Source organism: Corallococcus sp. RDP092CA (genome assembly GCF_041903675.1).
In the GTDB taxonomy this organism is placed as follows: Bacteria; Myxococcota; Myxococcia; order Myxococcales; family Myxococcaceae; genus Corallococcus.
The window spans coordinates 113,684-170,310 of the sequence record NZ_JAYESI010000006.1; the positions used below are offsets into that span (position 1 = coordinate 113,684).

General features: G+C 70.1%; 53 protein-coding genes and 1 pseudogene (2 of these 54 running past the window's edge). 36 read left to right on the forward strand and 18 right to left on the reverse strand.

Annotation, left to right across the window (positions count from 1 at the left end; translation table 11 throughout):
- On the reverse strand, positions 1–353 hold the start of the coding sequence (gene sppA, locus U8525_RS09370; protein ID WP_374263899.1) for a signal peptide peptidase SppA. Its footprint begins 1,444 nt before the window's first position; the window shows 353 of its 1,797 coding nt (coding positions 1–353); the start codon lies at positions 351–353; the stop codon falls past the left edge of the window.
- Between the two features lie 272 nt (positions 354–625).
- Here sppA and U8525_RS09375 point away from each other — a divergent pair, with 272 nt between their 5' ends.
- Positions 626–1,612 (forward strand): aldo/keto reductase, encoded by a 987-nt coding sequence (locus U8525_RS09375; protein ID WP_374263901.1) that lies wholly within the window; start codon positions 626–628, stop codon positions 1,610–1,612.
- A gap of 21 nt (positions 1,613–1,633) precedes the next feature.
- Here U8525_RS09375 and U8525_RS09380 read toward each other — a convergent pair whose 3' ends face one another.
- Positions 1,634–2,023, reverse strand: coding sequence for a hypothetical protein (locus tag U8525_RS09380; protein ID WP_374263903.1), 390 nt, complete (start codon positions 2,021–2,023; stop codon positions 1,634–1,636).
- Positions 2,024–2,254: 231 nt separating this feature from the next.
- On the opposite strand from U8525_RS09380, the gene U8525_RS09385 reads away from it, so the two are divergent.
- The 6 genes from U8525_RS09385 to rsmG all read left to right on the forward strand — a co-directional run bounded on the left by U8525_RS09385 (position 2,255) and on the right by rsmG (position 10,023).
- Complete coding sequence (locus tag U8525_RS09385) at positions 2,255–5,074, forward strand: M16 family metallopeptidase (protein WP_374263905.1); 2,820 nt, start codon at positions 2,255–2,257, stop codon at positions 5,072–5,074.
- 42 nt (positions 5,075–5,116) lie between these two features.
- The gene (locus tag U8525_RS09390) at positions 5,117–5,578 is read left to right on the forward strand and encodes a macro domain-containing protein (RefSeq protein WP_374263907.1); all 462 of its coding nucleotides are present in this window, start codon (positions 5,117–5,119) and stop codon (positions 5,576–5,578) included.
- Positions 5,579–5,613: 35 nt separating this feature from the next.
- Complete coding sequence (locus tag U8525_RS09395) at positions 5,614–6,291, forward strand: glutathione S-transferase family protein (RefSeq protein ID WP_374263909.1); 678 nt, start codon at positions 5,614–5,616, stop codon at positions 6,289–6,291.
- A gap of 125 nt (positions 6,292–6,416) precedes the next feature.
- Positions 6,417–6,974, forward strand: coding sequence for a hypothetical protein (locus U8525_RS09400; RefSeq protein ID WP_374263911.1), 558 nt, complete (start codon positions 6,417–6,419; stop codon positions 6,972–6,974).
- Positions 6,975–7,451: 477 nt separating this feature from the next.
- Positions 7,452–9,293 carry a tRNA uridine-5-carboxymethylaminomethyl(34) synthesis enzyme MnmG gene (gene mnmG / locus U8525_RS09405; RefSeq protein WP_374263913.1) on the forward strand — a complete coding sequence of 614 codons (1,842 nt, stop codon included), beginning with the start codon at positions 7,452–7,454 and terminating at the stop codon, positions 9,291–9,293.
- 76 nt (positions 9,294–9,369) lie between these two features.
- Complete coding sequence (gene rsmG, locus U8525_RS09410) at positions 9,370–10,023, forward strand: 16S rRNA (guanine(527)-N(7))-methyltransferase RsmG (protein WP_374263915.1); 654 nt, start codon at positions 9,370–9,372, stop codon at positions 10,021–10,023.
- A 284-nt stretch (positions 10,024–10,307) separates the two neighbouring features.
- Here rsmG and U8525_RS09415 read toward each other — a convergent pair whose 3' ends face one another.
- A complete protein-coding gene (locus U8525_RS09415) occupies positions 10,308–10,523 on the reverse strand; it encodes a Fic family protein (RefSeq protein WP_374263917.1) in 216 nt (71 codons plus the stop codon).
- 236 nt (positions 10,524–10,759) lie between these two features.
- On the opposite strand from U8525_RS09415, the gene U8525_RS09420 reads away from it, so the two are divergent.
- The 12 genes from U8525_RS09420 (at position 10,760) to U8525_RS09475 (ending at position 25,684) form a co-directional block, all read left to right on the forward strand.
- Positions 10,760–11,803 carry a recombinase family protein gene (locus U8525_RS09420; protein ID WP_374264222.1) on the forward strand — a complete coding sequence of 348 codons (1,044 nt, stop codon included), beginning with the start codon at positions 10,760–10,762 and terminating at the stop codon, positions 11,801–11,803.
- Positions 11,800–12,207 (forward strand): hypothetical protein, encoded by a 408-nt coding sequence (locus U8525_RS09425; RefSeq protein WP_374263919.1) that lies wholly within the window; start codon positions 11,800–11,802, stop codon positions 12,205–12,207. The genes U8525_RS09420 and U8525_RS09425 overlap by 4 nt, the downstream gene beginning before the upstream one ends.
- Positions 12,208–12,292: 85 nt before the next feature.
- Positions 12,293–12,499: a helix-turn-helix domain-containing protein gene (locus U8525_RS09430; protein WP_374263921.1), complete on the forward strand. Its 207-nt coding sequence runs from the start codon at positions 12,293–12,295 to the stop codon at positions 12,497–12,499.
- A complete protein-coding gene (locus U8525_RS09435; RefSeq protein WP_374263923.1) occupies positions 12,489–14,480 on the forward strand; it encodes an N-6 DNA methylase in 1,992 nt (663 codons plus the stop codon). Before U8525_RS09430 ends, U8525_RS09435 begins: the two co-directional genes overlap by 11 nt.
- Positions 14,477–15,805: a restriction endonuclease subunit S gene (locus U8525_RS09440; RefSeq protein ID WP_374263925.1), complete on the forward strand. Its 1,329-nt coding sequence runs from the start codon at positions 14,477–14,479 to the stop codon at positions 15,803–15,805. The genes U8525_RS09435 and U8525_RS09440 overlap by 4 nt, the downstream gene beginning before the upstream one ends.
- Positions 15,802–17,028, forward strand: coding sequence for an AAA family ATPase (locus U8525_RS09445; RefSeq protein ID WP_374263928.1), 1,227 nt, complete (start codon positions 15,802–15,804; stop codon positions 17,026–17,028). The genes U8525_RS09440 and U8525_RS09445 overlap by 4 nt, the downstream gene beginning before the upstream one ends.
- Positions 17,012–17,698, forward strand: a complete 687-nt coding sequence (locus U8525_RS09450; RefSeq protein WP_374263930.1) for an HNH endonuclease — start codon at positions 17,012–17,014, stop codon at positions 17,696–17,698. Before U8525_RS09445 ends, U8525_RS09450 begins: the two co-directional genes overlap by 17 nt.
- Positions 17,695–18,735, forward strand: coding sequence for a virulence RhuM family protein (locus U8525_RS09455; protein WP_374263932.1), 1,041 nt, complete (start codon positions 17,695–17,697; stop codon positions 18,733–18,735). Before U8525_RS09450 ends, U8525_RS09455 begins: the two co-directional genes overlap by 4 nt.
- A complete protein-coding gene (locus U8525_RS09460; protein ID WP_374263935.1) occupies positions 18,732–22,283 on the forward strand; it encodes a type I restriction endonuclease in 3,552 nt (1,183 codons plus the stop codon). The genes U8525_RS09455 and U8525_RS09460 overlap by 4 nt, the downstream gene beginning before the upstream one ends.
- Positions 22,284–22,467: 184 nt before the next feature.
- A complete protein-coding gene (locus U8525_RS09465; RefSeq protein ID WP_374263937.1) occupies positions 22,468–23,592 on the forward strand; it encodes a DUF262 domain-containing protein in 1,125 nt (374 codons plus the stop codon).
- A complete protein-coding gene (locus U8525_RS09470; protein ID WP_374263939.1) occupies positions 23,582–24,703 on the forward strand; it encodes a DUF3696 domain-containing protein in 1,122 nt (373 codons plus the stop codon). Before U8525_RS09465 ends, U8525_RS09470 begins: the two co-directional genes overlap by 11 nt.
- Before the next feature lie 9 nt (positions 24,704–24,712).
- Positions 24,713–25,684 carry a hypothetical protein gene (locus U8525_RS09475; RefSeq protein ID WP_374263941.1) on the forward strand — a complete coding sequence of 324 codons (972 nt, stop codon included), beginning with the start codon at positions 24,713–24,715 and terminating at the stop codon, positions 25,682–25,684.
- A gap of 737 nt (positions 25,685–26,421) precedes the next feature.
- Here U8525_RS09475 and U8525_RS09480 read toward each other — a convergent pair.
- The 4 genes from U8525_RS09480 to U8525_RS09495 form a co-directional block, all read right to left on the reverse strand.
- Positions 26,422–26,775 (reverse strand): calcium-binding protein, encoded by a 354-nt coding sequence (locus U8525_RS09480; RefSeq protein WP_374263943.1) that lies wholly within the window; start codon positions 26,773–26,775, stop codon positions 26,422–26,424.
- Positions 26,772–27,755 (reverse strand): SWIM zinc finger family protein, encoded by a 984-nt coding sequence (locus tag U8525_RS09485; RefSeq protein WP_374263946.1) that lies wholly within the window; start codon positions 27,753–27,755, stop codon positions 26,772–26,774. The genes U8525_RS09480 and U8525_RS09485 overlap by 4 nt, the downstream gene beginning before the upstream one ends.
- Positions 27,752–30,757 (reverse strand): DEAD/DEAH box helicase, encoded by a 3,006-nt coding sequence (locus tag U8525_RS09490; protein ID WP_374263948.1) that lies wholly within the window; start codon positions 30,755–30,757, stop codon positions 27,752–27,754. Before U8525_RS09490 ends, U8525_RS09485 begins: the two co-directional genes overlap by 4 nt.
- A gap of 65 nt (positions 30,758–30,822) precedes the next feature.
- The gene (locus tag U8525_RS09495; protein WP_374263950.1) at positions 30,823–31,353 is read right to left on the reverse strand and encodes a DUF2924 domain-containing protein; all 531 of its coding nucleotides are present in this window, start codon (positions 31,351–31,353) and stop codon (positions 30,823–30,825) included.
- An 87-nt stretch (positions 31,354–31,440) separates the two neighbouring features.
- Between U8525_RS09495 and U8525_RS09500 the strand changes: the two genes are divergently transcribed.
- From U8525_RS09500 to U8525_RS09515, 4 genes and pseudogenes are all read left to right on the forward strand, one after another.
- Entirely contained in the window at positions 31,441–32,013 is a 573-nt protein-coding gene (locus U8525_RS09500) for an AAA family ATPase (RefSeq protein ID WP_374263952.1), read from the forward strand.
- 22 nt (positions 32,014–32,035) lie between these two features.
- On the forward strand, positions 32,036–32,584 hold the full coding sequence (locus tag U8525_RS09505; RefSeq protein ID WP_374263954.1) for a hypothetical protein: 549 nt from the start codon (positions 32,036–32,038) through the stop codon (positions 32,582–32,584).
- A pseudogene (locus tag U8525_RS09510) lies at positions 32,526–32,645 on the forward strand (hypothetical protein); the annotation flags it as partial. The gene U8525_RS09505 and the pseudogene U8525_RS09510, both read left to right, overlap by 59 nt.
- Before the next feature lie 298 nt (positions 32,646–32,943).
- Positions 32,944–33,339 carry an integrase core domain-containing protein gene (locus tag U8525_RS09515; protein ID WP_374263956.1) on the forward strand — a complete coding sequence of 132 codons (396 nt, stop codon included), beginning with the start codon at positions 32,944–32,946 and terminating at the stop codon, positions 33,337–33,339.
- A 445-nt stretch (positions 33,340–33,784) separates the two neighbouring features.
- Here U8525_RS09515 and U8525_RS09520 read toward each other — a convergent pair whose 3' ends face one another.
- Positions 33,785–34,927: an FAD-dependent oxidoreductase gene (locus tag U8525_RS09520; RefSeq protein ID WP_374263958.1), complete on the reverse strand. Its 1,143-nt coding sequence runs from the start codon at positions 34,925–34,927 to the stop codon at positions 33,785–33,787.
- Between the two features lie 179 nt (positions 34,928–35,106).
- Between U8525_RS09520 and U8525_RS09525 the strand changes: the two genes are divergently transcribed.
- A complete protein-coding gene (locus tag U8525_RS09525) occupies positions 35,107–35,979 on the forward strand; it encodes a helix-turn-helix transcriptional regulator (RefSeq protein WP_374263960.1) in 873 nt (290 codons plus the stop codon).
- Positions 35,980–35,991: 12 nt separating this feature from the next.
- Here the strand turns inward: U8525_RS09525 and U8525_RS09530 are convergent, their stop codons facing one another.
- Positions 35,992–36,945 (reverse strand): oxidoreductase, encoded by a 954-nt coding sequence (locus U8525_RS09530; RefSeq protein WP_374263962.1) that lies wholly within the window; start codon positions 36,943–36,945, stop codon positions 35,992–35,994.
- A 99-nt stretch (positions 36,946–37,044) separates the two neighbouring features.
- On the opposite strand from U8525_RS09530, the gene U8525_RS09535 reads away from it, so the two are divergent.
- The 7 genes from U8525_RS09535 (at position 37,045) to U8525_RS09565 (ending at position 44,676) form a co-directional block, all read left to right on the forward strand.
- Positions 37,045–37,437 (forward strand): VOC family protein, encoded by a 393-nt coding sequence (locus U8525_RS09535; RefSeq protein WP_374263963.1) that lies wholly within the window; start codon positions 37,045–37,047, stop codon positions 37,435–37,437.
- 3,628 nt (positions 37,438–41,065) lie between these two features.
- Positions 41,066–41,857 (forward strand): ParA family protein, encoded by a 792-nt coding sequence (locus tag U8525_RS09540; RefSeq protein WP_374263965.1) that lies wholly within the window; start codon positions 41,066–41,068, stop codon positions 41,855–41,857.
- A 118-nt stretch (positions 41,858–41,975) separates the two neighbouring features.
- Positions 41,976–42,875 (forward strand): ParB/RepB/Spo0J family partition protein, encoded by a 900-nt coding sequence (locus U8525_RS09545; protein WP_374263967.1) that lies wholly within the window; start codon positions 41,976–41,978, stop codon positions 42,873–42,875.
- A 3-nt stretch (positions 42,876–42,878) separates the two neighbouring features.
- The gene (gene bacM / locus U8525_RS09550) at positions 42,879–43,322 is read left to right on the forward strand and encodes a bactofilin BacM (protein WP_223764658.1); all 444 of its coding nucleotides are present in this window, start codon (positions 42,879–42,881) and stop codon (positions 43,320–43,322) included.
- 2 nt (positions 43,323–43,324) lie between these two features.
- Positions 43,325–43,888: a hypothetical protein gene (locus U8525_RS09555; protein ID WP_374263970.1), complete on the forward strand. Its 564-nt coding sequence runs from the start codon at positions 43,325–43,327 to the stop codon at positions 43,886–43,888.
- 53 nt (positions 43,889–43,941) lie between these two features.
- Positions 43,942–44,220: a CoA-binding protein gene (locus tag U8525_RS09560; protein ID WP_374263972.1), complete on the forward strand. Its 279-nt coding sequence runs from the start codon at positions 43,942–43,944 to the stop codon at positions 44,218–44,220.
- 264 nt (positions 44,221–44,484) lie between these two features.
- Positions 44,485–44,676, forward strand: a complete 192-nt coding sequence (locus U8525_RS09565) for a hypothetical protein (RefSeq protein ID WP_374263974.1) — start codon at positions 44,485–44,487, stop codon at positions 44,674–44,676.
- Between the two features lie 78 nt (positions 44,677–44,754).
- On the opposite strand, the gene egtD is transcribed toward U8525_RS09565, so the two are convergent.
- From egtD to U8525_RS09580, 3 genes are all read right to left on the reverse strand, one after another.
- Positions 44,755–45,777: an L-histidine N(alpha)-methyltransferase gene (gene egtD, locus U8525_RS09570; protein WP_374263976.1), complete on the reverse strand. Its 1,023-nt coding sequence runs from the start codon at positions 45,775–45,777 to the stop codon at positions 44,755–44,757.
- Positions 45,778–45,784: 7 nt separating this feature from the next.
- Complete coding sequence (gene egtB / locus U8525_RS09575; protein WP_374263978.1) at positions 45,785–47,119, reverse strand: ergothioneine biosynthesis protein EgtB; 1,335 nt, start codon at positions 47,117–47,119, stop codon at positions 45,785–45,787.
- Between the two features lie 221 nt (positions 47,120–47,340).
- Complete coding sequence (locus U8525_RS09580; RefSeq protein ID WP_374263980.1) at positions 47,341–48,006, reverse strand: trimeric intracellular cation channel family protein; 666 nt, start codon at positions 48,004–48,006, stop codon at positions 47,341–47,343.
- 124 nt (positions 48,007–48,130) lie between these two features.
- Here U8525_RS09580 and U8525_RS09585 point away from each other — a divergent pair, with 124 nt between their 5' ends.
- A complete protein-coding gene (locus U8525_RS09585) occupies positions 48,131–48,520 on the forward strand; it encodes a response regulator (RefSeq protein ID WP_374263982.1) in 390 nt (129 codons plus the stop codon).
- A 35-nt stretch (positions 48,521–48,555) separates the two neighbouring features.
- Here U8525_RS09585 and U8525_RS09590 read toward each other — a convergent pair whose 3' ends face one another.
- A complete protein-coding gene (locus U8525_RS09590) occupies positions 48,556–48,741 on the reverse strand; it encodes a hypothetical protein (protein ID WP_374263984.1) in 186 nt (61 codons plus the stop codon).
- A gap of 397 nt (positions 48,742–49,138) precedes the next feature.
- Between U8525_RS09590 and U8525_RS09595 the strand changes: the two genes are divergently transcribed.
- From U8525_RS09595 to U8525_RS09605, 3 genes are all read left to right on the forward strand, one after another.
- Positions 49,139–49,648, forward strand: coding sequence for a hypothetical protein (locus U8525_RS09595; RefSeq protein ID WP_374263986.1), 510 nt, complete (start codon positions 49,139–49,141; stop codon positions 49,646–49,648).
- 84 nt (positions 49,649–49,732) lie between these two features.
- Positions 49,733–50,113, forward strand: coding sequence for a helix-turn-helix domain-containing protein (locus U8525_RS09600; protein ID WP_374263988.1), 381 nt, complete (start codon positions 49,733–49,735; stop codon positions 50,111–50,113).
- A gap of 28 nt (positions 50,114–50,141) precedes the next feature.
- Complete coding sequence (locus U8525_RS09605; RefSeq protein ID WP_374263990.1) at positions 50,142–50,627, forward strand: cupin domain-containing protein; 486 nt, start codon at positions 50,142–50,144, stop codon at positions 50,625–50,627.
- Between the two features lie 4 nt (positions 50,628–50,631).
- On the opposite strand, the gene epsA is transcribed toward U8525_RS09605, so the two are convergent.
- The 5 genes from epsA to U8525_RS09630 all read right to left on the reverse strand — a co-directional run bounded on the left by epsA (position 50,632) and on the right by U8525_RS09630 (position 55,762).
- The gene (gene epsA, locus U8525_RS09610; RefSeq protein WP_374263992.1) at positions 50,632–51,441 is read right to left on the reverse strand and encodes an exopolysaccharide biosynthesis glycosyltransferase EpsA; all 810 of its coding nucleotides are present in this window, start codon (positions 51,439–51,441) and stop codon (positions 50,632–50,634) included.
- A gap of 11 nt (positions 51,442–51,452) precedes the next feature.
- A complete protein-coding gene (gene epsB, locus U8525_RS09615) occupies positions 51,453–53,597 on the reverse strand; it encodes a GH44 family glycoside hydrolase EpsB (protein ID WP_374263994.1) in 2,145 nt (714 codons plus the stop codon).
- Between the two features lie 67 nt (positions 53,598–53,664).
- Complete coding sequence (gene epsC / locus U8525_RS09620; RefSeq protein ID WP_374263997.1) at positions 53,665–54,201, reverse strand: serine O-acetyltransferase EpsC; 537 nt, start codon at positions 54,199–54,201, stop codon at positions 53,665–53,667.
- Between the two features lie 5 nt (positions 54,202–54,206).
- The gene (epsD, locus tag U8525_RS09625) at positions 54,207–55,244 is read right to left on the reverse strand and encodes an exopolysaccharide biosynthesis glycosyltransferase EpsD (RefSeq protein WP_374263999.1); all 1,038 of its coding nucleotides are present in this window, start codon (positions 55,242–55,244) and stop codon (positions 54,207–54,209) included.
- A complete protein-coding gene (locus U8525_RS09630) occupies positions 55,241–55,762 on the reverse strand; it encodes a hypothetical protein (protein WP_374264001.1) in 522 nt (173 codons plus the stop codon). The genes epsD and U8525_RS09630 overlap by 4 nt, the downstream gene beginning before the upstream one ends.
- 161 nt (positions 55,763–55,923) lie before the next feature.
- Between U8525_RS09630 and epsE the strand changes: the two genes are divergently transcribed.
- Positions 55,924–56,627: the 5' portion of an exopolysaccharide biosynthesis GT4 family glycosyltransferase EpsE gene (gene epsE, locus U8525_RS09635; protein WP_374264003.1), read on the forward strand. Its footprint extends 523 nt past the window's final position; 704 of the gene's 1,227 nt are visible here — the first part of the coding sequence; its start codon is at positions 55,924–55,926; the stop codon falls past the right edge of the window.

The following is a 56,627-nucleotide window of genomic DNA, read 5'->3' on the forward strand; positions in this document are numbered from 1 at the left end:
TTGCCCGACGCGCGGAAGGCCTTCACCGCGTCCCGCAGCTCCTGCACCTGCGCCGCGCTCCCCGGCTGGCCGATGCGCACCACCAGCGACTTCACCCGGGGGTCCCTGGCGCCCTGCTCCAGCCCCTCCACCACGTCCCGGAGCGACGTGGGCTCCTCGCCGAAGGCGCCCGCCAGGGACGTGTCCAGCGTGTACTCCGGCAGCGGCTGCTGGAGGTCCAGCTCCAGGATGAGGTTGGACGGCACGCCTGGCTTGCTCGCCGCCGCGAGCATCAACAGCCCCACCACACCCACCACGAAGAGGATGGACAGCGCTCCAATGAAGGCCAGCGCGCCAATGAAGAAGCGTTTCATCCGGAAGGACTCCTGGTCCACGTGCCCGAGGGACGGCCCCCGACCTCCAGGCGGCCTACCATCAACGTGCGCGCCGGACGACGCTTGCGTGCCAGGGAGTGACAGACGGCTGACGGGGAGCCAGGGCCCGCCCGTCCTGGTGGGCGGGGGGCGGGCCGGCACCCGGGCCCGGGCGGGGGGCGCGCCGGTGCACACCGTCTCCCCAGGGGCATCCGGGCGCGGGACCCATGGACCTCCGCGCGCGTCTTCTTTCCAGCCCCGGGAGGCACGGGATGCGGAAGCGACGGTTGGGCAACTCCGACATGGACCTCACCGCGCTGGGGTTCGGCGCGTGGGCCATTGGAGGGGGCGGCTGGGCGTTCGCCTGGGGCGCGCAGGACGACGCGCGGTCCATTGAGGCCATCCAGCGCGCGCTGGATTCAGGCATCAACTGGATCGACACGGCGGCGGTGTATGGGTTGGGGCACTCCGAGGAGGTGGTGGCCCGGGCGCTCAAGGGCCGGGACCGGCGGCCGTACCTCTTCACCAAGTGCGGCATGGTCTGGGATGACCGGGGCAAGGTCCGCCGCAGGCTGAAGGCGGACTCGGTGCGCAAGGAGTGCGAGGCGTCCCTGCGCCGGCTGAAGGTGGAGGCCATTGACTTGTATCAGGTGCACTGGCCGGTGGACGCGGGGGCGGAGCTGGAAGAGGGGTGGACGGCGCTGGCGGAGCTGAAGCGGCAGGGCAAGGTGCGCTGGCTGGGGGTGTCCAACTTCGATGTCTCGCAATTGGAGCGGGTGCGGCGCATCGCCCCGGTGACGTCGTTGCAGCCGAAGTACTCGCTCATCCACCGGGACATCGAGGACGAGGTGCTGCCCTACTGCCAGCGGCAAGGCATTGGCGTCATCGTGTATTCACCCATGGCCTCCGGCCTGCTGACGGGCGCCATGACCCGCGAGCGCATCCAGGCAATGCCAAACGACGACTGGCGCCGCGACGACGCGGACTTCCAGGAGCCGAAGCTGTCGCATCACCTGTCGCTGGTGGAGCGCATGCGCGAGGTGGGGGCGCGGCATGACCGCTCCCCGGCGGAGGTGGCCATCGCCTGGACGCTGCGGGAGCCGGCCGTCACCGCGGCCATCGTCGGGGCGCGCAGCGCGAAGCAGGTGGATGGCTTCATCCAGGCCGGGGACTTCCGGCTGACGTCCGAGGAGGTCCGCGAGGTGGAGGAGGCCCTGGGGTCCGGCTCCGCGATGGCGCCCGGGGGCATCTACGCCTGAGCGAGGGGGCGCATGGAGGGCTCAGCCCTCCCCTGGGCCGTCCACGTGCTCTTCCAGGGCGTCGATGCGCTCGCGGTCGGACGCCTGGGCCTCCGCGAGCTGGTGCAGCATGCGGCCCGTCTGACCGAACATCTTCGTCTGGGTGCGCTTGACGCTGTCCACTTCCTTCGCCAGCGCCGAGACGTGCGTGGCGAACTCCCCCATGTTGTCGCGGAAGCCATCCACCTCCCGTGAGAAGGCGCGCACCTGGTCCGCGAAGACCTGGGTCCTCCTGAAGACGACCCGGCACTTCATGCGGAGCACCCGCAGCGCCTGCTCCGTCCGCGCGAACTGCTCCTTCGACTCCTCCTGCATCTCGCGGAACTCCCGCAGCATCTTCAGCATCAGGTCCCCGCCCGTCGCCTTCGCCATTCCGTTTCCCTCCCTGGTGACGCGCGAGTCTCCTCCCAACCCATCCTGACATCGGATCCGCGCCAGGATACATGACGACCTGTGAGGTTGGAAGCTGGGGACAGGACCCGACACGGCCCCTGGAGGACCCTGGGGGTCGCCTGCCCGAAGGGCCCGGGGGTTCTCGGGATGGTAGGAACGGGGGGCGCGGTTAGAAGTCCCGTGCCCACTCCTTCGCACCCCGAGGACCGCATGACGCGTCGTACCCCGCTCGCCCTGCTGGCCGCCCTGCTCGTGGCGGCCTCGCCAGCGTGGGCCCTGGCCCCGGCTCCCCTCCCCCGGCCCGCCGCCACCGCCCGCGCTCCCGCGAAGCCGGCCACCCTGGCCCCGGTCGCGAGCGTGGAGGGCATCACGGAATACCGCCTGCCCAATGGCCTGCGCGTCCTGCTCTTCCCGGACCCCACCAAGGCCACCGTCACCGTCAACGTCACCTACCTCGTGGGCAGCAAGCACGAGGGCTACGGCGAGACGGGCATGGCCCACCTGCTCGAACACCTGATGTTCAAGGGCACGCCCACCACCCCCAACGTGCCCCAGGCCCTCACGGAGCGCGGCGCGCGCCCCAACGGCACCACCTGGCTGGACCGCACCAACTACTTCGAGACCCTGCCCGCGTCGGACGACAACCTGTCCTGGGCGCTGTCCTTCGAGGCGGACCGCATGGTCCACAGCTTCATCGCCCAGAAGGACCTGGACAGCGAGATGACCGTGGTCCGCAACGAGTTCGAGTCCGGCGAGAACGACCCGCGCGGCATCCTCTTCAAGCGCACCATGAGCGCCGCGTACCTCTGGCACAACTACGGCAAGGCCACCATCGGCGCGAAGGCGGACCTGGAGCACGTGCCCATCGACCGGCTCCAGGCCTTCTACCGGCGCTACTACCGCCCCGACAACGCGATGCTCGTCATCGCCGGCCGCTTCCAGCCGGAGAAGGCCCTGGCGCTCGTGCAGGCCACCTTCGGCAGGCTCCAGAAGCCCGCGGAGCCCGTGCCCCTCACGTACACCGAGGAGCCCACCCAGGACGGGGAGCGCGAGGTCACGCTGCGCCGCGTGGGCGACAACCCATTGATCAACACCCTCTACCACGTGCCGGAAGGCGCCCACCCGGACTTCGCCGCCATCGACGTGCTCACCCAGGTGCTGGGCGACGTGCCGTCCGGCCGCCTCTACAAGGCGCTCGTGGAGACGAAGAAGGCCTCGCGCGTCGGCGCCTTCAACTACCAGCTTCGCGACCCGGGCATCCTCGGCTTCCGCGCCGAGGCCCGCCAGGACCAGCCCCTGGCCCCCGTGCGCGACATCCTCCTCAAGACCGTGGAGGAGGCCTCGCGCACGCCCTTCACCGCAGAAGAGGTGGGCCGCGCGAAGACGAGCCTCGCGAAGCAGACGGAGCTGCTGCTCAACAACTCCGAGCGCGCCGCCATCCTCCTGTCCGAGTGGGCCGCCGTGGGCGACTGGCGCCTGCTCTTCCTGCACCGCGACCGCATCGAGGCCGTCACGCCCGCGGACGTCACCCGCGTGGCCGCCGCGTACCTCAAGCGCTCCAACCGCACCCTGGGCACCTTCGTGCCCACGCCCAGGCCGGACCGCTCGGAGCTGCCGCCCCCGGTGGACGTGGCGAGGATGGTGGACGGCTACCAGGGCAAGGCCGCCGTCGCCCAGGGCGAGGCCTTCGACCCCTCCCCCGCCAACATCGAGTCGCGCGTGCAGCGCGGCGAGCTGTCCAACGGCGTGAAGTACGCGCTGCTGCCCAAGAAGACGCGCGGGGAGATGGTCAACCTGGCGCTGGACCTGCACTGGGGCAGCGCGGAGGCCGTGAGCGGCAAGCTGCCCGCCGCGGCCTACGCCGGCGGCATGCTGATGCGCGGCACGGCGAAGCACACCCGCCAGCAGCTGGTGGACGCGTTCGACCAGCTCAAGGCCCGCGTGGGCGTGGACGGCGGCGCGCTGGGCGCCAGCGTCTCCATCGAGTGCCCCCGCGCGAGCCTCCCGGAGGTCCTCAAGCTGGTGGCGGAGGTCCTGCGCGAGCCCGCCTTCGACGCGAAGGAGTTCGCGCTCCTCAAGCAGGAGCGGCTGGCCTCGCTGGAGTCGCAGCGCAGCGAGCCGCAGCCCCAGGGCAGCATCGCGTTCTGGCGCGTGCTGAGCGCGCACTACCCCAAGGGCCACCCGTACTACGTGCCCACCCTGGAGGAGCGCCTGGCGGACGCGAAGGCCGTCACGCTGGAGCAGGCGCGCGCCTTCCACCGCCAGTTCTACGGCGCCTCGCGCGGCGAGCTGGCGGTGGTGGGGGACTTCGACGCGAAGGCGCTCCCGTCGCTCGTGGGCGGCCTGCTCGCCGGCTGGAAGAGCCCGGCGCCCTACGCGCGCGTGCCGCGCACGTACCAGGCCGTGGCCCCGAAGTCCGTGGTGCTGGAGACGCCGGACAAGGCCAACGCGTACTTCCTCGCGGGCCAGCTGCTCCAGCTGCGCGACGACGACGCGGACTGGCCCGGCGTGATGATGGGCAACTTCATGCTGGGCGGCGGCTTCCTCAACTCGCGGCTGGCCACGCGCGTGCGCCAGCAGGACGGCCTGTCCTATGGCGTGGGCAGCAGCGTGTCCGTCGAGCAGCAGGACACGGTGGGCTGGTTCGTCACCTACGCCATCCACGCGCCGCAGAACGCGCAGAAGCTGGAGGTCGCCATGCGCGAGGAGGTCGACCGCGCCGTGCAGAAGGGCTTCACGCAGCAGGAGCTGGACAAGGCGCGCGCGGGCCTCCTGGAGTACCGCCAGTCCGCTCGCGCGCAGGACGGGAACCTGGCGCATCAGCTGGTGGACGGCCTGTACCTGGGGCGCACGCTCGCGTTCGACGCGGCCGTGGAGGCGAGGCTCCAGAAGCTGACCCCCGAGGACGTGCGCAAGGCCCTGTCCAACCACGTGGACTTCAGCAAGGCCACCCTGGTGCGCGCCGGTGACTTCGCGGGCGCGTCCAAGCCGCCGGCGCCAGCGCCCGCCAAGGCGAACGCGGCGCCGTGAGGCCGTGTCTGTCATTGGGCGTGGGCGCTAGAGTGCGCGCCCATGCCCGTGCAACTGGTGGAAGGCGACCTGCTGGACCAGCCGGTGGACGCCATCGTCAACGCGTGGAACCGGAACCTCCTCCCCTGGTGGCTGCTCCTGCCGCAGGGGGTGTCCGGGGCCATCAAGCGCCGGGGCGGCACGGCGCCCTTCCGTGAGCTGGCGCGCGTGGGGCCCATGCCCCTGGGCTCGGCGGTGGTGACCGGGCCGGGGCGCCTGCCCTTCAAGGCCATCATCCACGTGGCCGGCATCGACATGCTCTGGCGCGCGTCCGCGCGGTCCATCCAGGACTCGGTGCGGAGCGCGCTGGCGCGGGCCGGGGAGCACGGCTTCCGCGCCGTGGCGTTCCCCATCATTGGTGCGGGCTCCGGCGGCTTCGACGAGGACCGCGCGCTGGCGCTGATGCGCGAGGTCCTGACGGACGCCCCCGCTTTCGACGTGCGCGTGGTGCGCTTCCGCCGTTAGACGGAGCGCACCTCTTCACACGCAGCGAGGGTGACATGATCGACCTGTATACGTGGGGTACGCCGAACGGCTTCAAGGTCTCCGTGGCGCTGGAGGAGCTGGCGCTGCCGTACACCGTGCATGCGCTGGACATCTCCACGGGCGTGCAGAAGCAGCCCGCGTTCCTGGCCATCAACCCCAACGGCCGCATCCCCGCCATCGTGGACCGCGCGGAGGGCGACTTCGCCGTCTTCGAGTCCGGCGCCATCCTCATCTACCTGGCGGAGAAGACGGGCCGGCTGATGCCCACGGACGCCAAGGGCCGCTCGCGCGTCATCCAGTGGCTGATGTTCCAGATGGCCGGCGTGGGCCCCATGCAGGGGCAGGCCAACGTCTTCTTCCGCTACTTCCCGGAGAAGCTCCAGCCCGCCATCGACCGGTACCAGAACGAGACGCGCCGCCTCTACACGGTGCTGGAGAGCCGCCTGAAGGACCACGAATACCTGGCCGGCGACTACAGCATCGCGGACATCGCGAACTGGGCGTGGGTGCGCTCGCACGACTGGGCCGGCGTGTCCCTGGAGGGGCTGCCGGGCGTGCAGCGGTGGCTGGCCTCCATCGAGCACCGGCCCGCCGTGCAGCGCGGGCTGGACGTGCCCACGCCTCGCAAGGAGGAGGCGGCGCGGACGGACGCGCAGCGCATCGAGGGCGCTCGGGGCCTCATCCAGCGCTGAGGCCCCCTCCCCTGCCCTCTTCGTGGACCCGGACAACCGCCCCCGGTGTGCACATGATGGGGGCGTTCAAGGTTCCCGGGCCGGGCCGCGTGGGCCCCGCGCCGGGAGCCCAGGGAGTGGATGACATGGAAGCAGTGCGGAGCCTGGGCCGGTGGGCCGGACTGTGTCTGGCATTGGGACTGTGGGGCGCGTGCACGCCGAGCGGCGGCGGCACCGTGCGCGCGTCGCGGGACAACGTGGCGCCGGACGGCTGCGCGCCGGCCACGTGCTCGCAGGCGATGGTGGCGTGTGGGCGGACGCCGGATGGCTGCGGCGGCTTCATTGACTGCGGCGACTGTCAGGCCGGCACGTGCACCGAGGGCCGCTGCGTGGCGCCGCCCATGGCCGAGGAGCCGAAGAAGGACGCCCCGGGGCCCCTGAGCACCTGCACCCCCGGGTGCAAACCCAACGAGTCCTGCGTGGACAGCCGCTGCGTCTGCCAGCGCGCGACGTGCGCCACGCTGGGGCTGAAGTGCGGCACCGCGGACGACGGCTGCGGCGGCGTGGTGCAGTGTGGCGCGTGCGTGCCCGCGTGCCGGCCGGACGAGATGGAGTGCTGCGGCGCGTGCATCCCGAAGTCCGACGGGCGCTGCCCGGAGAACGTGCACTGCCCCTCCCGGTCGAGCCCCCTGCCCACCCGCTGACGCCGCGCGGCTCCGGGTCCCCGGTGGAGGGCCCGGAGCCCGGAATGTCAGACCCCCCCGCTATACCCTTCCCCGTCGCGCACACGGGAGGTCCGCCGGCCTCGCTGGTTCGAGTCCGAAAGCCCCATGCGCCCTCACCGCACGGGCAGGTCGGCTCCCGTGTGTGCGACGCCATGTGAAGGCGCACGGGACCGGGGGACTCGTGCGGGCAGGGTCCCATGGATGCCATCGCCGTCGAAGGGCCAGAGACGCCACCCGTGTGTCCGGCGCGCCCTTTGACGGAGCCACGATGACTGGTGCGCGCGAGGCGGGCGGCGTTGTTACCCCTCCCACTGCCCGCCTCGCGTGCTCCCGAACTCGTGGGCATGTCTGTGTTTGGACCACCACCCCGGTGGGGGAGGCACCTGCCGGGGGAGCGGCATCCCCAGGCTCCGGCTTGCCACGGACGCGTCCGGGCGTGATACCCCCCGGGGCGCGATGGAACTCCGATACGACATCGTCGTGGTGGGGCTGGGCCACGCCGGCTGCGAGGCGGCGCTCGCGTGCGCGCGCATGGGCCTGTCCACCCTGGGCGTGACGCTCAAGCGCGAGCGCGCCGCCGTGATGAGCTGCAACCCCGCCGTGGGCGGAACCGCCAAGGGCCACCTGGTGCGCGAGCTGGACGCGCTGGGCGGACAGATGGGCCGCGCGGCGGACCTCGCGGGCACGCACGTCAAGCTCCTCAACCCCTCCAAGGGCCCCGCCGTGCAGGCCACCCGCGTCCTCTGCGACCGCGACGCCTACGCCGCCGGCATGCAGGCCGTGCTCTTCACCCAGCCGAACCTCACCGTGCGCGAGGGCGAGGTGGCCGCCGTCGTGGCGGAGGCGGGGAGGGTGAGGGGCGTGGTGCTGGGGGACGGCACGCAGGTGGTGGCCCGCGCGGTGCTCCTCACCACCGGCACCTTCCTGCGCGCGCTCATGCACGTGGGCGAGCAGAAGGAGGTGGGCGGCCGGCTGGGAGACGAAGCGGCGCGCGGCCTGTCGGAGTCGCTGCGCGCGCTCGGCTTCACGCTGGGCCGCTTCAAGACGGGCACGCCCGCGCGCCTGTCCCGCGACAGCATCGACTGGGACGCCGTCACGCCGCAGCCCGGGGACGTGGGGGTGCGGCCCTTCTCCTGGCGCACGCGGAGGGAGGAGGGCCTGCCGTTCCCACGCCAGCCCCCGGTGACGTGCGGGCTCACGGCGACCACGGAGGCGACGCACCAGCTGCTGCGCGGCAACCTGCACCGCTCGCCGCTGTTCCAGGGGGACATCGTGGGGCGGGGGCCCCGGTACTGCCCGTCGCTGGAGGACAAGGTGGTGCGCTTCGCCGCGCGCGAACGGCACCAGGTGTTCCTGGAGCCGGAGGGGCCCACGTCGCCGCTCGTGTATCCGGCGGGCCTGTCCACCAGCATGCCCGCGGACGTGCAGCGGGAGTTCCTGCGCACCATCCCCGGCCTGTCCCGCGTGGAGGTGGTCCGCTACGGCTACGCGGTGGAGTACGACTACGCGCCGCCCACGCAGCTGCACCCCACGCTGGAGACGAAGGCCGTCGCGGGCCTGTACTTCGCGGGCCAGCTCAACGGCACCTCCGGCTACGAGGAGGCCGCCTTCCAGGGGCTGTGGGCCGGCATCCAGGCGGCGCTCCAGGTGAAGGGCGAACCGGCGCTCGCCGTGGGCCGTGACGAGGCGCACGGCGCGGTGCTCGTGGACGACCTGGTGACGAAGGGCGTGGATGAGCCGTTCCGCATGTTCACCAGCCGCTCCGAGCACCGGCTCAAGCTGCGCGAGGGCAACGCGGAGCTGCGGCTCGCCCGGCATGGGCACCGTGTGGGGCTGCTGCCCCGGGAGGCCCTGGAGCGCGCCGAGGCGCGGGCCCACGCGGTGACGGAGGAGGTCGCGCGGCTCAAGCGCGCCGGCCTGGCGATGCGGCTCAAGCGCCCGGAGGTGACGTATGCGCAGCTCGCGCAGGGGCGCGAGGACTTCCCGCCGCTCCCCGCCGACGTCGCGGAGGAGGTGGAGGTGGAGGTGAAGTACGAGGGCTACATCGCCCAGGCCGCGCGGGCGGCGGCGCGCGAGGCCGAGGCCTCCGACCGCTGGCGCATCCCGGACGCGTTCCGCTTCACGGACGTGCGCGGCCTGGGGACGGAGGCGGTGGAGAAGCTGTCCTCGCACCGGCCCGGGACGGTGGGGCAGGCGCGGCGGATTCCGGGCCTGACGCCCGCCGCGGTGTCCCTGCTGCTGGTCGCGCTCAAGCGGGGGCAGGGGACGTCAAGTGATCAGGAACAGGGCTGTGGATAACGTGTGGACATCTCTGGGGATCCATTTCCCTTGAGTGATTCCAAGGACTTGCATGGCCCTTCGGGGTGGAGGTGTTGTGGATAACGCGCGGTTCGCAGATCTGCTGGCCTCGGGATGCAGTGCGTTGGGCGTCTCCGTGGGACCGGACGTGGGGCCCAGGCTCCAGCGGCTGATGGCGGAGCTCTTGAAGTGGAACGCGAAGGTGAACCTCACGGCCATCACCGCGCCGGAGGAGGTGCTGGAGAAGCACTTCCTGGACTCGCTGGCGGTGCTGCCGGAGGTGAAGGGCGCGGCGTCGCTGCTGGACCTGGGCGCGGGGGCGGGCTTCCCGGGGTTGCCGCTCAAGCTGGAGCTGCCGGCCATGGGCGTGACGCTGGTGGACGCGGTGGGCAAGAAGGTCGCGTTCATCAAGGCCGCCGCCGCCAGCCTGGGCCTCGTCGGCGTGCGCGGGCTGCACGCCCGGGCGGAGGGGAAGCCGGAGGCGGAGGGGATTCCTCGCGCGCAGGTGCTCATCGCGCGCGCGTTCATGGACCTGCCGGACTGGCTGGACCTGGCGCCCGCTTATGTGGAGGAGGGCGGACGCGTGGTGGCGATGCTGGGCAAGGCGCAGACGGACGCGGAGCTCCAGGCGCGCGCGGCGGAGCGCGGCCTGCGCGTGGTGTCCGCCCGGGCGTACCGGCTCCCGTTCTCCGGCGCCGAGCGGCAGGTCGCGGTGTTCGCGAAGCAGTAGGGGAGCCATTTTCGCGTTACCGCAAGTCCGGTGACCCACTGTTGAACGAGACCCCGAGCGGCAAGAGCCTCCCGGGGTTTCGTCTTTCTGGCGTCCTTGCGCGGGGTTGCGGGCACCTGCGAGCTGCGCGGCGCGTTCTCTGGGAGCCGTGAGGAGAACGCTGGAGGCTGCGTTGAAGGCGCTTCGCGGGCTCCGTGGGCGTTCTCGGCGGGAGATTCTCCTCGAGAATCGACTTTCTCTTGGGGCCGCCGTTTTACTCAAGCGACCGGGTGTTTGACTCAACGTCACCCGCCCTCCTTCGCGTCGGCGGCCCGGTAGGCCTGGTGCGGGTGGCGCGGGTTGTCGGGGTACTTGCGGACGACCTGGCCGCTCTCCAGCAGTGGCTTGAGGTACTTCGTGCGGACGGTGCTGGGCTCCCGTCCGACCGCTGCAGCGATCTCGGGCAGCGTCCGCCACTCGGTGGCGCAGAAAAGCAGCACGGCTTCGAGCTGTTCGGCCATCGCCTTCCACCCACGAGTTTCCTCGGAGCTTTGCTCGGTGCCCGACGAACTTTGCTCGGAGGTTTGCTCGGAGCTTGGGCCACTTTGCTCGGTGCCCGGCAGCGCGTAGAGCCTCGTCCGTGCAGACCCGCTGGGCACCAGCAGCCCCTTAGTTCGAGCGGGAGCTGATCAGCGAGCGCACGCGCGACAAGATCGCCGCTGCCAAGCGCCGGGGGATGTGGACCGGAGGTCCCTTGGTGCTCGGCTACCGCGTCGACCGCCAGCGCCGCGCGCTTGAGGTCGTGCCCGAGGAGGCCGGCATCGTGAAGCTGGTCTTCGAGCTCTACGAGCGCACGCTCTCGATGGCGCTCACGGCGCAGCGGCTCAACGCGCGCGGGCTCACGCTGCGCACGCGCGTGGCCGAGGACGGCACGACCCGCGGGCGCCCCTTCAACAAGAACGCCGTGCACCGACTGCTCCGCAACCCGCTCTACGTCGGCAAGGTGCGCCACAACGACGACCTGTTTCTCGGCGAGCACGAGCCCATCATCGACCCCGACATGTTCGAGCGCGTGCAGCGCACCCTCGACCTGCGCGCGGCAGGAGCCGGCACGCGACGCCCGCGACGAAGCGAGTCGCTGCTAACTGGCCTGCTCCGCTGTCTGCCCTGCGACGCGGCGATGAGCACGAGCCACGCCTACAACCACAAGAAGCAGCGCTACCGTTACTACCGCTGCCGCGCCTCGCAGGAGGGCCTGCGCTGCCCCACGGGCCTTCTCAACGCGAACGACGTCGAGGCCGCCGTCGTCGCTCAGGTGAAGGCGCTGGCGAAGAGCGGCGCCTTGCGCGAGCCCATCCTCGCGACGCTCGCCGAGGGAGACGAGGGCGAAGCCGAGCTGGTCGCGACCAAGGACCGGCTCGAGGCGCGGATCACCGAGCTCGGCGCCGAGGCCAAGCGCCTGCTCGGCGCGTTCAGCAGCGTCGACGCGGGCGGCCGCCTCCTCGCCGAGCGCCTCGGCGAGCTCGAACGCGAGACCGACAAGCACCGCGCCGGTGTCGCGGACCTCGAGCGGCGTCTCCGCGCTTGCGCCGCGCTCCGCACCGAGGGCGAGCACGTGGCCAAGCTGCTCGACGCCTTCGACGAGGTCTGGGACGCGCTCGTGCCCGAGGAGCGCCGCGAGGTGCTGCGCGCCCTCATCGAGCGGGTCGGCGTCGACCCCGAGAGCGGCACGCTGCGGGTGACATTCCACGAGCCCGCGCCGCCGCCCAGCACGCAGCCGACGACGGAGGCCGCGCCGTGACCGAGGTCGTCATCGCTTTCAAAGGCGGGCGCGCATGGCGCCAGCACCGGCAGGCTGCGAAGCGAGCGCCGACGCGCCGCTACCCCGCGCGCATCGCCCGGCAGCTCGCCCTCGCGCACGCCCTGCGCCGCCGGCTTGAGCGCGGGGAGTTCGCCGACTTCGCCGACATGGCCCGCCAGCTCGGGTTCACGCGCGCCCGCGTCACCCAGCTCATGGACTTGGTCCTCCTCGCGCCCGAGGTACAGGAGGAGATCCTCTTCCTCGAGCTGCCCCCGGGCGCCCAGCCGGTGAGCGAGCGGGGCCTGCGCGAGGCGGTGCTCGGGACGATCGACTGGCAGGAGCAGCGGCGGCGGTGGGAGGGGCTGAGAGCGCAATTCGCCCCGGTGATGCTGAACGAGCGTTGAGCCGCCGGTGGGGCTTGGCGTAGGATGGCGCGGCTTGGAGTCTGATGCCGCCGTTACCCGTGAGTTCGACCAAGATGGAATCCCAATGCCTGACGAGGTCCTGACCATCAAGGAGGTCGCGGCGCTGCTCAAGCTCGCCGAGAAGACCGTGTACGCCATGGCGGCGGCCGGGGAGATCCCGGCGTTCAAGATCCGCGGGCAGTGGCGCATCAAGCGCACCGAGCTCGACCGGTGGATGGATGCGCAGCCCCGCGGCGGCGACAGCGGTGGAGACGACGACGATGGCCGCTGATCACAACTCCTTCGCGAACCTCATCTGGCAGATCGCCGACCTCCTGCGCGGCCCCTACCGCCCGCCGCAGTACGAGCGCGTGATGCTGCCAATGACGGTGCTTCGGCGCTTCGACTGCGTCCTCGCCGAGACGAAGGCCAAGGTCGTCGCCGCGCACGAGAAGCACAAGGGCGGCAAGCTCGCCGGCGACGCGCTCGACACCACGCTGAACAAGGTCGCGGGCCAGCGCTTCCACAACCATTCGCCGCTCGACTTCGAGAAGCTCAAGGGCGACCCGGACAACATCAACAAGCACCTGGTCAGCTACATCAAGGGCTTCTCGACGAACGTCCAGCGCATCTTCGAGTACTTCGAGTTCGAAGCCGAGATCGAGAAGATGCACGAGGCGAACATCCTCTACCTCGTGGTCTCGAAGTTCGCCGACGTCGACCTCCACCCGTCGAACGTGCCGAACGAGCAGATGGGGCTGATATTCGAGAACCTCATCCGCCGCTTCAACGAGCTTGCGAACGAGACGGCCGGCGATCACTTCACGCCCCGCGAAGTGATCCGCCTCATGGTGAACCTGCTCTTCATCCACGACGACAAGCTGCTCGCCACGGCGGGCACGGTGCGCAAGCTCCTCGACCCGGCGTGCGGCACGGGCGGCATGCTGGCCGAGGCGCAGCGCTATCTGCGCGAGCACAACACCGAGGCGAAGCTCTACGCCTACGGGCAGGACTACAACAAGCGGGCCTTCGCGACGGCGGCCTCCGACATGCTCATGAAGGAGGTGAGCCACAACGGCGGCGGCGACAACGTCCGCTTCGGCGACATCTTCACCGAGGACCAGTTCCCGTCCGAGACCTTCGACTACTTCCTCAGCAACCCGCCCTTCGGCGTCGACTGGAAGAAGCAGCAGAAGGAGATCCAGAAGGAGCACGACAAGCGCGGCTTCGACGGCCGGTTCGGCGCAGGCCTGCCGCGCGTGAACGACGGCGCGCTCCTGTTCTTGCAGCACATGTGGAGCAAGCGCGAGGACGTGAAGCCGAAGGAGCACAAGGAGGGCTCGCGCCTCGCGATCGTCTTCTCCGGCTCGCCCATGTTCACGGGGGGCGCGGGCTCGGGCGAGAGCGAGATCCGCAAGTGGCTCCTCGAGAACGACTGGCTCGAGGCCATCGTCGCGCTGCCGGAGTCGATGTTCTACAACACCGGCATCGGCACCTACGTCTGGGTCGTCACCAACCGAAAAGAGAAGCGGCGCAAGGGCAAGGTGCAGCTCCTCGACGCGCGCGACGTGTGGACCGCGGGCGGCAGCGAAGACAGCAAGCGCAGCCTCGGCGACAAGCGGCGGCACATGACCGGCGCGCAGATCGACGAGATCGTGCGCCTCTACGGCAAGTTCGAGGAGGGCCCGCGCTCCAAGATCTTCGACAACGCGGACTTCGGCTACACCCGCGTTACCATCGAGCGCCCGCTTCGCCTGCGCTACCAGATGACGACGGACGACAAGGCGCGCTTCCTCGACGCCTGCCCGCACCTGCTCGACGACGTGCAGGCCATCGACAAGGCGCTCGGCCGCGAGCCGCGGCTGGACTGGCCCGCGACATGGGACGACATCGAGGCGCTCCTGAAGAAGCGTGGGAGCCGCTGGAAGGCGACCGAGCAGAAGCTGTTTCGCTCGGTGTTCACGCAGCGCGACGCGAAGGCCGAGCCCGTGCCAGCCGGGGGGCGTGGCTCGGGCTTCGAGGCCGACGCCGACCTGCGCGACTTCGAGAACGTGCCGCTCACGGAGGACGTGGACACGTACTTCGAGCGCGAGGTGAAGCCGCACGTGCCCGACGCGTGGATGGACCGGAGCAAGGACAAGGTCGGCTACGAGATCAACTTCAACCGCTACTTCTACGTGTTCACGCCACCTCGAACACTCGCGGAGATCGACGCTGAACTGCAAGACGCGGAGAGCGAGGTTGTTCGGCTCCTGGGACAGATGACGAGATGAACGCGCTTCGCGAAGCGCCGATCGCGGTGCCGTGGCTTGGCATTCTCCGCGCGGATTGGCCTCTTGTCCCGCTCCGATACTTGGTGCGCTTCCTGAGCGGTGGAACCCCTGACAAGGGCAACGCCGACTTCTGGTCTGGCGGGACAATCCCTTGGGTATCCCCCAAGGACATGAAGGTCGATCGAATCAACGACTCTGAGGACCACATCACCGTGGCTGCGCTCGACGGTAGCGCGACCCAGCTCGTTCCAGTTGGGAGCGTACTCGTCGTCGTTCGCGGGATGATCCTCGCGCACACCCTTCCTGTCGCGGTGACGACTGGTCCGGTGACGATCAACCAGGACATCAAGGCGCTCGTCTGTGGCCAGCCCATCTTGCCGGAGTTCCTGCATGCGGTGCTTGCGGGCCAAGCGGAATGGCTTCTGTCGCAAGCTGACTCATCTGCGCACGGCACGAAGAAGCTCGAGACCGAAGTCCTCCAGCGTTTTGAGGTGCCTTGTCCACCGCTCGATTTGCAGCGGCGAATCATCGCGGCGATGCGGGCACAGGCGATGGGTTTAGACGAGGTTGTCGCAGCTAAGCAGCGCGTCCTCGACCTGCTCGCCGAGAAGCGCAAGGCCATCATCGCCACCGCCGTCACGCGCGGGCTCGACCCGAAGGTGAAGCTGCGCGACTCCGGCGTGCCGTGGCTGGGCGTGACCCCGGCGCATTGGGAACTCTGGAAGGTCGGGCATCTGGCCAAAGTCGGCAATGGCTCCACGCCCGAACGTGACAAGGTGGCTTACTGGAGCGAAGGCTCCTTTCCTTGGCTGAACAGCTCGGTCGTCAACCAGGAGGAGGTGACGTCGTCGGACCAGTTTGTAACCGACGCCGCTTTGCGAGAATGCCACCTGCCGCGCCTACGACCTGGGACGGTGCTTGTAGCGATTACTGGACAGGGAAAGACGCGGGGTCAAGCCGTCGTTCTGTCGATCGAAGCGACCATCAATCAGCACATGGCGTTCGTCGCGCCCGACCCTGCACTTGTCGACGCTTGGTTCCTGCGGTGGTCGTTCTATCGAGCCTACGACTATCTGCGCAGCATTAGCGACGACGCGGGGGGCACGAAGGGCGCTCTGACATGCGAGGATGTGGCGGGCCTCAGGATTCCTGTGCCGCCCCCCGACGAGCAGCGGACCATCGTCGAGCACATCGCGCGTGAGACCGCCCAGCTCGACGCTGTCCGCGCTGCCACCGAGCGAACGATCGCGCTGCTCAAGGAGCGCCGCTCCGCGCTCATCGCCGCCGCGGTGACCGGCCAGCTCGACGTGGGGGCGGCGGCATGAAGGTCCGCGAGCTCACGGTCACGAACTTTCGCGGGTTCGCCGGGGAGCGGCGTTTTCAGTTGTCCGATCGATTCACTGTGATCGCCGGCATCAATGGGCGTGGGAAGAGTTCGCTGCTCGATGGTCTGGCGCTCCTGCTTGCGCGTCTTCTTCGCGCCCTGTCGCTGAGTGCGGGGAGCGGGCGGACGATCTCCGGGAATGACGTTCACGCGGGCCAAGCGGAAGCATCCCTCGCAATGCAGGTGTCCTGCGCCGGCATCCCGGTGAAGTACGACGTTGCCTTCAGCCCCACCTCGCAGCGGGTGCGAGCGCGCGGCCTGGCCAGCGCGGTGCGTGAGCAGATTCGAAAGAACTACGGCGACCCGACGCGGGAAGACGATCAAGCCCCGGTGGCCGTCTACTTCACCACCGATCGAGCAGGCTACCGACTGCCTCGAACGCTGCCGACGGACCTGCCAACAGGGCAGCGCCTCGCCCATCACGGCGCGCTGTCCAACCGCATGGTCGACTACCGCGACTTCATGGCTCGCTACCGGTTGTGGGTCCGGCAGCAGAGCGCGGAGCTGGCTGCATTCAACCGAGTGCTGAGCGAGTTCCTCGACGGGTTCGCTGAAGTGGCAGTCGAAGAGGATCCGCTGCGGCTGACGGTGAAGAAGGCTGGTGCGCGTATCTCACTGCAGCAGCTCTCTGACGGCGAACGCGCCTTCATCGCTCTGCTCGGTGACCTCGTGCGCCGCCTCGCCCTGGCGAACCCGGAACTCCAAGACCCTCTTGCGGGGCATGGCGTCGTTCTCATTGATGAGTTGGAGCTACATCTCCACCCACGCTGGCAGCGAGAGGTTGTCGAGAAGCTGCGCACCAGCTTCCCGAACATCCAGTTCATCGCAACGACGCACTCGCCGTTCATCATTCAGTCGCTTCGGCCGGGGGAGTTGATCACGCTCGACCCCGAGGAGTTCGGCGAGTACGCGAACCGCAGCGTCGAGGACATCGCCGAGCACGTCATGGGAGTCGAGGTGCCGCAGAAGAGCGAGCGCTACCTCGAGATGATGAAGGCCGCCGAGGAGTACTACCGGCTGCTGCGCGACGCTCCCGACAAGGCACGGGAGGCCGAAGAGCGACTCGCCGAACTTGCCGTGCGTTTCAGTGACGACCCGGCCTACCAAGCGCAACTGAGGTTGGAGCGCGCAGTTCGAACGGGGGGCGATGATGCGGCCGGTTGACAAGGGCGCAGCCCCCGTCGCGATGTATGCGAACTACGCGACGGCGCTGCCCGATCTCGAACAGCGGCTTGGGCGCTATTGCAGCTACTGCGAGCGCTACATCGCGACGAACCTCGCTGTCGAGCACGTGCAGGCGAAGTCGCTGGTTCCCGCTCTGGCGCTGACGTGGTCGAACTTCCTGCTCGCGTGCGTGAACTGCAACTCCTGCAAGGGCCACTCGCCGGTCACGGTCGCCGATTACCTCTGGCCCGATTGCGACAACACGCTTCGGGCGTTCGAATACCGCACGGGCGGTGTGGTCGCGCCGCACCCCGCGCTCGCGGCACCAGTTCGTGCCAAGGCTGAGGCGTCCGCAGCGCTCGTCGGACTCGATCGCGTTCCCGGCGCGGCGACCCCTCCGACGCAGAGCGACCTGCGATGGCTCAAGCGCTTCGAAACCTGGCGCAAAGCGAACGACGCACTCCGCAGGCTCTCTCAGAACGACACGGTGGAGCTGCGCGAGCAGATCGTGGACACCGCCATCGCGACCGGGCTGTTCTCCATCTGGTGGACCGTCTTCGCGGCCGACGGAAACATGCGAGCGCGACTGCGCGCCGCGTTCGTGGGCACGTGCTCGAACAGCTTCGACGCCAGCGGGAACCTCCAAGCGCGGCCGGGAGGGCAGCTGTGACGGACCAGACCCCGCAGGAAGGCGAGCTGATCCTCTACCGCACCGCAGATGACGCCGTGCGCGTCGAGGTGCTCTACGAGTCTGAGACCTTCTGGCTCGACCAGCGGCGCATGGCCGAGCTGTTCGGCGTCGACGTCCGCACCGTCAGCTACCACCTGAAGGAGGTCTACGCCTCGGGGGAGCTAAGCCCGGAGGCAACTCTCCGAAGAATTTGGAGAGTTCAACGCGAAGGAAATCGCGAGGTTAGGCGCGAGATCGAGTTCTACAACCTCGACGCCATCATCTCGGTCGGCTACCGCGTCAACAGCACGCAGGCCACCCAGTTCCGCATCTGGGCGACCCAGACGCTGCGCGAGTTCATCGTCAAGGGCTTCGTTCTCGACGACGAGCGGCTCAAGCTGAACAAGCGCTTCGGCAAGGACTACTTCGACGAGCTGCTCGAGCGGATCCGTGAGATCCGCTCGAGCGAGCGGCGGTTCTACCTGAAGATCACCGACATCTACGAGCAGTGCAGCATCGACTACGACAAGCAGGCCGAGACGACGCAGACGTTCTTCAAGACCGTGCAGAACAAGCTCCACTGGGCGGTCACGGGCAAGACTGCCGCGGAGCTGATCGCCGAGCGCGTTGACGCCGAGAAGCCCTCGATGGGCCTCACCACCTGGAAGAACGCGCCCAAGGGGAAGATTCACAAGAGCGATGTCAGCGTCGCCAAGAACTACCTGATCGAGCGCGAGATCAAGGAGCTCGAGCGCATCGTGTCGATGTACCTCGACTACGCCGAGAACCAGGCCGCGCGGCAGATCCCGATGAAGATGGCGGACTGGGTCGCGAAGCTCGACGCGTTCCTGCAGTTCAACGAGTACGAGGTGCTCTCGAACGCCGGCAAGGTCTCCGCGGAGGTGGCCAAGCGCCTCGCCGAGGAACAGTACGACAAGTTCCGCGTGCGCCAGGACCGCGAGTTCGAGAGCGACTTCGAGACTGAGGTGAAGCGCATCGAGTCGAAGCGCCCCAAGAAGAGGAAGGAGGAGCCGTGACGAGCACGCCCCGACACTCCGAGGCCGCGTTCGAGACGGTCATCGAGCACCACCTTCTCGGGCACGGCTACGTCGCCGTCTCGCGCGCTGGCTTCGACCGCGAGCGCGCCATCTTCCCGTCCGTGGTCCTCGACTTCATCAAGGACACCCAGCCCAAGGAGTGGGCGAAGCTCGAAGCCCTGCACGGGCCGAAGACGGGCGAGCAGATCCTCGCCGACCTCTGCAAGTGGATGGACGCGAACGGCTCGCTCGCGACGCTGCGCCACGGCTTCAAGTGCTACGGGCGCACGCTCTTCGTCGCCTACTTCAAGGCAGCGCACGAGCTGAACCCGGAGCTCGAGGAGCGCTACGCCAAGAACCGCCTCGGCCTGACCCGCCAGCTCCGCTTCTCGACGCGCTCGGAGAAGTCGCTCGACGTCACGCTCAGCGTGAACGGCATTCCCATCGCGACGCTCGAGCTGAAGAACGCGATGACCGGGCAGACCGTCGAGCACGCTCGGCGGCAGTACAAGCAGGACCGCGACCCGCGCGAGACCATCTTCGAGTTCAAGAAGCGCACGCTCGTGCACTTCGCCGTCGACACCGACACGGTGCTCATGACGACGCGCCTCGCGGGCAGCGCCACCCACTTCCTGCCCTTCAACAAGGGCGACGGAGGCGGGGCTGGCAACCCTGCCGATCCGCAAGGCCGGAGCTACCGCACCGCCTACCTCTGGGAAGAGGCGCTCGCTCGGGACAGCTTGCTCGACCTGCTGGCGCGCTTCCTCCATCTGCAGGTCGACGAGAAGCGCGACGATCAGGGCCGCAAGGTGAAGACCGAGCAGATGGTCTTCCCTCGCTACCACCAGCTCCAAGCGGTGCGCTTTCTCGTGGAGTCTGCCCGCGCCGAAGGCCCGGGGCACAACTACCTCGTCGAGCACTCGGCCGGCAGCGGCAAGAGCAACACGATCGCCTGGCTTACGCACCGGCTCGCGTCGCTGCACGACGAAGGCAACCGGCGCGTCTTCGACAGCGTCATCGTCGTCACCGATCGCGTGGTGCTCGACCAGCAGCTCCAGGACAACATCTACCAGTTCGAGCACAAGCGTGGCGTCGTGCAGAAGATCGACGAGAGCTCGCGCCAGCTCGCCGAGGCGCTCGAGAGCGCCGTGTCGATCATCATCACGACGCTGCAGAAGTTCCCCTTCGTCTCACGCCAGCTGCTGAAGATGGCCGAGGAGCGCGGGGAGGCGGGCGCGGGGACGCTCCAGACTCGGCGCTGCGCGGTCGTCATCGACGAGGCGCACAGCTCCCAGGGCGGCGAGACCGCGACGGACCTGAAAGAGGTGCTTGGCGGCGAGGCGCTCCGCAAGGAGGCGCAGAAGCGGGCCGCCGAGGAAGGTCGAGAAGATCTCGAGGAGCTGTTCCGCAGCATGGCCAAGCGCGGCCGGCAGACGAACCTGAGCTTCTTCGCCTTCACGGCCACCCCGAAGCACAAGACGCTCGCGGTGTTCGGTCGCAGCGGCAAGCCCGCGCACCGCTACACGATGCGCCAGGCGATCGAGGAGGGCTTCATCCTCGACGTGCTCAAGAGCTACACGACGTACGCGACCTACTTCCGGCTCCTGAAGTCATGCGAGGACGATCCGAACGTCGAGCGCAAGAAGGCGGCTCGCGCGCTGGCCCGCTTCCTCAAGCTCCATCCGCACAACATCGCCCAGAAGACCGAGGTGATGGTCGAGCACTTCCACGCTGTCACCCGCCACAAGATCGGCGGGCGCGCGAAGGCGATGGTAGTGACGGGCTCACGCCTCGAGGCCGTTCGGTACAAGCAGAGCTTCGACAAATACATCAAGGAGAAGGGCTACCCGATCAAGTCGCTCGTGGCCTTCTCCGGCGCAGTGCAGGACGACAAGCTCGCCGACGTCTCGTACACCGAGGAGGCGATGAACGGCGGGCTCCGCGAGAAGGAGCTGCCCGAGCGCTTCGCCTCGCCCGAGTACCAGGTGCTCCTCGTCGCGGAGAAGTACCAGACCGGCTTCGATCAGCCGCTGCTGCACACGATGTACGTGGACAAGCGGCTCGCCGGCATTCAGGCGGTGCAGACGCTCTCGCGGCTCAATCGCATCCATCCGCTGAAGGAGGACACCTTCGTCCTCGACTTCGTGAACGACCGCGACGAGATCCGCGAGGCCTTCAAGACCTACTACGAGGGCGCGGAGATCGGTGACGAGGTCGACCCCGCGCGGCTCTACGCCATCAAGGGCGAGCTCGACGCGGCGGGCATCTACCTCGACGAGGAGATCGCGCGCTTCTGCGACGTGTACTTCAAGCCCAAGCAGAAGCAGAGCGCCCTCGACCACCAGGCGATGAACGCCGCGCTCGATCCCGCTGTCTCTCGCTTCAAGGCCCGCTCCGAGGAGAGCCCCGACGAGGCCGAGCTGTGGCGCGGGAAGCTGCAGGCGTTCCAGAACCTGTATGGCTTCCTCAGCCAGGTGATCCCGTACCAGGACTCCGACCTCGAGCGCCTCTACGTGTTCGTGCGCCATCTCATGACGAAGCTCCCGCGTCGTGCCAGCGGAGCCGCCTACCAGTTCGATGACGAGGTCAAGCTCGAGTACTACCGGCTGCAGAAGATCAGCGAGGGGTCCATCGCGCTCAAGGACGGCGAGGCGCGGAAGCTCGACGGGCCGGCCGAGGTCGGAAGCGGCGTGCTGCGCGAGCAGCCGGTGCCGCTCTCGCAGCTCATCGACGTCGTCAACGAGCGCTTCGGGACCGACTTCAACCAAGCCGATCAGCTCTTCTTCGATCAGATCGTCGAGGCCGCCATGGGCGACGACGGCCTGCGTCGCGCGGCGGCCGTGAACCCGGGCGACAAGTTCGAGCTGCTCTTCAAGAACGTGCTCGAGCGGCTCTTCGTCGACCGCATGGACCAGAACGAGGACATCTTCGTTCGCTTCATGAATGACGTGCCGTTTCAGAAGGTGGTGACGTCCTGGATGGCCGAGGAGGCGTACCGCCGCCTGCGCGCCAACGATGGCTCGCCGCAGAGTGCGGCGCAGCCGAAGCTCCGGCTGGTCGAGGGATCCGCGAAGGACCGATACGCGAAGTGCGTGCCGCTCGTGCCGCTCAAGGCGGCGGCCGGCGCGTTCAGCGATCCCCAGCACGTCGCCGATGACGACTTCGAGTGGGTCGAGGTGGAGAGCGAGCGCCGGCTACGCCCGGGCATGTTCGTCGCGCAGGTCGTCGGGCATTCGATGGCGCCGGGCATCGCAGACGGCGCGTACTGCCTCTTCGCTGGCCCCGTCACGGGCTTGCGACAGGGACGCACCGTGCTGGTCCAGCTCCGCGATGCCACCGACCCCGAGACCGGGCATCGGTACACGGTGAAGCGCTACGAGAGCGAGAAGGCCCGCGCCGGCGACTCGTGGCGACACACGAAGATCACGCTGAATCCGACCAACCCGGAGTACGCGCCCATCGTGCTCGAGGACGTGGAGGAGGACGCGGTCCAGGTGATCGCCGAGCTCGTCGAGGTTCTGGGCACGGAAGGTCCGGTGCGGTCGTGAGCAGGCACGGACCGGGCGCCCGAGCGGAGGACGAAGTCAGCGTGAATGCGGCCGTTATCGTCCCGCTCATTTTGAACTGTGCGAGCTATGCGCGAGCCCTCCTCGGCGCGCATTCAATTCGATACGTGGTCGACTTTGCTGGCTCTTTTCAGGCGCTCGACCGACGGAAGCTGGAGACCTCATCATGACTGAACCGACCAACCAGGAAGCGCCTGAAGGCCAGCTCCCGCTCCTCCCGGAGGGCGTTGAACCGCCGACGCCCGGAGGCTGGGACGACTATCCCATCGATGAGCTGGCCATCCGTGATGAGACGCGCACGGCGGTCGATGTTGTCCGCCGCATCGACAAGGGCCACTTCGTGCTCGACCCGGACTTCCAGCGAGGGTTCGTGTGGGACGAGAAGAAGCAGAGCCGGCTCATCGAGTCGATCCTCATGCGCATTCCCTTGCCGGTCTTCTACCTCGCGGAGGATGCGCAGGGGCGACTTGTCGTCGTTGACGGTCAGCAACGTCTTACGACGCTCAAGCGCTTCTTGAACAACGAGCTGCCCCTCGAACTCGAGGATCGCAAAGACCTGCACACGAAGAGGTTCGAACAACTCGAGCCACGCCTACAGAACCGCGTCGAGGACTGCCAGCTTCGCTGCTACATCATCGACCACAAGGTGCCGGAACGTGCTCGCCTCGACATCTTCGAGCGCGTCAACGGTGGCGAGGTGCTGACGCGTCAGCAGATGCGGAACGCCTTGTACAACGGGCCTGCAACCCAGTTCCTGAGGGACGAGGCCTCGACCGAGTTGTTCTTGGACGCCACGGGCAGGAGTCTCGACGCGAAGAAGATGCAAGACCGCGAGTTCGTGAATCGCTTCTGCTCCTTCTCACTGCTCCCTCTCGACGACAAGGAGAAGGGCTACAAGGGCGACATGGACGACTGGTTGGCCCGAGGGTTGCGCGCCGTTGAGAAGCTCCCGGAAGTCGACCGCAAGCACCTCAGCGAGAAGTTCCGCTTGGGCCTCAAGAACAACTTCGCCGTCTTCGGGAAGCAGGCCTTCCGCAAGCACCGCCAAGCCGATCAGAAACGTAGCATCATCAATGCCTCGATCTTCGACGTGATGATGAGCGAGCTATCGAAGCGCGACGACGCAACCGTCGCCGCCAAGGCGGACGCGCTACGAGAGGCATTCGTGAAGCGCATGGACGATCAGGAGTTTGTGGGCGCCGTGACGTATGGTCCAAACACGCCCAAGGAGGTGCGAAAGCGCTTCGAGATCGCTGCCGCGATGATGAAGGAGGTGTTTGATGCTGCGTAGCCTGCACATCGCGAGCTTCAAGTGCTTCCAGCAGCTCGACCTGGAGCTGCGTCCGTTGACTCTCCTCTCCGGCGTGAACGGCGGCGGCAAGTCGTCGGTCATCCAGTCGCTCGTGCTGCTGTCGCAGACGCTCTCTGAGCGCGAGTGGGGGCGGACGCTGCTCCTCGAAGGCCCCGAGCTGGCGCTCGGTAGCGCCGCCGACATTCTGAACCAAAACGCCCGCGACCGTTTTTCTTTCGGTGCGGCGACGAGTTCTGAGCGCCTGCAGTGGGCGTTCAAGGCCGCGAACCGTCGGGCGTTGTCCGTGGAGCTCGAGGGCGTTACGCGCGACGGCCAGGACGTTCCCCTTGCCGATCCCGTTCGCTGGCTGCTTCCTGCCGAGCAGGCTGAGAAATCGAGTGTGGTCGCTGCGTTGCGGCGCCTCTCGTGGATCACGGCCGAGCGCACCGGGCCTCGCGAACTGCTGCCGCTGCGCGACGACCAAGGCCACCAGCACGTGGGTCCGCGCGGTGAGCTTGCGGCCGGCCTTCTGCACTGGAGGAAGGACGAGCCGGTGCGAGAGGCCCTTTGCATCGCCGACCGTCCACCCACGTTGCTGCACCAGCTCAAGGCGCGCATGCAGGAGTTCTTCCCCGGCTGCGACCTGCGCGTCGTCCCCATCGACGGTGCGAGCGCGGTGAGCCTCCAGTTGAAGTCCGACCATCGCTCCGACTTCCAGCGCCCCCAGAACGTCGGCTTCGGCCTGACGCAGCTCTTCCCCATCCTCGTCGGCGTACTGGCCGCGAAGGGCGGCGATGTGCTCGTCATCGAAAACCCCGAGGTCCACCTGCATCCGAAGGCCCAGCAGGACATCGGCATGCTGCTCGCAAAGGTCGCGGCGAGCGGCGTACAGGTCATCGTCGAGACTCACGCCGACCATGTGCTGAACGGCGTGCGGCTCGCAGCGAAGACGAAGGCCATCAGCCACGCTGACGTCGCGGTCCACTTCTTCGGCAACAGCGACGGCACCTTTGCGCCGACGTCGCCGAAGTTGGACGCCGACGGCCGCCTCGATTCCTGGCCCGAGGGCTTCTTCGACCAGTTCGACCAAGCCCTGTCTCAGCTCCTGTAGGTGAGGCGCGTGGAACCAATCCTCGACGAGAGCAGCCTCGTGCCGTGCGCGATGCGCTCCCCAGCGGAGCGCATCGCGGCGCTCGCGCAGACGCTGCAAGCTCTCGACGGGCTGGGGGTGGCGACTGTCCTGAGGTCCGTTCAGGACGCACCCGATCGCGACCTCGGAGCTGGGCGTGGTCTTCGCGGGTGGTGCTTCGATCCCAACACACCGAGGGATGCGGGCCGCCTCGTCGCGAACAGGCTCTCCAAGCAACCCTACATCGACGGTGATGGCGGCCTCTTCGCGAAGGCAGAAGGCGCACGCGCCGCCGAGGCCCTCGTCGATGGTCATCAGGTCGTCGGCCTGGGGCTCGCGGCCATGACGGACGCGATCGTCGTCGCGCTTGCCACCGATCACCGGACCGCCGGCGGCGTCATCACGGTCGACATCACCTACGTCGATGACGACGGCCAGCGTGAAGAGCACGTCGAGGTGTTTGCTTTCACGACGGCGCAAGAGGTCGCCGATGCGCGGCAGAACATCATCGATCGCGTCGGGTCGTACATCAAGAAGCCGAGTGAGGCGTTCCGCGCCGCCGTGCAGGGCTCGCCGGATCTGATTCTCCATCCCGACGCCCTCAACGACGCCGATCAGCTTGTCGAGCATCGGTGGCGCTTCGCCGAGGAGGGAGCGAAGCTCCTTGCACGCTACGCCGCCAGCGAAGAGCTCGGCCCCCTCCGTGAATGGAAGCAGAAGTTCGCGGTGGACTTCGCTGCGAACGGTCGTGTGAGCTTCAAGTACAGGTGGACCTGCAAAGGCGAGTACCGCGAAGGCAGCACCGAGTGGCACATCAAGGAGGGGGACAACACCACGAAAAGAAGTGCGGCGCGAATCTACTTCGCCCGCGTCGAGTTTGAAGGAGGAGCGCGCATCGTCGTGCTGTACGTCGGACCTCACCCTGAAGACGGTGAGCGCACGTTGGTGTTCAACGCTCCCTGAGGTCTCGGCAGAAGACGCTCCGCCAGCGAAGGCCGCCTGACCATGCGCACCACCGACTCCGACTTCACCATCGCGCCCCGTCTTCGCGGACGGCGCGCGTGGGCGCCCTTTGTCCGCAGGCCGCGCCAGGCGCCCCAGGCCCGGCTTCGGGCGCGCCTCGCGCCAACGTGGGCGGCCGGCCGTCGAAGGGGGCGCGCGTCCTCGATGCCACCGCCGATAAGGTTTCTTGGGATCTGGCTGGAGGCCACTCGACACCTGTTGACCAAGCGAGGCGGCCCCCCGGTCCTCGGGTCCCTCTCCGAACGCCGATCGTCGAGCGCGACGCCGACGTGAGCGGCGAACATCGCGCCGATGCCCGCGTTCAACTCCGCGCGCCGCGATTCCCCGAGGGCGTCCGCGCATTCGCGCGCTCTCCGCTCGGCAGTGCACGGAACCTCGTCATGGCGGCCCGGTCCCGGAGCCATTTTCGAGTCGCGCCAAGAAGGGCGACCAGCAGGTAAACGGAACCCCGAGCGGCGCGAGCTTCTCGGGGTTCTGCCAGAACGACGCGGGGATGGCCGGCGTGGTGGCGGGCGCGCGGCGTTCTCCGTCGGGTGCGAGGAGAACGCGGGAGGCGGCGGTGAGGTGGTGGTGGGCGTGGCCGAGGGCGTTCTCGGCGGGCTCTTCTCCGGGAGAATCGTGCTCGCGCTACGCGGGGCGTTTCACTCATCGACCGGGTGTTGAACGCGCTCTGCGGCCTACCGTGTGCCACGGCTCCACTGGCGGTACGCCTCGATCCAATCGGCGCCCGCTGGCGGCGGCGTTGGAAGAGGAAGGTCGAGGATTCGGATCGCCTGCCGAGAGCGTCCACGCTTGCAGATCGCCACGATTTGCTCGGTCTCGTCCAGGTCGACTCGCTCGACGACGACCGCCACGTCGAGCACGTTGGTCTCGAACGGGACCGCCAGGTTCTCGTCGATCATCGTGAACCAGCCCGTCGCCTGTTCGGACTCGCCGTAGGCATCGACCGTGGCCTCCTCGATCATCTCGGCGAGCCTGGCCTTGCTGAGGCGCGACGTACGTCCCCTCTTGTTGCGGTTGTCGGGGTTCATCGCTGTTTGCTCGTCGCCTTGCGTGCCCGCGGTTTCGCGTTGCGTCTTGAGGGCTCCGGGAGCTTGGCTGACTCGCCGGCGTCGCTCGGCTCGGCCATCGCGATGTGGCGCGCTTTCTCCGCGGCCGCGCGCACGAGAGGCGCGAGGATATCGGCCGGACTTGCATCGCCCTCCCAAGCAGCCGGCGCACCAAGCTGGCGCAGCACGGCGCCGTGGGTGACGGGCTCGTCGAAGCTGAAGTGCAAGGTCGGCAGCGGCTCACGCGGCTTGTCGTACTCCGCGACCTTCAGCTTGCCGAGCTTCACCGTCGGGACATTGATCGTCGCGGCCTCGGGCGACGCCTTCGACTTGCCCGCCTTCTTCGCGGGCGCCTCGCCGAGGCCACCACGTGCAGCGCGGAGCGCGTCGAGTACTTGGTCCTTGGTTCGTCCGCGCAGCTCGAAGAGCAGGTAGGGATCGCGGTCGAGCGCCTCGCCGAGCACGTAGTGCGTGGCCGCGACGTGCTTGCACGGGTCGCCCCAGTCTGGGCACGAGCAGCTCGTCCTGAGGTCGGCGCGCTGCTTCGGAAAGAGGCTCACGCCCGCCTCCACGAAGACCTCGTCGATCGCCTGCGGCATCTGGCCAGCGAGGAGCTCGGCCGAGAACTGCGCCTTCTTGGCCAAGCCGTCGATGGCCTTCTTCCAGGCAGGTGCGCTGAGCTCCGTGAGCTCGATCGTGATCTTGTACGGCGCCGCCCGCGAGCCGGTGACCTTGGCCGTGACCTTGCCGCCCTTGACGACGAGGTCGTGCGTGCGCCCCGTGCGTGCGTAAGTTCGGCCGCGTGCAAGGCGCGCGGAGTCGCCGCGCAGCACGTTCTCGAGCGCCTCGATCCAGCGCTGGCCCCACCAGGTGGTGCCGGCCTTCTTCATCCGAATGCCCCGCTCGGGCGGCGGCTTCTTCGGCGCGGACTCGTACCAGTCGGCGCGGCTCCACCGACTCATGGGTGCACCTCGCTGCGAACGCGTGCCGAGCGTGCCTTCGTGCGCGACTTCGCCGGTGCGGACGAACCCGCGTCATCGTCGTCGCCGTCCGCCACGGCTCCCTCGGACAGCGAGAAGAGGTCGCGCAGCTCACGGCCATCGAGCTCGGTGATCCACTGCTCGCCGGCGCCGACGACCTTCGACGCGAGGTCGCGCTTCTGATCGAGCAAGCGGTCGATCTTCTCCTCGACGGTGCCAGCGCAGACCAGCTTGTGGACCTGGACCGCGCGCTTCTGGCCGATGCGATAGGCGCGGTCTGTGGCCTGATCTTCGACGGCGGGGTTCCACCAGCGGTCGAAGTGGAAGACATGGCTTGCTGCAGTGAGGTTGAGGCCGGTGCCACCCGCCTTCACGGAGAGCACGAAGATGCGCGGTCCGTGCGGCTCCTCTTGGAAGCGGCGGACCATCTCGTCGCGCGCCTTCTTCGGCGTGCCACCATGGAGGAACACGACCTCGCAGCCGAGGTTCGCACTGAAGTGGTCGACGAGCTTGTCGCCCATCTCGCGGAACTGCGTGAAGACCAGCGCCTTGTCGCCGGCGGCCACGCCTTCTTCGAGCATCTCCGTCGTGCGCGCGAGCTTGCCCGAGCGCTTCGGGAGCGGGCCGCTCTCCCCGAGGTACTGCGCCGGGTGGTTGCAGATCTGCTTGGTGAACATGAGCAGCGCGAGCACGCGCCCACGCCGCTCGATGCCGTCCGACGACTCGATGCGCCGCAGCTCTTCGTCGACCACCGCCTTGTACAGCGTGGCCTGCTCGCGCGTGAGCGTGCAGACGACCTTCATCTCGTTCTTCGGGGGCAGGTCCTGGATGATGGTTGGGTCGCTCTTGAGGCGGCGCAGGATGAACGGCCCGACGACGCGGCGCAGGCGCGCGGCCGCGTCGTCGTTGCCGTAGCGCTCGATGGGTAGCGCGAAGTCCCTGCGAAACGCCTCGAGGGGGCCGAGCAAGCCTGGATTGGCGAACTCGAGGATGGACCACAACTCGGCGAGGCGATTCTCGACAGGCGTGCCCGTCAGCGCGAAGCGGTGGCTCGCGCGCAAGCCGCGTGCGGCCCGGGCGGTTGCCGAGGACGCGTTTTTGATGTTCTGCGCTTCGTCGAGTGCAGCCACGGACCATTCGATCCCCGACAGGAGCTCGGCGTCGCGGCGCAAGAGGCCATACGTGGTAACGACCAGCGTGCCCGGCTTCTTCGGGATGTCGCTCGCCGACTTCGCGCGCGATGTGCCGTAGTGGCGGACCACGTCGAGCGACGGGGCGAAGCGCTCGACTTCGCGCTCCCAGTTGCCGACGACCGAGGTCGGAGCGATGAGCAACGCTGGCCGCGCGTCGCGGCGGGCCTCGTCCTTGCGACGCAGGAGGAACGCGAGGAGCTGCATCGTCTTGCCGAGGCCCATGTCGTCAGCGAGGCATGCCCCGAGGCCGAGCGAGCCCATGGTGACGAGCCAGTTGAGCCCGCGTTCCTGATAAGGGCGAAGCGTCGCCAAGAGTGAACGAGGTGCGCCGAGCTCCTTGGCGCCGCCGTTTCGCAGGTGCTCCACCAGATCAGCCACGACGCCCGACGCGGTGACGGCGATCGAAAGCCCGCCCTGTCGCGCCTCGCCCGCGAGCACAGCCTGGATCGCCTCGCGCGTCGTCAGCTTCGATGCGCCACCGGCCAGGCGCTTCTGGATATCGCCGAGCTCGCGCGGGTCGATCGCAACCCACGCACCGCGAAACTGGACGAGCGGTGCCTTCTGCTTGGCGAGTGCGGCGAGCTCCCGCGCTGTCAGAGACTCGTCCCCAATGACGGCCTCCCAGTTGACTTGCAGGAGCTCGTCGAGCGCGAGCCCGGCCGTGCCGGCGACGACACCCGCGACCTTCTTACCGTTGCCGCCCACGCGCATGCGCAGACGGAGACGGCGCTGGCCGACGGCCGTGAGCTCGCCGGGCACGATGACGCCGAAGCCCGCCTCTGCCAGCAGAGCAGCGCCATCGCCGAGGAACGTCCACGCCGTAGCAGGATCAAGATCGACGGCCTCCGGGCGCGCCTCCTCGAGCGATTCCGCGAGCGCAGGAAAGAGCCGCGAGGCACGTCCGAGCGCCTCGAGCAGAGACTCCTGCGGATCGCGAAACGCGCGCCCGAGCTTCTCGAGGCTGCGTCCCTTCGTCTTCCATACGTCCGAAGCAGGAACGAGCAGGCTCGGATCGTCGGGCGACTGGAGCAGGAAGCGCAGCACGAACGGCTTGCCGTCGCCCACCGGCAGCTCGAGGCGGAAGCATGCGCGAAGCCGGTCGCGCGCGCCGAGGGCGGGTTCGCTCCAGCGCGCAAGCTCGTCCACCACGGAGCGCTCCGCGAAGCCGTCGGTCTCGAAGCTGCGCTGGGCACCGCCGAGTGCGGTGCGCCAGCGATCGGCCCAGCCGTCCGGCGCGGCTCGCGTGGTCTTCGCGCGTGAGGCGGGAAGCGACGGGCCTCCGCGCGCGGCGCGCACCAGCGCGTCGACGACGGCGTCGAGGTACGCACGTACGAGCGCGTCGGGCGCCCACACAGCGCCCGAGCGATCGCCTCCCACCGGCACTGCGTGCGCCGCAGGGGGCATGCTCTTGGCGATCGCCGCGACCTTCGCCGTATCCTCGCTCGCCGCGAGTGCCGCAGCCCAGCGCGCCTCGATGCGCTCGCCACGCCGTGAGATCGTCGGCACCACGCGCTCGCGGGCGACGAGGTCCATCGCGAGCTTGCTGGCCAAGACCCACGTCGCCACCGAACCGGGCAGGCTCGCGATGTCCGCAGCCGGCACGACCGCGAGCTTGGCCATGGTGTCGAACAGCGTCAGCTTGAGGCCCGAGGTGTCGGAGAGTCCCTCAGGGGCGACGAGGGTTGCTGTCCACGGTTCGCCACCCTGGCCGAGGGCCGGCACTCCGCGCGGCGCGGGTTCGGTGCCCCACAGGAACAGGGACTCGACGTCTGGCAGGTACACGAGCGGCATCGGCCGCCCTTATATGCCACATGGGACCCGCTCTCGGGGAGCCGAAGTCCCGGGCGGCCCGGGATTCAGGCGGCGCAGCCCGCCTCGAGCAGGCCGGCGATCGCCTTCTTGAGCATCGCCGTCCGGCTCTTGAACCCGAGCCGGCGCCACGCCTCGTCGAGGGCCTCGACCTCGGCGGTGGTCATGCGGAGCGGCAGGACCTTCACGTCGGCGACCTCGCCGGGCGCGCGCCGCTCGATCGGCCCGACGCGGACGCGGCCCTTCTGGGCCAGCCTCAGCTTCCACACGAGGTACGCCGAGTCCGAGGACCGGGTCTCGCGCCCGACGACTTCGCGGTACATCGCCTGGAGCTCGGCGACGGAGAGCTTGGTCAGCTTCACGTTCGGGGTCGCCTCCGTTGTCGTGGTGGCCTGTGTCGTCGGCTCCGCGATCGTCTGCTGCTCGCGGGCTTCAAGCGCGTCGCCGATCCTGCGCAGCAAGAAGGTCTTGTTCGGCGAGCGCGTGGGCTCGCCGACGATCTCGGCGAAGCGGGCCTGCAGCTCGGTGAGGCGCAGCTTGGAGAGGGACTCGAGGGTGCGGCGGGTGGTGCTGGTCATGTCGGGCTCCTTGGTGGTGGTGCCCGGCGCCGCCGCCGGACCACCCGGCGTGGTCACCGGGCGGGTCTGGGGCAGTGGGTTTTCAAGATGACCGCGGCGGCGCTCGCCGGTGAGCTGGGCCTACCCCTCTTCAGCATCCAGCTCGACGGGCTCATCACGAAGTACATGGGCGAGACCGCGGCCAAGCTCCGACTGGTATTCGACGCCATCCAGTCCACCCGCGGCGTGTACCTGTTCGACGAGTTCGACGCGCTCGGCGGGGAGCGCGGCTCCAAGAACGACGTCGGCGAGAGCCGCCGCGTGCTCAACTCGTTCCTGCAGTTCCTCGAGCAGGACGACTCCGACAGCATCGTGCTTGGGGCGACGAACCACGTCGGCTTGCTCGACCGCGCCCTATTCCGGCGCTTCGATGCGGTGCTCGAGTACTCGCTGCCCACCGAAGACATCGCGACCCGCGTGATGCGCGCGCGGCTGGCGCTCCTCGATACGAGCAACATCGAGTGGCACGCGGCGGCGAAGGCGGCAGCGGGCCTTCGCCACGCAGAGATCGCGATGGCCTGCGAGCAGGCTGCCAAGGACGCAATTCTCGACCACACCACGGCCGTGCGGGACACCGAGCTCGTGGCCGCGCTTGCGGAACGACGCAGTACGCACGCGTAGCGGGCGCCAGGAGGACTGACGCGTGGCCGCTCCTCGCAACCGCAAGCACATCCTCGTCCCCGGCCCACCGACGGCCGAGGAGTACAAGCCGCACGGGCGGAAGATCGACGTCACCAAGCCGGCGCCGCCGGCGAGCCGCGCGAAGCACGGCAAGGCGCTCGAACGCGCGCTCAAGGCCGCTGTCGTCGAGGCCAACAAGCGCCGCGACGAAGCCGGCATCGAGGTCCACGGCGCGGTGCCCGGGCTCTACGTGCAGTTCGAGAGCCAGCCCGACGTGCCGCTCCAGGTGTCGTCGCTCGAGGACTCGCGGCAGGGCATCGAGGTCGTCGCCGTCAGCCACTCGAAGACCGACGAGCCCGAGCCACGCCGCATCGAGCGCGCGACGGTATTCGTGCCCGACGGCAAGGTGAAGCACTTCCTCAAGCGCTTCGAGAGCTACTCGAAGACGACGCCGAAGAAGGAACGTGAACGCCGCTACGAGGACATGATCGATCCGGTCGCGACCCTCCGGCTTGCGACGCTTCGCGGCCTGTGGAAAGGTCGTCGAGCTCATCCTGACGCTGAAGCGTGAGAACCGCGCGTGGGGCCAGCGGCGCATCCGCGAGGAGCTGCGGCGCATGGGCATCCGCGTGAGCGAGCCGACCATCGCCCGCATCCTGAAGGAGAACGGGTTCTCGCCACGCCCGGGGAGGAAGCTCGACTTCGACCGCGTGAGGTCCACCGCGAAGGACGCGCTCTGGGCGCTCGACTTCTTCGCGGTGCAAACGGCGAAGGGCGTCTGGCTCCAGGCCCTCCTCATCATCGACGTGCACACCCGCGAGCTGCTCGACCTCCGCGTCCACGACGGTTGGGACGTCGACTCGGTGTGGACCATCCGCACCTTCAACGAGGTCTGCACCCGCGAGAAGCGCGCGCCCAAGGCCGTCGTCCATGACCACGGCACCCACTTCGCCGGGCAGTTCGCGCGCCAGCTTCGCGTTCTCGAGATCGAGGAAGAGGTCACCCACTGGGCTGCCGTCGATGAACTGCTACGCGGAGCGTGCCATCGGCTCCGTCCGCCGCGAGCTGCTCCGGCACATCCGCGTGGCCGACGCGAAAGAGCTGCAGTTCTACCTCGACGAGTACCGGCGCTACGCGAACACCGAGCGCCCCCACCAGGGCATCGACGGGCGCACGCCGGAGGAGTTCGTAGCCAGCAAGCCCGAGGCCGAGGTCGTCGACCTCGCCGACGTCCGCAAGCGCCGCCTCGAGCGCCGCCCGTACGCCAACGGCATTCTCCAGGGCTACGCCCTCGTGGCCGACGCCCCGCCCGCGAAGGCTGCCTGACCATGACACCCGCGGACCTCCACTTCGTGCCCTGCTTTGCGGACGGCGCGCAGGGGCGCCCGTTGTCCGCGCGCCGCGCCAGGCCCCCCCAGCCCGGGTTTTGGGCGCGCCTCGCGCCAACGTGGGCGGCCTGGTGGCGGCTGTCGATGGGAATCGGCGTCGTCGATGACGCCGCCGAGGAGGTTTCTTGGGATCTGGTTGGAGGCCTATCGACACGTGTTGACCACGCGAGGCGGCCCCCCCGGTTCTCGGGTCCCTCTCCGAACGCCGATCGGCGAGCGCGACGCCGACCTACGCAACGAACCTCCCGCCGAGACCCGCGGTCAACTCCGCGCACCGCGATCTTCCGCGGGCTCCCGCGCATTCGCGCGCGCTCGGCTCGACGGGGCGCGGTACCTCGCCGCAGCAGCCCGGTCCCGGAGGGGAGGGCGGTCGGGCGCCGGCTTCAGTGCGGGCCCGCGGCCGCCAGCTCCCGCTGAAGCACCCGGAAGTGCTCCAGCACGTGCTGGAGCGCGTGGTCCGAGACGAAGTCGAGCCCCTGCATGGCGCCCGCGGCCGCCGCGGCGGCCCGCTCGAACATGGCCTCCTCGTAGCCCTTCACGGCGCGGCTCCAGTCGGCGTCCGCCGCGAGCGCGAGCGCCAGCTCCGCGCCATCGAGCATCGCCATGTTCACGCCCTCGCCGGAGAAGGGCGGCATGACGTGGGCCGCGTCCCCGAGCAGCGTCACGCCCGGCCGGTGCGTCCAGCGGTGGCCCACCGGCAGCGCGATGATGGGGCGCGCGGCCATCGTGTCGTTGCTCGCGTCGATGAAGGTGAGCAGGGACGGCGCCCACCCCGGGAGCAGCGCCTTGAGTTGTTCACGGGCGCGAGCAGGGGAGGCCGTGTCCACGACGCCCTCGCGGAGCCGCGCCTCGGACACCCGGAACATGAAGTAGGCGCGCACGTGGCCGTGGCTGCTGCGCTGGGCGATGAGGCCCTGGCTCTTGCCGACCACGGAGAGCTTCCCGCGCGGGAGCAGCTCCGCGACCGCCGGGTGCCGCGTGTCCACGTCGTCGATTTGCAGCTCGATGAAGAGCACGCCCGTGAAGGTCGGCGTCGCCGGGGACACGAGCGGGCGGACCTTCGACCACGCGCCATCCGCGCCCACGACCAGGTCGAACGCGCCGAGCGTGCCCGCCGGCCCCGCGACGCGGTAGCGCCCGTCGGGCAGCGGCTCCACGGCGGACACCTTGCTCCCCCAGCGGATCCGCTCCGCGGGGAGGCTGTCCAGCAGGAGCGAGCGCAGCTGCGTGCGGTCGATCTCCGGCCGGTCCCCGTCGCTCGCCTCGTTGTGCTGGAAGTGGAGCGTCCCCTGGGAGTCGTAGAGGGCGTCCCCCTGGTCGTCGTACCGGGCGACGGCGTTGAACTCCGCCTCCAGCCCGGCCTCGCGGAGGGCGCGCAGCCCGGAGTCGCCGTGCAGGTCCAGCGAACCGCCCTGCGGACGGGCGAGCGGGTGCTCATCCAGCTCGAACACCGTCGCCGTGATGCCCCGAGTGGCCAGGACCCGGGCCAACGTCAGCCCGCCCGGTCCACCCCCGATGATTCCCACTGCCTGGGTCTCTTTCATAGCGTGCTATGTAAATCATGATAGGATGCTATGCAACTGACAGGGGCCGGCGAGGGGGCCGCCGCCGGGTCCGACGCGCGATGCGCCCGGGGGCCACGCGCGATGCGTGGAGCCCACGGCGCCCATGCCCCGCGCGGACGGTTCGCCTAACGTGCCGCCGCGTGACGGACACCTCCCGCAGTCCCGGGCGCATCGAGCTCGCGCGCTTTCTTCGCAGCCGCCGTGAGCGTCTGCGTCCGGAGGACGTGGGACTCGCCTCGGGTCCGCGGCGCCGCACGCCGGGCCTTCGCCGCGAGGAGCTGGCGCGGCTCGCCGACGTGGGCGTCAGTTGGTACACGTGGCTGGAGCAGGGGAGGGACATCCATGTCTCCGAGCCGCTGCTGGAGCGCCTGGCGGTCGCGCTCCGCCTGACGCCGACGGAGCGGCTGCACCTCTTCTCGCTGGCGCACGGCCGGCCCGCGCCCCAACCCGTGCGCGCGCCCGAGTCCGTCAGTGACGCGCTTCAACGCCTGCTCGATGCGCATCCGTTTCCGGCGCTGGTCTCCACGCGGCGGTGGGACATCCTCGCGTGGAACGCGCCGGCGACGGTCCTCTACGCGGACCTGGGACTCCCGGCCTCGGCTCCGGAAGCGCGCAACGGCTTGTGGGCGCTGTTCATGAACCCGGACCGGCGCGCGCGCATGCCGTCCTGGGAGGAGGCGGTGCGCCGCGCGGTCGCGGGCTTCCGGTTGGACGCCGCGAGGGCCGCGGACCGGTCCGGGTTCGACGCGCTGGTGGAGCAGCTCCAGGCCGCGAGCCCGGAGTTCGCGCGCCTCTGGCGCGAGCACGACGTGGTGGAGACCCCCTCCCTGGTGAAGCTGCTCATCCTCCCGGAGGTGGGGCCCATCGAGTTCGAGAGCGTCACGCTCACGTACTCGGAGCCCGACGGGCGGGAGGTGCGCGTGTCCTTCTATGCGCCGCGTCCCGGTCCCGACCTGGAGCGCGCGCGGGCGCTGTTCCTCCCGACCGCGTCCCCTGGTCCGGGCCGGCCGTAGCGCGGAGCCGCGTCACGGGCTGAAGCGGACGCCGGTCCACGCCTCGCTCGCGGTCCACAGCCGGTCGGCCCGCTTCGGATCCACGGCCCACTCCTTCACACCGCGCCGGAGGGTGGCGTCGGCGGGCGCGAGCGGAGCGATGTCGACGTTCTCGCAATAGACGCCGCCCCTGCCCGCGAGCCGGGGGCTGGTCGCGCACCAGACCGTGGTCGCCGCGCCTTGCTCGGGCGTCTTCAGCGGCTCCACCTGGTTGGAGTTTTCAATGGAGGCGCGGACCTCCTCCTCGGACATGGAGCGGACCAGCTCCGTGAGGACGCCGCCAGGGTGGACGGCGAACGCGCGCACGCCATGGGGCTCGCCGCGCGCATCGAGCCCGACCGCGAAGAGGATGTTCGCGGTCTTCGATTGCCCGTAGGCGACCCACTTGTCGTAGGGGCGCTGCTGGAAGAAGGGGTCCTCGAAGTCGACGTCCGCGAAGAAGTGGCCGCGCGAGGACAGGCACACCACGCGCGCGCCGTTCGCCTGCTTCAGCGCGGGCCAGAGCCGGGCGGTGAGCTGGAAGTGGCCCAGGTGGTTGGTGGCGAACTGCGACTCGAATCCGCGAGCGTCGCGAGTGAGCGGCGGGGCCATGATGCCCGCGTTGTGGATGAGCAGGTGCAGCGGCCGGCCGGACGCGAGGAAGCGCGAGGCGAACGCATCGATGGACGCCGGGTCGATGAGGTCCAGCGGTTCCAGCTCCACGCGCTCCAGTCCGGCGAGCGCGGCGCGGGCCTTGGCGGGGGTCCGGGCGGGGACGACGACGGTGGCACCGGCGGCATGGAGCGCGCGGGTGGTCTCCAGGCCGATGCCCGCGTAGCCGCCGGTCACGATGGCGACGGTGTTCTCCAGGCGGATGTCGCCCAGGGCCTCGCGCGCGGTGGTGGTGGCGCCGAAGCCGGAGTGCAGGGGCTGCTGTTTCGGGGTCATGGGCACAAGGTGCGGGACCTGAGTCCGCGGGAAAAGAGCGTCCCTTCATCCTATGAGTGGCACTCCCTGGATACGGAGCCCGGAGCAGGAGGACGGTGCATGGACATGACGAAGCTGCGGGTCGCGAGGCCGACCCGGGACCTGGCCGCGGTGGTGCGCTTCTACCGGGACGGCCTGGGCTTCGAGGTCCTGGGAGGGTTCGAGGTCCACGCCGGCTTCGACGGCGTGATGCTCGGGCATCCGGGTGCGCCGTATCACCTGGAGTTCACGGTGGAGCGAGGACACGAAGCGCCGCGAGCCCCCACCGAGGACCACCTCCTGGTGTTCTACGTGCCGGACCCGGAGGCGTGGACCGCGCGAGTCCACCGCATGGAGGCCGCGGGCTTCGCGCCGGTGCCATCGCGCAATCCGTACTGGGACGCGAGCGGGAAGACCTTCGAGGATCCGGACGGCTACCGCGTCGTGCTCCAGCAAGCCGCCTGGTCGCGCTGACGGCGGGCATCGAGGCGCGTTCCGCGTGGAGCGGCCGCGGCCGGATGTGCGCGAGGCCGGTGCCATCGAGTGGAGGCGTTCCCAGGCTCCGCCGCGCCGGTGGCCAGGAGGCGCGGTGTTCCACGTGGAACGTCCAGGCGAGGTGGGGGAGGGGAGCGCGGCGCGGTGAGCCGTGGTTCCGGCATCGCGCGTGTGAAGCCAACAGGCGGCTCCCGGGTGGCACCGTTCCACGTGGAACACGCGACGCCGGGAGGTCCATCGCTGGTCCCTGGTGTCGATGAGTCCGGGCCCGCGTGGAGCACCACGCGCTGGCCTGTGAACGCCGGCTCACGGAGCACCGAATTCACGCCGGTGTTCATGCGCGGGCATCCGTCGGGTCCTTGCGCCGCCGCATCGGTGAACCGGCCGTGCATGCGCGATGCACCCTGGGATGCGCGTCCAGCCATGGATCCACCGCGTGATGGGGAGCGCTGAAGTCGGGCGGAGCCATGGGAGGCGTGGGCTGAACGGTCGGCCGGTGTTCCACGTGGAACGCGGTCCGCAGCGGGTCCGTGCACGGGAACTGACGAACAGGCGTTGAAGCGACCGAAGTGACCTGTGGCTGTTTGGGGTGGCGGTTCGGGGGTTCGACCTGGAGCGCTCGATGGAGCGCAGGGGAGGGGAGCCGGCGCTCAGGCGGCCCCGCATGTTCCACGTGGAACACGTTCCCAGAAGGCGCTCACCCGGCTGCCCGAACTCCAGTTGCCGGCACGAAGGTCAGCGAAGGGGGACGCTGGGGAAGGGGATGAAGGGGGCGCATGAGCGGCTGTGCATGGGCTTTCACGGTCCTGACCGCGAACCGTGAGCACGGGATCCGAACCGCGTTCCGCGACACAGGTCATGGCGGGTGGAGGCAGGCTGAAGTGGAGGGCAGGAAGTCGCGGGCTGGCCGGCTCTTCTTCAAGGACTGCGTGAGTCACGCGCGCTGGAAGTGGCAGCGGCACCTGCCGCGCAGCGACCCTGACGTGTGTTCCACGTGGAACACGCCGCTGGATCCCAGCGCTTCGATGCACCTTGGTTCGCGAACCCGGAGGGGCCCTGCTTGGGGTTGAGCGCGGTCGCGAAAGCCCAACCGTGTTCCACGTGGAACGGCTGGCTTGAAGCAGGACCTCCCTGCGCGTTGGCACCACATGTCATGGGGGCATGGATGCGAAGGCATGTTCCACGTGGAACGCCCTCACGTGGATGAGGCGCATGGGTGGGTCACGACATCATCGTGCAGGGGCGCGCTGTTGATGGTGGAGCATATGGCCGCGAAGGCGTGTTCCACGTGGAACATCCGGCGTGGATCCACCGCCTCGCGGTCCCGTGGTTCGTGAGCCGTGCGGGATCGCTCCGAGGTTCAACGCGCTCGGGGATGAGAAGGCGTGTTCCACGTGGAACGGTCTGGTGGTTCCACCGTCTTCAAGCCCCAGGGCTCGCGAACCGCGCGATGCGCTGACTTGAGTTGGGTCGAGGAAGCACGCAGGTGTTCCACGTGGAACGTCCTGATGTGGAGGACATGTCGCGGCGAGCAGGAACGCGACGCGGATCCCTGGGCTTCGCTGAAATGGCGCGTGGAGGCATGGCCGTGTTCCACGTGGAACGCGCCGGTGAATCAAACAGCCTTGCGGCACCGTGATTCGCATGGTGCGCGGGACCGTTCGTCCAGCGGATCGTGTTCGTGGATGCGTGAGCGTGTTCCACGTGGAACGACTGGATGAAGAAGCGTGTTCGCGGGTCGGCGTGGGCCTGTGAGGGAGCCATCGGCTGGGGCGCCGTGGTTCGCGCCAGTTGATGGACCGTGCCTCAACGCACGCCCCCTGATGGCGTGAACGTGTTCCACGTGGAACGACCTGACGGAGCCCTTTCGCATGGCGCATGAGTGCGCGAGTCGTCCAGGGTGGAGCGTGTTCGCGAAAGCATGAGCGCGCTCCATGTGGAGCGCCTCGCTGGACCACCTGCCTCGCGGTGCCGGAGTCCACGCAGGTCGTTGGCTGAATGGGTTCGCGGAAGCACGTGCGTGTTCCACGTGGAACGGCCTGCATGGCTGGGCCCGACCGTCCTCGGATGACCGGGCTCCGAAACGCGCCGCCGTTCCTCGGCGTGGTGGTGCTCGCATGCGCGAGACGCTGTTCAGGCGGAGCGGCTCACCGCCGATGCGCTGCCTGCGCTGAGTGGGGTCCGCGAGCTACGTCGGTCGGTCTTTCCCAACGCGCGTTCGTGCAGGTGTGAGCGCCCTTCAAGTGGCTTGTCTTCGATGCGCCGCCGGCGTCGGGTAGGGGCCGCGTGAAGCGTGGCCAGACCTTCGCGGCAAGGTGCTCGTTCATCTGCGGGCACCGCCAAATGGAGTGGCTCGTCTTCGATGCGCTGACCGCGTTGGGGAGGGGCTGCGTGAAGCGTGGTCGGACCTTCGCGGCGCGGTGTCCGGGGATCCGCGAGCGCCCTTCAGATGAGGCGCCCCACTTCCGATGCGCAGACCGCGTTGGGCAGGGCGCGCGAAGCGCTGGTCGGACCTTCGCGGCGAGGTGCTCGCATCCGCGCGACGCCGTTCACGTGAAGGGGCCGCGTTCGCATCGCGGTGCTCATCCCGGTGGAGGCGCTCGCCATGAGGCAGCACCCGCCGACGTGGTTCGCGAAGAGCACTGGCGCGAAGCCCGCCACGGCATCGCCCGGGTTCCACGTGGAACGCCCGGCCGGTCATGGCTGGGGCTCACGCATCCCATGGTCTCGTCACGGCCCGGGGCTCAGCCGAGAACCCGATGCTCCGTTGCCCGCGATGACGAGGCCCTCAGCGTGCATCGTGTTCCATCTCCACCGCGCGGCTTCGGGAACAGGAGCCTCCGCCGCGCAACGGGTGCCCGTCGCTTCGATGCCGGTCCCTGGTGGAAGCCCGCGGTCCGCGTCAGTTGGGGCCACCCGCGAACCCGGTCACCGGATCCCGGGTCCACACGGATGCCAGCCCGACGATGGCAGCCATGCCGCCCGCGGCGACCTGCGCACCCCATGCGGCACCATCCGCGAACCACTCGAACGCGCGGACCCGCTGGAGGCCAACGACGGGCTCGCCCATCCAACGGGGAGGCGCCGTACCGCGCGCTGCTTCCTCGCCACCGCGAATCCAGAACCCTCGACCCGAAGTCACCGAACCAGCTTCAGCTCCGCCACCCGCCTCACGGACCCGGACCAGAAGCCGAGCCCTCGCCGGCCCCGGCCCGCGCGACACCCACGCGCCTCACGACCCCGCGCGGCCCACCTGTTCCACGTGAAACGCGGACCCGCGAATCGCTCGGACCCGCTGCGCGAACTCCACCGCGAGCGACCCCCTGAAAAACCCAACACCCTTCCGCCCTGCACGGAATCAGCGCCGGCAAGCAGCCAGGCAGGCACGCGCGGCCACCCCCAACCGCGCGAATTCCCAGCCCTCACACCCCCACCCACGGGCCCCCGAGCGAGGGGCCGGGCACGGCCCCGGGGCCGGCTTGGATGGGAAATTGATCCGTCCTCGACCCCCGTGCTAGCTGCCTGATCAGGCCCCGATTCGCGCGCACGTCCGCGCGAACCGCGGGCGGGGCCCTGGCGTCAGCCGGGGCGAGAGAGGATGGGCCACGTGGGTCGTATCATCTGCATCTCCAACCAGAAGGGCGGCGTGGGCAAGACCACCACCGCCATCAACCTCGCCGCGAGCCTCGCCTCCGCGGAGCGCCGCACCCTGCTGGTGGACATGGACCCCCAGGGCAACGCCGGCAGCGGCCTGGGCCTCAAGCGCGAGAACCTCACCGGCACCGTCTACGACGCGCTCCTCGGCGGCCGCCCCGCCTCCGAGCTGGTCCACCCCACCGAGCTGCGCTTCCTCCAGGTCATCCCCGCCACGCCCGACCTCACCGGCGCGGAGGTCGAGCTCGTCAACCAGGAGCGCCGCGAGTTCCGCCTGCGCGAAGCCCTGCTGCCGCTCAAGGACAAGTACGACTACATCATCATCGACTGTCCGCCCTCGCTCGGCCTGCTCACGCTCAACGCGCTCGTGTCCGCGGACTCCGTCCTCATCCCGCTCCAGTGCGAGTACTACGCGCTCGAGGGCCTGTCCCAGCTCACGCACACCATCGACCTGGTCAAGCAGGGGCTCAACCCCTCGCTGAAGATGGAGGGCATCCTGCTCACCATGTTCGACGCGCGCGCCAACATCGCCCACCAGGTCGTGGACGAGGTGCGCGGCTACTTCAAGGACCAGGTCTTCCAGGCCGTCGTGCCGCGCAACGTGCGCCTGTCCGAGTGCCCGTCCTTCGGCAAGCCCATCATCCTCTACGACATCAAGTCCAAGGGCTGCGAGAGCTACCTGGCCCTGGGCCGCGAGCTGATGCGCCGGGACTCCCCCAAGCCGTCCAAGCGCCGGGTCGCCTGACCGGCCGCCTCCTTAATAGAGAGCTGTGAATGGCGGGACCGGGTGCCCGGTTCGCCGTGAAGCGTCGATAGGCCCATGCGCGCCGGCCCCACGCCGGCGCGGGGAGTTCCCAACCGCCGTGCAGAAGAACGCAGACACCCAGAAGCGCGCCCTCGGCCGGGGCCTCTCCGCCCTCATCCCCCAGGCCGCGCCGGCCCCCGCCGCCCCGCCGCCGAAGCCCGGCGTGCTCAAGCTGGCCATCGAGTCCATCCACCGCGACCCGCTCCAGCCCCGCCGCCACTTCGACGAGACCAGGCTCCACGAGCTCACCGAGTCCATCAAGGCGCAGGGCCTGCTCCAGCCCATCCTCGTCCGCAAGAACCCGAACAAGGGCGGCGACGGCTACCTCATCATCGCGGGCGAGCGCCGCTGGCGCGCGTCCCAGGCCGCGGGCCTGAAGGAGATCCCCGCCATCGTGCGCGAGGTCACGGAGGCCGAGTCCTTCGAGCTGGCCCTGGTGGAGAACCTCCAGCGCGCGGACCTCAACCCCATCGAAGAGGCGGACGGCTACCGGCGCCTGGTGGACGAGTTCAAGCTCACGCAGGAGCAGGTGGCCCAGAAGGTCGGCAAGGAGCGCTCCACCGTCGCGAACGCGCTGCGCCTGCTGGCCCTGCCCCCGGACGTGAAGGCCATGGTGGCGGACGGGTCGCTGTCCATGGGCCACGCGCGCGCGCTGCTCGGCGTGCCCCGGCTGCCGGAGCTCCAGAACCTGGCGAAGCAGGTGACGGAGAAGAAGCTGTCCGTGCGCGACACGGAGCGGCTGGTGCAGCAGGGCCGGTCCGCGAAGGGCGGCAAGGACTCCGGGAAGCCGGCGCCCAAGGTGAGCCCCCAGGTGAAGTCGCTCACCGAGGAGTTGCAGCGCCGGCTGGGCACCAAGGTTCGTCTAACGGAGAAAAGCCCGGGAAAAGGCACCCTCGAAGTCGACTTCTTCTCCTACGATGACCTCGACAGGCTGTTGAAGCTTCTGAGGAAGGAGTAGGGCGTGGCGCTCCTTGGCGGGAAGAAAGACGAAGCACCCAGCAAGCCCCTGTTCAAACGGGAGGAGGATTTCGTGTCGACGCGTCCGGGTGAGGTTCACACGCTTCTGGGCAAGGGAAGCGAGTTCGAGGGGAAGCTCACCTTCGAAGGTCAGGTTCGAATCGACGGCAAGTTCAACGGGCAGATTGTCACCAAGGACGTGCTCGTCATCGGTGACGGCGCCCGCGTGCAGGCGGAGATCCAGGCCGGCACCGTCATCATCAACGGCACCGTGGAAGGCAACGTGCGCGCCACGCAGCTCATCGAGCTGAAGCAGCCGGGCCGCGTGAAGGGCAACCTGGAGACGCCGTCGCTCTCCATGGACCGCGGCGTCATCTTCGAGGGCTCCCTCAAGATGGAGAACCTGGGCAAGGGCGGCAACCCGCCTCCTCCCGGAGAGAAGAAGTAACGGTGCGCGTCCTCGCGTCCAGCGCGCGGAGGGCCTCGGGGCTCGTGGGCCTCGGGGTCGTCTCGCTCGGCGTGCTCCTGGGAGGTGGCTGCAAGGGCTGCCAGGAGGAGACGCCGTCCGTCGGGAGTCTGACGGAGGACGCGGGGCTGCGCTCGGGCGTGAAGGTGCCGCTGCCGCCGGGCTGGTCCGCGCAGGTGGCCACCGACGGCAGCTTCCAGGCGGGCCCTCCCGGCCGCCCGGTGCTGCGCGTGGACCTGAAGCCGGGGCAGGGGGAGCAGATGCCCTCCTCGGAGCGGCTGGCGGACACCGTCCGTCAGCAGATGAAGCACTTCACGCTGTCCCTGGATCAGGAGGAGGACACCCCGTCCTTCGCCCTGCTGCGCGTGACCATGGCCCCGTCCCTGGCGGACGGAGGGCTGGGCCCGGAGGCGCCCGCGTTCTTCGGCGCCCGGCGCGTGGCGGACGACCTGTTCCTCTGCGCCAGCATGCCCGGCGCCACCAGCGAGGAAGTCCGCCTGGCCACCGAGGCCTGCCGTACCATCCAGATCCAGGCCGCGCCCCGCTGAGCGTCCCCAGGCGGGCCGCGGCCTCCTCGGCGGAAAGGAGCGCGGGAAACCCCATGGACGACTGGCGCCAGAACCTCATCGACGACGCGGAAGGCATTGGCGAGCTGCTCGCGCGCACCCGGCGCGTCGCCGTGCTGGGCATCCGTCCGGAGGCCCAGGCGGACAAGCCCGCGCACGCCATCCCGAGGTTCCTGAAGGACCACGGCTTCACCGTGCTGCCGGTGCCCACGCACGGCGAGCAGGGGAGCATCCCGGGCGAGCCCGTCTCCGCGTCGGTGCAGGACCGCTGCATGCGGGTGGAGTGGAAGAAGCGCCACCCGGACGCCCGATAAGCGACAGCGGCGGGGACCCTGGGAACGTTCTGCGCGGGCCGGGTGTCCCCATTACGTGAGGAGCGAGGGGTTTCTGGCGGCTGCGACTGAGAGGGGATGGACTTCGGGCCCGGCCCGGAGTGCAATTCCGTCCATGCTCCATCAGCCGAGGTCTCCAGGACTTCCCCAAAGCCGTCTGACTTCCTAACCTTGGCTTCCCGGCCTGTGTCGGGCGCGAGCCCGTCCCAGGTCTTCACGCAGTGCCCCCTCGTAAGGAGTCCGCGCATGACGCTCACCGAGATGCTTCCCCTCCCCCTGGCCGCCGTGGAGATCGGGCCCCTGGGTGAGCAGCTAGCGGCGGCGGGGGGACTGGTCATCACCGCGGCCGCCGCGCTGTGGGCCGCGTGGACCCGCCCGGCGCAGCAGCCGGCCCCGGTGCCGGTGCCCGCGCGTCGCGACCCGCCGCGCCGCCGCTAGGCCGCTCGCCGCACCCGTCGTCGCCGTCCGACCCGGGCCCCGGCCCGGCGCCCCCGAAGCGCCGGGCGGCCCTCCGCCTCAGCGCTTCATCGCCAGCGACAGCGCGAAGTCTCCGTCCGCGTCCGTCCACCACGCGGCCAGGTCGAGGCCCGCGTCGCCAAGCTCCGCCTGCACCTGCTCGCGACAGAACTTGCAGCTCACCTCCGTGCGCAGACATTCGCCCGCCGCGAACTCCACGCGCCGCCCCAGCTCCTTCAGCCACACGGACTGGGCCTTGCGCGAGATGAGCCGCATCTCGATCCACCGGTTCGCCTCGTCGAACGGGGCCAGGTGCTCGAAGGCCTCCGGGTCGAAGTCCCCGTCCAGCTCGCGGTTGAGCACGCGCAGCACGTTGCGGTTGAAGTCCGCCGTCACGCCCGCGCCGTCGTTGTAGGCGGCGAAGAGGCGCTCGCGGTCCTTGAGCAGGTCCGTGCCCAGCAGCAGCCCGTCCCCGGGCTTCAGGCCGGACGCCAGCTCGCGCAGGAACAGCGCGCGCTGCGCGGGCTTCAGGTTGCCGATGGTGCCGCCCAGGAAGGCGATGAGCCGGCGGCCCCCGCCCGGGATGCGGCCCAGGTGCTGCTCGAAGTCGCCCACCACGGCGTGCACGGCGATGCGCGGGTACTCGCGCGCCAGGCCTTCCGCGGCCTTGCGCAGGAAGGCCTCGCTCACGTCGAAGGGCACGAAGCGCTTCAGCTGTCCGGCCGCGTCCATCGCGTCCAGGAGCAGGCGCGTCTTCTCGCTGGTGCCGCTGCCCAGCTCCACCAGCGTGTCCGCGCCGCTCAGCCGCGCCACGTCGTCCGCGTGGGCGTGCAGGATCTCCCGCTCGCGGCGCGTGGGGTAGTACTCCGGCAGGCGGGTGATGTCGTCGAAGAGCTGGCTGCCGCGCTCGTCGTAGAGCCACTTGGGGCTCAGCTCCTTGGGCCCGTGGAAGAGCCCCGCCAGCACCTCCGCCCGCAGCGCGCGCCGCGCGTCCCCGGGCTGCACGTGGACGTCCACCTTCACCCCCGGCGACGCGTACGCCTCCGCGGTGTCTGCCTCGCCCTGCTCGGTCCTCATCCTCATGTGGCCCTCACCTCACGTCGCGTGCACAGCGGAAGCCGGCGAAGATCTGCCGCCGGATGGGGAAGTCCCAGTTGCGGAAGCTGTTGCGCACCGCCACGGGCGCGCTCGCCCAGGCGCCGCCGCGCAGCACCTTGGACGCGTTGCCGAAGAAGACCTCCGAGTACTCGCGGTACGGGAAGGCCCGGAAGCCCGCGTACGGCTGGAAGTCGCTGGCGGTCCACTCCCAGACGTCGCCCAGCAGGCCCCAGACGCCGTCCGCGCTGCGGCCCGCCGGGTGGCTGCCCACGGGGGACGGCCCCCAGCGCGTGCCGCCCAGGTTGGCGTGCGCGTGCGTGGGCGCCGGGTCTCCCCACGGGTGCGCGCGGGAGACGCCGTCGCTGCCCTGCGCGGCCTTCTCCCACTCGGCCTCCGTGGGCAGGCGCTTGCCGGCCCACCTCGCGTACGCGTCCGCCTCGTACCAGGACACGTGTTGCACGGGCTCGTCCTTGGGCAGCGGCTCCACCGCGCCGAAGCGGCGGCGCAGCCAGGCGTGGTTGCCCTGCGGACTCCAGAAGAGCGGGTGGCGCAGCTTCTCCGCCTGGAGCCACTCGAAGCCCTGGGGGTCCCACCAGCGCGCGTCCTCGTAGCCGCCGGACTCCACGAACACGAGGAAGTCCCCCGTGGTGACGGGGTGCGCGTCCAGGAGGAAGGGCGCCACGTCCACGACGTGCCGGGGGCGCTCGTTGTCGTAGGCCCACGCGTCGTCGCTGCCCAGGCGCACCGGGCCGCCGGGGATGAAGACCTCGTGCTGCGGCACCGCGCCGGGCCGGGGCCGGTGCGACGCCAGCGGGTGGTACTCCACGTGCGTCATCAGCTGCAGCGTGGCGGCCAGCGTCTCCGCGTGCTGCTGCGCGTGCTGCGCCACCATGCCGAAGACGAAGCCGCCCGCGAGCAGCGGAGCCGCGCTGTCCTCGGGCAGCGTCTCCAGGTGCGCGCCCACCGCCGCGCGCACGCGGGTGGCGTAGGCCCAGGCGGCCTCCGGCTCCAGCATGGGCAGCGTGGCGCGGGTGCTGCGCGGGTGGCGGAAGGCGTCGTAGATGGCGTCGAACGCGGGATCCGTGAAGGCCGGGGCGCCCAGCGCGCGCAGCAGCCACTGCTCCTCGTAGTTGGCCACGTGGGCCACGTCCCAGACCAGCGGGGACATGAGCGGCGAGTGCTGCCGCATCAGCTCCGCCTCCGGCAGCGGCGCGAGCATCGCCTGGAGGCGCTCCCGTCCCGCCTCCAGCTCCCGCCAGGCCCGGGCCTTCCACGGCGCGGCCTCGCGGGCACGGGCGCCTCCCTGCTCGTTGCTCCTCAGCGACATGGTCGGCCCAAGGTAGGAAGGGGCTCCGGAACCCGCTAACCCCCCGGGCTCCCCAGGTGTGAGGGACCCGTGAGGGAGCACACGTTTGCGAGCCTGCCTCCCCTCCACGGTGAGGCCGTGTCCTGGCGGGCTGTGGGGTCTCTGTCCGGGGAGTCTGGAGCCGACAGTTCGTTTCTGTCCAAAGGATTTTGCCCGAGCGTGGTGCCGCACCTCGTCGAGCCTCAGGGGCGACGGCGCTGGCGGCGGGCCTGGAGCCGGTCCATCAGGTGGAGCAGGTCGAACCGGGGCGGCAGCCGCCACCGGCGCCACATGGCGGCCAGCCGCAGGAGGCTGGCCCCGGCGATGGCGGCGGCCTCGGCCAGCGGCGCGGGCACCTCCAGGCCCACCCGGAGCGCGGCGTAGAGCAGGCCGCACAGCAGCGCGACGGTGGCGTACAGCTCGCCCGGGGAGACCAGCGCGGTGCGCTCGCCCAGGAGCACGTCGCGGATGACGCCCCCTCCCACGGAGGTGACCATCCCCAGGAACACCGCGGACGGCAGGGGCAGCTGGAACACGAGCGCCTTCTCCAGCCCCAGCACCACCCACATGCCCAGCAGCAGCGCGTCCACCACGTCCAGCGCCCGGTGCAGCCGGGACAGCCACGGCGAGAAGAGGACGGCCAGCACCGCGCACGCGGCCACCGCCAGCAGGTAGCGCGACGAGCGCAGCGCCGTGGGCGGCTCCTGCGCGAGCAGCACGTCCCGCAGCATGCCGCCCCCCACGCTGGTGCAGATGGACAGGGCCAGCACCGCCATGGCGTCCAGCTCCCGCCGCAGCGCGTGCAGCGCCCCCGACAGGGCCCCCAGCCCCACCGCGCCCAGCTCCAGGTAGACGGGCAGCGTCAGCATGCGCCGCCCACCCTCCCAGAGCGGGTGCCCCGCCCCAAGGGGGCCACCCTCCAGGGCCGGCCATCTGTCCACCAGTTGTCGGGGTATCCAGGGAAGGCGTGTCCGCGTGGGGGAGGGGGTCTCTATGCTGCGGGGCATGGTCCAGCCCGCGCCGAACAAGCCCGTGCTCGTGGTGGAGGACGACGAGGATGCTCGCGCCGCCATCGCCGAAATCCTGGAAGCCGATGGCTACGAGGTGGCCGTCGCCGCCAATGGCCGCGAGGCCCTGGACGAGCTTGAGCACCTGCCCCCGCCGAGCCTCATCCTGCTGGACCTGCGGATGCCGGTGATGGACGGCCCGGAGTTCCTGCGCCACCTGCGCGCGGACTGGCCCCGGCTGAGGGCGGTGCCGGTGCTGCTGCTGTCGGGCGTGGGCGCGGAGGTGCTGCCGGACACGGGGGGCCTGCTGAAGAAGCCCATCATCCCGGACGAGCTGCTGGCCACCGTGGGCCGGCTGTCCGGCCGGAGCGCCTGACGCGCCAGGGCCCTCGGGGGCCCGGGCCGGGCGTGTCAGCCCAGCCGCGTCACCGCGAGCAGCGTGAGCGTGCTGGCGCGCGGGTCCTTCTCATAGAGGAGCTCCAGGCCGTGGCCCTCCATGCGGTGCCGCGCGGGTCCCGCCACCGAGTCGTGGCTCTTCGTCCGCTCCGCCAGTCGCGCCAGGGCCTGTTGCAGGGCCTCGAAGGCTTCGGCGGACATGCGCCCCACCTCCCGCCACGCGGGCGGCGCGTAGTGGACTCGGTACGGCAGGACCAGGCGGTTTCTTGCGGAAGACTGGGACACGGGTTCGGTTCCTCGACACCCCTTCGCCCTTGCGAACCGCGTGCCTGCCTGTCAGTCCCGGGAATTCCGGGCACTTTCACACTGGGTCCTCCGTGACGTCTGAAGAAGTTACGGTCCAGCGGGAAACGAGGGGGAAGAAATGACTGCCCGTATGGCGGGCCCGGAAGAGGGGTGAAGAACCCTTGTCCGCCCGCCCGGGTGGGGCTGGGGCGGGCCCGGGGGGCGGGGTGGCTGCCCCCTTCCGCCGGGGGTGCGCAGCGTTGAACAGACGGGCCCGCTTCCGGCGCCCGTGCGCGCCCGAGGAGGCAGACCCATGGCACGGCGGACTCCCACTCCCTGGTCGGTGACGAACGGGCTGTTGTTCGGCCTGGCGGCGGGCGTGTTGCTGGCGCTCGCGGAGACGGCGCTGGCGGTGGCGGCGGGGGAGGGGCCGCTCACGCCGGTGCGGATGAGCGCGGCGGTGGTGCTGGGGTCGCCCGCCTTCACGCCGCAGGTGTCCACGGCGGTGGCGGTGGCGGTGGGGCTGGGGGTGCACCTGGTCATCGCGGCGGGCTGGGGGGGGGTGTACTCGCTGCTGGACGCGATGCTGCCGGTGGACGGCCGGGGGCGCTGGGAGTTCCAGGCGGCGGTGGGGATGCTCTTCGGCATCTTCGTGTGGCTGGTGGACTTCCAGCTGCTGGCGCGCGGCTACTTCCCCTGGTTCCTGAGCGTCCCCCAGTTCCTCCAGATTGTGTGGCACGCGGTGTTCCTGGGGCTGCCCATGGCCCTGCTCTTCACCGCGGCCGAGCGCCGGCGCGCGCCCGTGCCCGAGCCCACCCCTTGAAGTAAGGTGACAGGACACGACCTTCAGGGTTATGTCGCACCCTCGGTGCCATGGAGGCGCCTGGCACCGGGGACGGGCAAGGGCATGGACACGGAACTGGCGGGAATCCTCGGCGCGGCGGCGCGGAGCGTGCGGGTGAAGCTGGGCCTGACGCAGGCGGATGTGGCGGACCGCATCGGCATGGCGTCGGAGGTGTATGGCCGGCTGGAGCGCGGCCACATGCTGCCGAGCGTGCAGAACCTGCGCCGGCTGTGCGTCGTCCTGAACATCCCGCCGCACGCCCTGCTGGGGTTGGGGGAGGAGTTCGCGGCGCCGCCGCCGAAGGAGCGGTCCCGGCCGAGGGCGGAGGAGGACGGGCCGGAGATGCGGCGGCTGATGCGCAACCTGCGGCGGCTGACGCCGGTGCAGCTGAAGCTGATGAACCTGGTGGCGTCCGCGATGCAGCAGCAGAAGAAGAAGCCCTGAGGGGGCGCGGCGTTAGACTGGGCCCACCATGGTCGAAGAGCTGGTGCGAAGGCTGGGTCTCAAGCCCCATCCGGAGGGTGGCTACTACCGGGAGACCTACCGGGCGGCGTTCCAGGTGCAGACGCTGCGGGGGCGGAGGTCGGCGGGGACGGCCATCTACTACCTGTTGCAGCGGGGCGAGTTCTCCGCGTGGCACCGGGTGGTGGGGGCGGACGAGCTGTGGCTGTTCCACGACGGGGACCCGCTGGCGTTGCACCTGGTGCACGAGGACGGCCGGCTGGAGACGGCGCTGCTGGGCCGGGACGTGACGCAGGGGCAGCAGCCGCAGGTGCTGGTGCCGGCGGGGGTGCTCCAGGCGGCGGAGCCGCTGGGCACGTACACGCTGGTGGGCTGCACGGTGTCGCCCGGCTTCGAGTTCGCGGACTTCGAGCTGCCGGAGGCGGAGGCGCTGGTGGCCCGCCACCCGGCGCACGAGGCGTTGCTCAGGAGGTTCGCGAAGCCCGGCCCGCGCTGACGGCTCACCCGTCCTGGGGGCCGCGGGTGCGCTTCCACAGCTCGCGCAGCAGGATCACCCCGAACTGCGAGTCGTTGAGGATGTACCGGCGCCACAGGCGCTTGGGCTCGTGGGTGAGGCGGTAGAGCCACTCGAAGCCGGCCCTGGCGATCCACTGGGGCGCGCGCTTGGCGGTGCCGGCGATGAAGTCGAACCCCGCGCCGATGCCGATGGCCACCGTGGGCCCCAGCTTCTGGGCCACCTGGGAGATCCACACCTCCTGCTTGGGGCTGCCCAGCGCGACGAAGAGCAGGTGCGGGTCCTTCTCCCGGATGCGCGCGACGATGGGGTCGTTCTGCGCGTCGCCCGCGTCCAGGCTCACCATGGGCGAGTCCCAGCCCACGACCTCGATGCCCGGGTACTCCGCCTGGAGCTGCCTGCCCACCTTCTCCGCGACACCGGGGCCCGCGCCCAGGAGGAAGATGCGCCACCCGCGCTCGGCGCCCCGCTTCACCAGCGGGAGGATGAGGTCGGAGCCGGCGATGCGCTCCGGCAGCGGCACGTCCAGCATGCGCGACGCCCAGACGATGGGCATCCCGTCCACCACCGCAAGGGTGGCCCTGGCGTACGCGTCGCGGAAGCGCGTGTTCGTCTCCGCCAGCACGACGTGGTCCACGTTGGCGGTGAAGACGTAGCCGCCCTGGTGCGCGTCCACCAGCTCGCCAATGGCCGTGACGGCCTCCGGGAAGGTGAACGGGTCGATGCGGAGCTGGCCGATGTTCAGGCGCGGGCGGGGGGAAGCGGCGGCGGGGGCGGGTGCGGGTGCGGTGGTCAAGGCGTCGGTCTTCACTTCACCGTGAGGTCCAGCACGGTGATGGAGTAGGGGGGAAGGCGCTGCGAGAGGGACTGCTCGGCCTGCTTGCCGGTGGCCTGTTCGGTGAAGCCGCCCGGCGCGCCCGAGTACCCCAGGACGCGCACGGTGTTGAGCGCGCCGCAGCCCTTGAGCTCCAGCTGCGCCTGGGCGGCCTGCTCGGGGTCGAAGTTGAGCAGCACGGCGGTGAGCTTCTTGCCGGACGCGTCGCGGGACGCGAAGAGGCTGGTGCCCTCCGCCGCGGTGGTGGACAGGCCGTTGTCCTGGAAGCGGCCGCCCTTGCCGTCGAAGTCGCGGTACGCGCGGAACGCCCAGAACGTGGGGCTGTTCTCCGCCGGGTACTGCCAGAAGAACGCGGCCGTGAGCCCCTGCTGCCCGAAGCGCCCCAGGGCCTCCGCCTGCGCCAGGCCCCCGCTCATGTGCTTCATGGCGCCGAAGTTGTACTCGCCAATGGACAGGCCCCGGCCGGGGTAGTTCTCCGCGATCCACTGCTTCACGCGCGGGATCAGCTGGATGGGCTCGCCAATCCAGGACTCGTCCTTGTACGTCGGATCCCACAGCGCGCGCGTGGAGCGGATCCGCCGCGCGTTGGTGTCCGGATCCGTGGCGCCCTCCAGGCCCAGCCCCACGTGGGTCTGCGGGTAGAAGTGCACGTCCACCACGTCCAGCAGGCGCACGCCGGTCTTCTTCTCGTGGTCGCGCAGCTCGCGCAGGTACCAGGGCAGCAGCGGCACGTCGCCGTGCGCGCGGCGGTCGGTGTATGGCGGGCGGCCCGGGGCGAAGTCCGCGGCGGACCAGAAGAAGTTCGTCCAGCCCCACTCCGCGGGCCCGGCGATGACCGCGTCCGGATCCGCGCGGCGCACGGCGGTGCCGTAGTCGATGGTGCGCTTGAGCAGCTCGTCGTAGCCGAGCGGCTCGGGGTGCACGTCCCGGTGCGTGGAGCTCCAGAGGGCGGGCTCGTTGTCCAGGATGTACATGTTCACGTCGCGCCTGGCGGCCTTGAGGGACTTCACCCACTCGGCGATGAACTCCGGCGGGGCCTGCACGCTGGTGGTGGTGGGCGCGCCGGGCACCAGGGGCGTGCCGTCGCGGCGCACGCCGTTGCCGCCCGCGGGCTCCGCGTCGTCCTGGGCCTGCTGCGGGCCGAACTCGGAGACGGGGAAGCCCACGGAGGTCGTGTCCTTGGCCACCCAGCCGATGAGCGGCAGCGTGAGCGCGGACCGCACGTGGTGCTGGCGGTTGGACTCCAGGAAGTCCTCCGCGCTGAAGCCCAGCGGCACGTTGCGGAAGTACCAGTCGTTGCCGGTGTTCCACGCGCGGCCCAGCTTCCAGTTGTAGCGGGACGTGGGGTTGCCGCCCCAGCGGCGGATGGTGGCGCCCAGCTTCCACTGGTGCGTGTCCGTGGTCTCCTTGTTGCCGTCCAGCGCGATGCCGTAGATGAGCGGGCTGATGGGCCTGGACGGCGCGGTGCAGTCGATGACCATCCTCGACTCGCGGCCGTCGCCCCGGCCCAGGCGCCCGCCGCCGGCCGCGCGCGCGGCGGCCACGTCCGGCGACAGCGGCACCAGGGCCACCTTGTCGAGGAGCACCCAGTCCCGGGCCACCGCCTTCGACGCGCGGAACACCAGGCGGTCGAAGGGCTCCCCGCGCGGGTTGAGGACCTCCATGGGCACCACGACCTCCGCCCACTCGCGGTCCTTCCTGACGATGAACTCCGGGCTGATCCGCACGCGCGGGAACACGGCGGCGCCGGGCGCGTCCAGGCGCACGTCCAGGAACTCGCCGTAGGACTCCGGCGCGGTGAAGCGGAAGCTCAGCGCGCCATACGCGCCCGGGAGCCTGGGCCGGTAGAGGATCCACCCGCCGTAGTTGAACATCCGCAGGCGCGCGGGCGCGCCCCTGGGCAGCTCGCGGGGCGCCCAGCCGATGTCCTTCCAGCCCGCCTGGAGGCCCCCGTCGTAGATGGCCACGGCCTCCGTGGCGGCGGGCGGCGCGGCGGGCGGCGCGGCGGCGTCCTTCGCGGAGCCCTGCTGCGCCATGGCCACGCCGGCGCCGCCGCCCAGCACCGCGCAGGTGAGGAGGACGGTCCGCTTCCACCGGCCGCGCTTCGTCTCTGCCATGAGCTTCCTCAACGCATCCCCCGGAGCGGACCCGGCGCCGCGGATCCACGAACGACGGTGTGACGGCCTACAGCGGGACCTCGTCCAGGTCCTTGCGCGGGAAGACGCGCGCGGGGATGCCCACCGCCACGCTGTCCGGCGGCACGTCCTGGAGCACCACGGCGTTCGCGCCGATGCGCGACCGCGCGCCGATGCGCACGGGCCCCAGGATGCGGGCGCCCGCGCCAATCCAGACATCGTCCTCGATGACCGGGTAGCCGTTGTCCTTGGCGGTGCCCACGGTGTTGTTGCCGTAGAAGCGCACGCGGTCGCCGATGCGCGCGTCGCCGCCAATCACGACGCCCAGGCTGTGCACGAAGTACACGCCCTTGCCCAGCGTCACGTCCTTGCCGATCTCGATGCCCATCACCGCCGTCTGCGCCACGCGCAGCACGTGGTTCACCAGCGGGATGTGGAGGGCCTGCGCCGCCTCGCGCGCGCGGTTGAGCGCGGTGATGCGGTACGAGTCGCTGGTCAGCACCACCTTGGCGATGGACCTCGCGTCCGACGCCCCGGTGGCCGCCTTGGCCATCTCCAGCGCGTCCGAGATGAGGGCTCCGAACATGGCTTTCATCCTTGGGGCTCTCCCCGGCCCTGAAGATAGCGGGCGACGCCCCTGGCGACGCCCATCCAGCCGCCGGCCTCCGTGCGGGCGCCGCGCAGGTACTCCATGCCGTACGCCACGGAGGTGCCCGCGAAGGCGGCGCCCGTGAGGCCCAGCCTGTCCGCCACGCTGGAGGCCTTCACCACGGCCTCCGTCAGCCGGCGCGAGGCCTCCGGCGCCACCACCGCGGAGGCGAGCAGCGGGCGCGACAGCAGGTTCGTCTCGAAGAAGAGGCGCCACGGGTTCACGCCCTTCACGTCCGGGTGCTTCACGGAGACGTGGGTGTCGAACATGCCGTAGCGGTGGGCGCGGCGGATCCACTTCTCGAAGCTGACGTGGTCGCTGCCGTGCAGCACGTAGGCGTCCGGCGCGAAGAGGAACGCGCAGCCGGCCTTCTCCAGGCGCACGCCCAGCTCCACGTCCTCGGACTGGCCCAGCGTCTTGTCGAAGCCGCCCACGCCCACGTAGTCCGCGCGGGGGAAGGACACGTTGCCCGTGTACAGGTGGTTGCCGCGCGCCCTCGCGCCGGGGGCGGACAGCTCGTCCGCCATGCGGTTGTTGAGGTACGCGTACCAGCGCTCGAAGAGGGGCATCTCCCCGATCTCGGGGTCCGGCCGGATGCGGCCCAGCACCACGTTGCGCGAGCCCGGCGGGTGGTGGGCCAGGTGGCGCGCGAGGAAGTCGGAGGCCACCTGCATGTCGTCATCCGTGACGAGCACCGTGGCGGCCCGGGCGGCCAGCACGCCCCGGTGCCGGGCGGCGGCGGCGCCCGCGTTCTCCTGCACCTCCACGCGCAGCGAGTAGGGCATCTTGAGCGCGCGGAGCGGGCCCTTCACGTCGGCGGCGGAGCCGTCGTCCACCACCACGACCTCGAACGCCTCGGGCGGCAGCGTCTGGCCGGCCAGCTGCTGGAGCAGGCGGGTGATGAGGGGCAGCCGGTTGTACGTGGCGATGACGACGCTGAGCCGGGGGGCCGGGCCAGCGGGAGGGTCGGAGGGGCTCATGGCTTCTTCTTCTTGGCGGCGTCGGCGCGCCTCTGCTTCTTCGTGGGACGCGGGAAGGTGACGCTGCCGGCGAAGCGGTCCTCGCCCACCAGGGCGAGCGTCTTCTGCGCGGAGCCGAAGTCCGTCTCGCCCAGGGTGACCACCAGCAGGGCGGTGTCCGCGGCGAGGGCCAGCGGGATGCTCGCCGGGTGGGAGATGAGCGAGTCGATGACCACCACCACCCGCTCCCCCTGCTCCACGCGGCGGCGCACCTCCTGGACCAGGCGGGGGGCGCCGGCGGGCTCGATGCCGGTGGCGTCCACCAGGCGCAGGGGCGGCTCCGGGTAGGGCGCGCCGGCCTCCAGCAGGGCCTGGCCCGCGTCCAGCGCGGGGGCGCCGGGGTGGGCGGGGATGACGACCAGGTAGCTCCAGCCGCGGCGGTCCAGCGCGAACCACAGCCGCGACAGCTCCGGCGAGGGCACGGCGCTGGCGGGCGAGGTCTCCTCGGCGGGTGGCGGGGGGCTCGAATCGGCGGACATGGGAGCGCGGACGGTATAACGCAATGAGGCGTCATGACCCAACGACCCGGGCGGGCGGGCAGGCGGAGGAGCGCGCCAGGGCTCTGCTGTCACGGCTGACACCCCCGCTCCGGCCGAGGGCCCTCCGGGGGCTGGGGGAGGCGGCGTGTTATGGAGGAGGGGTGCAGAAGATCGGCTACCTGATTCCCGAGTTCCCCGGACAGACCCACATCTTCTTCTGGCGCGAGCTGCAGGCGCTGCCGGCGAAGGGCGTGTCTCCGGAGCTGGTGTCCACCCGTCCGCCGCCCGCGCGAATCATCAGCCACAGCTGGGCGCGCGAGGCCATGGCGCGCACGGAGTACCTTGCGCCGCCGCCGCCGCTGGGGGTGGCTCGGGCCGCGCTGGAGATCGCCCGGGCCCTGCCCGCGGGCTGGGGGCGGGTGCTGGCCTCCATCGCGAGGGCGGAGGGGCTGGACGCGAAGGGGCGCGCGCAACTGGTGGCGTTCGCGGTGATGGGCGGTCGGCTGGCGTCGCTGGCGCGCGAGCGCGGCTGGACGCACGTGCACGTGCACTCCTGCGCCAACGCGGCGCACGTGGCCATGTTCGCGCACCTGCTGTCGGGGCTCTCGTACAGCATGACGCTGCACGGGCCGCTGGACGACTACGGGCCGAACCAGCGGGAGAAGTGGCGGCACGCGAAGTTCGCCTTCGTCATCACGAAGAAGCTCCTGGGCGAGGTGCGCCAGGAGCTGGCGGGGAGCCTGCCGGAGCAGCTCGAGCTGGCGCCCATGGGCGTGGAGCTGGCGCGCTTCCAGCGCACGGTGCCCTACGCGCCGTGGGCCGGCGAAGGCCCGCTGCGGCTCTTCGCGTGCGGCCGGCTGAACCC

Coding starts and splice junctions, on each gene's coding strand:
- U8525_RS09415 (WP_374263917.1), bottom strand. CDS start 10,523: ATGGCCGAACAGCTCGAAGCCGTGCTGCTTTTCTGCGCCACCGAGTGG.
- U8525_RS09450 (WP_374263930.1), top strand. CDS start 17,012: ATGATGCGGCCGGTTGACAAGGGCGCAGCCCCCGTCGCGATGTATGCG.
- U8525_RS09490 (WP_374263948.1), bottom strand. CDS start 30,757: ATGCCGCTCGTGTACCTGCCAGACGTCGAGTCCCTGTTCCTGTGGGGC.
- U8525_RS09465 (WP_374263937.1), top strand. CDS start 22,468: ATGACTGAACCGACCAACCAGGAAGCGCCTGAAGGCCAGCTCCCGCTC.
- U8525_RS09440 (WP_374263925.1), top strand. CDS start 14,477: ATGAACGCGCTTCGCGAAGCGCCGATCGCGGTGCCGTGGCTTGGCATT.
- U8525_RS09445 (WP_374263928.1), top strand. CDS start 15,802: ATGAAGGTCCGCGAGCTCACGGTCACGAACTTTCGCGGGTTCGCCGGG.
- U8525_RS09500 (WP_374263952.1), top strand. CDS start 31,441: ATGACCGCGGCGGCGCTCGCCGGTGAGCTGGGCCTACCCCTCTTCAGC.
- U8525_RS09485 (WP_374263946.1), bottom strand. CDS start 27,755: ATGAGTCGGTGGAGCCGCGCCGACTGGTACGAGTCCGCGCCGAAGAAG.
- U8525_RS09585 (WP_374263982.1), top strand. CDS start 48,131: ATGCTGCGGGGCATGGTCCAGCCCGCGCCGAACAAGCCCGTGCTCGTG.
- U8525_RS09470 (WP_374263939.1), top strand. CDS start 23,582: ATGCTGCGTAGCCTGCACATCGCGAGCTTCAAGTGCTTCCAGCAGCTC.
- U8525_RS09565 (WP_374263974.1), top strand. CDS start 44,485: ATGACGCTCACCGAGATGCTTCCCCTCCCCCTGGCCGCCGTGGAGATC.
- U8525_RS09380 (WP_374263903.1), bottom strand. CDS start 2,023: ATGGCGAAGGCGACGGGCGGGGACCTGATGCTGAAGATGCTGCGGGAG.
- U8525_RS09590 (WP_374263984.1), bottom strand. CDS start 48,741: ATGTCCGCCGAAGCCTTCGAGGCCCTGCAACAGGCCCTGGCGCGACTG.
- U8525_RS09435 (WP_374263923.1), top strand. CDS start 12,489: ATGGCCGCTGATCACAACTCCTTCGCGAACCTCATCTGGCAGATCGCC.
- U8525_RS09515 (WP_374263956.1), top strand. CDS start 32,944: ATGACCACGGCACCCACTTCGCCGGGCAGTTCGCGCGCCAGCTTCGCG.
- mnmG (WP_374263913.1), top strand. CDS start 7,452: ATGGAACTCCGATACGACATCGTCGTGGTGGGGCTGGGCCACGCCGGC.
- U8525_RS09560 (WP_374263972.1), top strand. CDS start 43,942: ATGGACGACTGGCGCCAGAACCTCATCGACGACGCGGAAGGCATTGGC.
- egtB (WP_374263978.1), bottom strand. CDS start 47,119: ATGTCGCTGAGGAGCAACGAGCAGGGAGGCGCCCGTGCCCGCGAGGCC.
- epsD (WP_374263999.1), bottom strand. CDS start 55,244: ATGAGCCCCTCCGACCCTCCCGCTGGCCCGGCCCCCCGGCTCAGCGTC.
- U8525_RS09375 (WP_374263901.1), top strand. CDS start 626: ATGCGGAAGCGACGGTTGGGCAACTCCGACATGGACCTCACCGCGCTG.
- U8525_RS09535 (WP_374263963.1), top strand. CDS start 37,045: ATGGACATGACGAAGCTGCGGGTCGCGAGGCCGACCCGGGACCTGGCC.
- U8525_RS09595 (WP_374263986.1), top strand. CDS start 49,139: ATGGCACGGCGGACTCCCACTCCCTGGTCGGTGACGAACGGGCTGTTG.
- U8525_RS09430 (WP_374263921.1), top strand. CDS start 12,293: ATGCCTGACGAGGTCCTGACCATCAAGGAGGTCGCGGCGCTGCTCAAG.
- U8525_RS09630 (WP_374264001.1), bottom strand. CDS start 55,762: ATGTCCGCCGATTCGAGCCCCCCGCCACCCGCCGAGGAGACCTCGCCC.
- U8525_RS09495 (WP_374263950.1), bottom strand. CDS start 31,353: ATGACCAGCACCACCCGCCGCACCCTCGAGTCCCTCTCCAAGCTGCGC.
- U8525_RS09395 (WP_374263909.1), top strand. CDS start 5,614: ATGATCGACCTGTATACGTGGGGTACGCCGAACGGCTTCAAGGTCTCC.
- U8525_RS09385 (WP_374263905.1), top strand. CDS start 2,255: ATGACGCGTCGTACCCCGCTCGCCCTGCTGGCCGCCCTGCTCGTGGCG.
- U8525_RS09605 (WP_374263990.1), top strand. CDS start 50,142: ATGGTCGAAGAGCTGGTGCGAAGGCTGGGTCTCAAGCCCCATCCGGAG.
- U8525_RS09530 (WP_374263962.1), bottom strand. CDS start 36,945: ATGACCCCGAAACAGCAGCCCCTGCACTCCGGCTTCGGCGCCACCACC.
- U8525_RS09480 (WP_374263943.1), bottom strand. CDS start 26,775: ATGAACCCCGACAACCGCAACAAGAGGGGACGTACGTCGCGCCTCAGC.
- epsC (WP_374263997.1), bottom strand. CDS start 54,201: ATGTTCGGAGCCCTCATCTCGGACGCGCTGGAGATGGCCAAGGCGGCC.
- U8525_RS09600 (WP_374263988.1), top strand. CDS start 49,733: ATGGACACGGAACTGGCGGGAATCCTCGGCGCGGCGGCGCGGAGCGTG.
- U8525_RS09580 (WP_374263980.1), bottom strand. CDS start 48,006: ATGCTGACGCTGCCCGTCTACCTGGAGCTGGGCGCGGTGGGGCTGGGG.
- egtD (WP_374263976.1), bottom strand. CDS start 45,777: ATGAGGATGAGGACCGAGCAGGGCGAGGCAGACACCGCGGAGGCGTAC.
- U8525_RS09390 (WP_374263907.1), top strand. CDS start 5,117: ATGCCCGTGCAACTGGTGGAAGGCGACCTGCTGGACCAGCCGGTGGAC.
- epsB (WP_374263994.1), bottom strand. CDS start 53,597: ATGGCAGAGACGAAGCGCGGCCGGTGGAAGCGGACCGTCCTCCTCACC.
- U8525_RS09400 (WP_374263911.1), top strand. CDS start 6,417: ATGGAAGCAGTGCGGAGCCTGGGCCGGTGGGCCGGACTGTGTCTGGCA.